Source organism: Streptomyces sp. NPDC001714 (assembly GCF_042892755.1).
Lineage (GTDB): Bacteria > Actinomycetota > Actinomycetes > Streptomycetales > Streptomycetaceae > Streptomyces.
This window is the reverse complement of sequence record NZ_JBIAUL010000014.1, coordinates 1-57,671: the sequence shown is the minus strand read 5'-3', so window position 1 is coordinate 57,671 and position 57,671 is coordinate 1. Positions and strand designations below refer to the sequence as shown.

The window sequence follows — 57,671 nt, the reverse complement described above, 5'->3', positions numbered from 1 at the left end:
GTTGTCACGGGCGTCGGAGCGCACAGTCCGAGGCAAAACGTCCGTCATGGCTTCTCACTTTAGCCAAGTGGACGGGGGCGTCCGTTACGGTCCGATGGCGGTGCCGCCGCGACTGCGGGGCCGGCTCGACGCCCATGGCCACAGCAGCTGTGGCCCGTCCTTCCACCGACCCGAGGAGCAGCAATGAAAGCCGTCGTGATCAGGTCGTTCGGAAACCCGGACGGCCTGGAGATCGTCGACCTGCCCGTGCCCTTCCCTGCCCCGGGGCAGGTGCGCATTGCGACAGAGGCGATCGGGGTGGGCGGCGTGGACGCCGTGATCCGCCGGGGAGCACTCGCCGCCTACGGGTTCCGGGAGGGCCACCTCCTCGGCAGCGAGGTGGCGGGAAGCGTCACCGAGGTGGGAGAGGGCGTGGACGCCTCGTGGCTGGGGCGGCGGGTGTGGGCGTTCACCGGCCTGTCGGGTGGGTATGCCGAGCAGGCCGTCGCCGGGGTCGAGGACATCCTTCCGCTTCCCGACGGTCTGAGCGGCGCGGACGCGGTGGCCCTCGGCGGCTCCGGCGTGGTCGCCCATTTCGCCCTGGACCGGGCCCGTTTCGCGCCCGGCGAGACGGTGCTCGTACGCGGTGCGGCGGGCAGCATCGGGATCACGGCGGTCCAGCTCGCGGCCAGGGGCGGTGCGGGCGCGGTGGTGGTCACCACCTCATCGGCGGAGCGTGGCGCCCGCCTGCGGGACCTGGGTGCGACCCATGTCCTCGACCGCTCCGGCGAGGGCGGCTCGGACACGCCACCGGGCTTCGACGTGGTGATCGATGTCGTGGGAGGCTCCCAGCTTCCCGTATTCCTGGACAGGTTGAACTCCAACGGGCGGTATGTGGCTGTCGGCGTGGTCGGCGGACAGCCGCCCGCGGACTTCGGTACACGCCTGATGGACGCCTTCCGCAGGTCGCTGTCGTTCGCCACCTTCAGCTCCGACACCGTGCCCCGCCCCGACCGGCAGGCCGTGCGGTCGTCCCAGTTCGCCGATGCTGCTCACGGGGGCCTGCGCACGGTCGTGCACCACATGATGCCGCTGGACGAGGCGGTGCCGGCCCACCGCGAAATGGACGCGGGCAGGGTTTTCGGCAGGGTCGTGCTGGCGCCCTGAGCCGGACCTCGTCGGCTTGAGCGTCCGCCGGGGCAGCCGTCCCCGGCCGACCGTCCGCCGGAGCAGCGCGGGCGCCGGGCTGCGCGTTCCCCGACCGAGTTCGGGACCGAACGGGGGAGGATCCAGGGTCATGCGCTTCTCCTCGTGGGAGCGACTACGGCTGCGGAAACGGTCGTGAGAACACCCTCGGTCGTCAGGCCGAATATCTGGAGCCGCCGATCAGCGTTATTACCCCGACAAATCGCGAAGCTCCGGCCCTGCGGCTCTCGTTGATCTCGCGCGGGACGTCGGAATTTGTCTCTGAGGCAAATTCCGGCGCGCCGGGCTCGGTTCGGTGTGAGGGTTCCGTAACTCCGCTTTAGTCCGGATGACTTGGTTCGGTAATCGCCGCTGGCTGAAGTGGTGGTCACACGCAACGGCGAGGGGCGAAGACCTCGGCGCCAGGCATGGAGGATGTCATGCCCGAGATGTATTTCGATGTGCGCTGGCCCGACGGCGACATCCAGCGTTGTTATTCCCCCTCCACGGTAATCGAGGACTACTTCGAGGTGGGTGCCGAGTATGAAGTCGCCGACTTCCTGGAGCGGAGTCGGACGGCGCTCGGAATCGCCGGCGAGAGGGTACGGGAGAAATTCGGCTTCTCCTGCACCGGCGCCTCCGGTCAGCTGGAGCGGATCGAGGAGACGGCTCGCGTCCGTGCCTTCCCGGCCGACGGCAGGGTCACGGTCGAGGCGCTCCTCGACGCTGACGGGAGCGCACGGTGACCCCCGCACTCCGCCCTTCGGGAGCCCACTACACGGTGGCCGTGGTCGGCGGCGGCCAGGCCGGCCTGTCGGTCAGCCACTGTCTGGGCGAGCGCGGTGTCGACCACGTGGTGATCGAGGCCCATCGGATCGGGTACGAGTGGCGCGAGCGCCGCTGGGACTCCTTCTGCCTGGTGACCCCCAACTGGCAGTGCAGGCTCCCCGGCCACCCCTACGCCGGTACCGACCCCGACGGCTTCATGGTCCGCGACGACATCGTGCGCTACCTGGAGGAGTACGTCGCCGCCTTCCGACCGCCGCTGGTGGAAGGGGTGTCCGTGACCCGGCTGCGCCGCTCGGCGAGCGGTGTCTTCGACATCGCCACCACCGCCGGGGAGTTCACCGCCGACCAGGTCGTCGTCGCCACCGGCCCCTACCACACCCCGAAGCTGCCCCGCATGGCCGAGCGACTGCCCTCCGGCGTCGAGCAGTTCCACTCCTCCGGCTACCGCAACCCGGACCAACTCCCCGACGGCGCCGTCCTCGTGGTCGGCACAGGCCAGTCCGGCTGCCAGATCGCCGAGGACCTCCACCTCGCCGGCCGCCAGGTGCACCTAGCGGTCGGCAGCGCGCCCCGGGTCGCCCGCTTCTACCGCGGCCGTGACTGCGTGGCCTGGCTGGACGACATGGGCCACTACGCCAAGAGCATCGACGGGTTCGACGACGCCGACGCGGTGCGCCTGCGGGTCAACCACTACGTCACCGGCCGCGACGGCGGCCGCGACATCGACCTGCGCGCCTTCGCCCGTGACGGGATGCGCCTGTACGGCCGCCTCACAGCTGTCGAAGGAGCCGTCCTGGAGTTCGCCGACGATCTCAAGACCAACCTCGACCACGCCGACGCGGTGGCCGAGAGCATCAAGGACGCCATCGACGCGCACATCGAGGCCAGCGGTGTCCAGGCGGTCGCCGAGGCCCGCTACCTGCCCGTATGGCAGCCGGACGAGCAGCCGGGCGCCCTCGATCTCGTCGAGGCCGGCATCACCTCCGTCGTCTGGGCCACCGGCTTCACCCGCGACCACAGCTGGATCGAGATCCCCGCCTTCGACGGCCGCGGCTACCCCATGCACTGGCGGGGGGTCAGCAACGTCCCCGGCCTGTACTTCCTGGGCCTTCCCTGGCAGTACACCTGGGGCTCCGGCCGGTTCGAGGCGGTGGGCCGGGACGCCGAGTTCCTCGCGGCCCACATCGACGCCTCGCGACGCCTGGCCGACGTCTGCGGCACCCTGACCGGCGCGTCCAACGCCCTCGCCTCCGCCCTCCCGATCGGCTGACCGCCATGGTCTTCGACGCGCACCGTCACATCGGTGTCCTGCCCGCCCACCCCTTCTACGGTGGCCCGCCCGTCAACCCGGACACGACTGCCCGCGCCACCATCAAGCAGCTCATCGCCGACCTGGACGCCGAGGGCACCGAACGCGCCCTGGTCATCCCCAACTACGGCGTTCCCGACCCCGCGATCGCCTTCTCCTTCAACGAGTTGGCGATCGAGGCGGCGCAGAGCGACGATCGGATCCGAGCCGGGCTGTGGGTGTCGCCGCGCCCCGAGGACGGGCAACGCACCGCACAGGCACTGGCGTTGGCGGGCGAACCGGGGGTGAAGGCCCTCAAGCTCAGCTTCCTGCTCGGCGGCAGCCCCACCGCCCCGGCCTGCCGCCCGCTGCTCGACCGGATCTTCGCCACCGCTGCCCGGCACAGCCTGGTCGTCCACGTCCACACCTCGCCCGGCGCCGCCTCCGACATCGACGAGGTCGGCCACCTCGTCGACTGGTACGCCGACCAAGTCCCCGTCCACCTCGTGCACTTCGGCGGCGGCATGAGCGGCCACATCAAACTCGCCGGCTCCCGCTTCTTCGACTGGATCGCCGCCGGCAAGCGTGTCTACACCGACCTCTCGTGGGCCATCGGCTTCCTGCCGTACTGGCTCGCCAGGGAGATCGAGCAGCGCGGACTCGGCCACGATCGCGTGCTCTTCGCCAGTGATCAGCCGTGGGGCGACTTCACCGGCGAGTACGCCCGTCTCGCGCAGGCGACCGGCGGCGGCCGACTCGCCGACCTCGTCTTCCACGACACCTTCGCCGCCCTCTACGACTGACCGACACCCCTGCCCAGCCCCCGCCTCGCACAAGGAGAGAGCCATGTCCGAAGCCGTCCAGCTCAGCGACGTCGAGCAGAAGTCCCTCGACGAGATCCCGCACCCCTCCCTCCCCGAGGGCTCCAGCATCTACGGCTCCACCAAGGTCTTCCCCGACTACCGGGCCGAGGACGGCGAGACCTACTTCACCCTGGTCCACGGCATCGCCCACGAGTCGTCCGTGTCGTTCGTCGCCGTCCTCCAGGCCACCCGCGCCCTGCGCAAGGGCTTCGAGACCGCCATCTACTTCTACGGCCCCGGCTCCCTCAACTGCCTGGCCACCCGCGGCTTCCCGACCACCGGCAACTCCGCCTTCCCCGGCGAGCACAACATCAACAACCAGCTCAAGACATTCATCGCCGAGGGCGGCAAGGTCTACTGCTGCCGCTTCGGCCTCTCCCTGCACGGCGCCCGCGAGGAGGACCTCATCGAGGGCGTCATCCCCACCCATCCGCTCGACGTCCAGGACGCGCTGATCCACTACGCGCGCAAGGGCGCCATCATCAACTCCACCTACCAGCTGTAGGGAGACCGCCATGAGCACCGGCACCGGAACGACGGTGGATGTGCGGATCACGACCCGCGCCGAACTCGCCCTGCGCGGAGTGGCGTTGGACGCCCCCGTGCGGCGGCCGGACGGCGCGGGGCCGAGCGACGACGGTCACGTCCTCGTCGACGGTGCCGGTGCCGCGCTTCCCCGCAACCCCGACAGCCCCTACCGGGTCCGCGACGGCAGGGTGTGGCTCGGTGACGAAGACACCGGCCTCACCCTCACCGCCGTACAGCGCCCGAAGTTCTACGACCTCACCACGGCCGACGGCATCCCCTACGAGCACATCGCCCGCCTGCACGGCGCCGACGTCCTCGCCACCACCGTCGTCCAGACCTGCATCCGCTACGCCGACTCCGACCGCTGCCGCTTCTGCACCATCGAGGAGTCCCTGCGCTCCGGCGCCACGGTGGCCGCCAAGACACCGACGCAGCTCGCCGAGGTCGCCGAGGCCGCCGTACGGCTCGACGGCGTCAGGCAGATGGTCATGACCACCGGCACCACCGCCGGACCCGACCGCGGCGCCCGCAACCTCGTACGGTCGGTCCGGGCGGTGCTGGAGGCCGTGCCCGGCCTGCCGATCCAGGTGCAGTGCGAACCGCCCGGCGATCTCGCGTGGCTACAGGAACTGCACGACGCCGGCGCCACCGCCATCGGCATCCACGTCGAGTCCCTCGACGACGCGGTGCGCCGCCGCTGGATGCCCGGCAAGTCGACCGTCCCGCTGGCCGAGTACGAGGCCGCCTGGGACGAGGCCGTACGCGTCTTCGGACCCAACCGGGTCTCCACGTACCTCCTCGTCGGACTCGGCGAGGACCCCGACGAACTCGTCGCGGGGGCCGGGGACCTGATCGGGCGGGGGGTGTACCCCTTCGTCGTCCCCTTCCGCCCGATGCGGGGCACCCTCGCCGCCCGCGACGGCATCGCCGCCCCGAGCGCCGAACTGCTGCGGTACGTCACCGAGGGCGTCGCCGCCAGGCTGCGTGCCGCCGGGATGCGCGGCGCCGACCAGAGGGCGGGCTGCGCGGCCTGCGGGGCGTGCAGTGTGCTGCCGACGGCGGGCGGGTGAGGGGAGTGCTGCTCGACGGATCCCAGGCGTCGGCGGCGACGGAAAGGCCGTACGACATCCTGGCCCTGCTGGGCGACCGGAGCACCCTTGACCGTGGGACCTCCTTTCACGTCGAAGAGGCCGGCACGCGGCGAGAGCTGGCGGACTACCGGCGCCTGCGCCAGGACGTGTTCGTGCACGAACAAGGGCTGTTCGAAGGCCACGATCTGGACGATCGCGACACCGACCCGCGCACGCTGGTGCTGGTCGCCAAGGACACCGCGGGCACGGTCCTCGGCGGAGTCCGGCTGGGACCGGTCGACGACGGCCCGGACCTCGGCTGGTGGGCGGGCGGCCGGCTCGTCGTCGCGCCGAGCGCCCGCGGCCTCCGGGGCATCGGTGCCGCACTGGTGCGGGCCGCGTGTGCGCGGGCCGAAGCGGAAGGCGTACTGCGCTTCGACGCGACCGTCCAGCTGCGTGGCGAGCCCCTGTTCCGGCGGCTCGGCTGGCGTGCCGTGCGCCCGACAGCGGTCGCGAACACGCCGCACATGGTGATGCGTTGGCCCATCGGCCGGATCGCCGAGCAGGCGACGGCCACGAAGTCCGCGCTCGGCCCGCTGCTCGCCGCCCTTCCCGCTCCGCCCGGATTCGTCGGCGACGACGGCGCGCCCGTTCCCGGTACCGACGTGATCGCCGCCTGCGACGCGATCGTGTCGTCCATGGTCGAGCGCGACCCCGAGTGGGCGGGCTGGTGCGCCGTCCTCGTCAATGTCAACGACCTCGCGGCGATGGGCGCTTCACCCCTCGGCCTGCTCGACGCCCTCGGCGCCCGCGACGCCGCGCACGCGGCCCGGGTGCTCGCCGGACTCGGTCGGGCGTCGCGGGCCTACGCCGTCCCCGTCCTCGGCGGGCACACCCAGCTCGGCGTTCCGGCCGCCCTCTCCGTGACCGCGCTGGGCCGGACGGCGCATCCGGTGCCGGGCGGCGGCGGCCGTCCGGGTCACGCGGTGCGGCTGACCGCAGACCTCGGCGGTGGCTGGCGCGCGGGATACCGGGGCCGCCAGTGGGACTCGACGAGCCACCGCCGTACGGACGAACTGCGCGCCATGACCGGCGCGGTGGCCGCCGCCCGGCCCGCCGCGGCCAAGGACGTGTCGATGGCGGGCATCGCCGGCACCCTCGGCATGCTCGCCGAGGCGAGTGGCTGCCGGGCGGTGCTCGACGTGGCCGCCGTACCGCGACCGCCCGAGGCGACCGTCGGCGACTGGCTGACCTGCTTCCCCGGCTGGGCGATGCTCACCGCCGACGGGCCGGGCGCCCCGCCCCTGCCCGCCGGACCGGCCGCGGGCGCCGTGTGCGGCGAACTGACCACAGGGGAAGGCGTCGGGCTGCGCTGGCCCGACGGCGAGATCACCGAAGCGGTCGCCTCGACGGTGACCGGGATGGGAGCCGCATGAGCACGCTGCGGATGGCGGCAGTCGCCGCCGAGTTCGGCCGGGACCTGGAGGAGGACTTCCGCGTCGCCGAACGGCTGATCGAGGAGGCCCGGGAGCAGGACGTACGGCTTCTGGCCCTGCCGGAGGCGTGCCTGGGCGGATACCTGTTGAGTCTCGACGATTCCGCGGAACTCGACGAGGGCCCGCCCGCCCTCACCCTCGACGGCCCCGAGATCCGCCGCCTGGCCACCCTGGCCGGGGAGATGACGGTCGTCGCCGGCTACTGCGAGGCGGACGCGGACGGCAACCGCTACAACAGCGTCGTCTGCGTCACCGGCGACGGCGTTCTCGGCAACCACCGCAAGGTGCACCAGCCACTGAGCGAGGACGCGTCCTACGCCTCCGGGGACCGGTTCCACGCCTTCGACACCCCGGTCGGCCGGATCGGCATGATGATCTGCTACGACAAGGCGTTCCCGGAGTCCGCCCGGGCACTTGCACTGGACGGCGCGGAGATCGGGGTGTGCGTGTCGGCCTGGCCGGGCGCCCGGACCAACGCGGTCGCCGACCTCGAGGAGGACCGCTGGAAGCGCCGCTTCGACCTCTTCGACCGGGCTCGCGCCCTGGAGAACCAGATCGTGTGGCTGTCGGCCAACCAGGCGGGCACCTTCGGGTCGCTACGCTTCGTCGGCAGCGCCAAGGTCGTCGACCCCGGCGGCGAGATCCTCGCCGGCACGGGCGTGGCGGCCGGCATCGCCGTCGCCGAACTCGACGTCGTCCAGGCACTCCGGACCGCCCGCCGGTCGATGGGGCACCTGCGCGACCGGCGGCCCGAGACCTACACGTACGCAGGAGCAGTCACCGCATGAGCACGATCCGGATCGCGGCCGCGGCCGCCCACTTCGGCCGCGACCTGGAGTTCGACCTCGCCCGCATCGCCAAGCTGATCGACGACGCGCGCGCCTCCGGCGCCGGACTGCTCGTGCTGCCCGACGCGGCTCTCGGCGGCTACCTCGCCGACCTGCGCCACCCCGACCCCGAGGCCCTGCCCCCGGCCCTCAAGCCCGACGACCCGCTGATCCACCAGGTCGCCCGCCTGGCCGCCGAGATGGTGGTGTGCGTCGGCTACTGCGAGGACGCCGGCGACGAGCGCTTCAACGCCGCCGTCTGCGTCAGCGGCGACGGCGTCCTCGGCCGCCACCGCAAGGTCCACCTCCCGGCCGGCGAGGTCGCCGCCTACACGCCCGGCGACCGTTTCGACGCCTTCGACACCCCCGTCGGGCGCCTCGGCATGCTCATCGACTACGACAAGACCTTCCCGGAGTCCGCCCGATCCCTCGCCCTCGACGGCGCCGAGGTCCTCGCCTGCCTGTCCGCCTGGCCCACCTCCATCACCAACCGCGCCCCGCGCATGGCCCAGGACCGCCAGGCCAGGCTCTTCGACCTCTACGACCAGTCCCGCGCCGCCGAGAACCAGCTCGTCCTCGCCTCCTCCAACCAGACCGGCGCCATGGGCGGCATGCGCTTCCTCGGCCAGGCGAAGGTCGTCGGCCCCGGCGGCGACATCCTCGCCCGCACCTGGTCCAAGGCCGGCCTGGCCGTCGCCGAGGTCGACGTGACCGCCGAGATCGACCGCGCCCGCCGCGTCCTGCGCCATCTGGACGAGCGCCGCCCCACCGCCTACCGCGAGCACCCGTCGTGACCCAGCCTCCGGGAGCACCCTCGTGAAGATCGCCCTGCTCAGCTACTCCACCAAGCCGCGCGGCGGCGTCGTGCACACCCTCCACCTCGCCGAGGCCCTCGCCGCGCTGGGCGAGGACGTCACGGTGTGGACGCTGGGCCGGGGCGGCGACACGGGCTTCTTCCGGCCCGTCTCCCCGGCGGTACGGCTGCGGATCGTGCCATTCGCCGACAGCGCCTCCGGCCCCGCCGGCGAGACGGTCGGCGAACGCGTCGTGCGCTCCATCGCCACGCTCCGCGACGCCTTCGACCCCGCCCCGTACGACATCGTCCACGCCCAGGACTGCATCAGCGCCAACGCCGTCGGCCGCTGCGTCCGGACCGTCCACCACATCGACCACTTCACGACGCCCGAGCTGGCCGCCTGCCACGAGCGGGCCATCGTCGAGCCGTACGCGCACATCTGCGTGTCGGCAGCCGTGGCGGGCGAGCTCCGGGCGGGCTGGGCCCTGACGGCGGAGGTGATCCCCAACGGCGTGGCGTACGACCGCTTCGCCACCACCGACCCGGCGGCGAGGGCGAGTTGGGGTAGCCGCCTCGGCCGTTACGTCCTCACCGTAGGCGGCATCGAACCCCGCAAGGGCTCCCTGGACCTGCTGGAGGCGTACGCCCTGCTGCGCGCCGGCCACCCCGACGTCCGGCTGGTGATCGCGGGCGGCGAGACCCTCTTCGACTATCGCGACTACCGCGCCCGCTGGGAATCCCGGGCGGCAGAACTCGGCGTGGAACCGGTCGTGTTGGGCCCGGTGCCCGACGACGAGCTGCCCGCGCTGGTCGCCGCCGCGCAAGCCTTCGCCTTCCCCTCGCTCAAGGAGGGCTTCGGCCTCGCCGCCATGGAGGCTCTGGCCGCGGGCGTCCCGCTGGTCGTACGGGACCTGCCCGTCCTGCGCGAGGTCTTCGGTCCGGCAGCCCTCTTCGCCACCACGCCCGGCCAACTGGCCACCTCACTCGGCCACGCCCTCACGGTCGAGGACCCTGCCGGGCGGGCGGCCGGACGGGAGCTGGCCGCCGCTCACACCTGGGCCGAGGCGGCTCGTCGCCACCTGGCCCTGTACCGCACTCTGCGCTGACCGTGGGTTGTCGGCTTGTAGCGGCCGTCGCCGTCGGCATCGACACAACCGCCCTGACCGTCGGCAGGAAACCGCCTCCCGTGACGGCCTCGAGGGCGAGGCTGCCCACGGACGGATCCGGTCGCCAAGGGCGGCGCCTCGGGCGCCGGCCGCGGACGCGAGGCGGCGGGGGCCGGTCCCGGGCCCGCCCGGTGTCGCTGGCTCCCTGTGTTTGTGAGGATGCTGTAGGTGACAAGGGATTGTGCTTCCGGCTTGCGGAGCCGCTCCCTAGTCTCCGGTGCCCATGACAACAGAACACGCGCAGCAGTCCCAGGGGCCCAACGGACACAGCCGCCGACGCTTCCTGACCGCGAGCGGGGGAGTGGTCGCCGGAGCCGTGGGCGGGGGAGCGGTCGGCGCCCTGGGGGCGGCCGGCAGCGCGGCCGCGGCCCCCTCCGGCAAGCGCGTCGCCGTCCTCGGCGGCGGGGTCTCCGGCCTCAGCGCCGCTCACGAACTCGCCGAACGCGGCTACGCGGTCACGGTCTACGAGTACTACGACGCCCTCGGCGGCAAGGCCCGCTCGATGGACGTCCCCGGCACCGGAACGGGTGGCCGCAGGCCGCTTCCCGGGGAGCACGGCTTCCGCTTCTTCCCCGGCTTCTACCGGAACCTGCCGGACACCATGCGCCGCATCCCCTTCCCCGGCAACGCGAACGGCGTCCACGGCAACCTCCGCAGTGGTACGGAGGAGTTGTTCGCGCGCGGCTCGGGCCGCCCGGACCTGCACTTCCCGCTCCGCCGGGTCACCACCCCGCCCGCCCCCGGCGACCTCACCCCGTCCTGGATCCGCGACCAGGTCCTGTCGGTGCTGGACCTCGGAACTCACCTGCCCGCCCACGAGGCCGCCTACTTCGCCGACCGCCTCCTGGTCCACCTCACCAGCTGCGACGCCCGCCGCGAGGGGCAGTGGGAGAAGGTCGCATGGTGGGACTTCATCCGGGCCGGCGAGATGAGCCGCGAGTACCAGGTGCTCCTCGGCATCGGCCAGACCCGCAACCTCGTCGCCACCCGCGCCGAGATCGCCTCCACCCGCACCGTCGGCCGCGTCATCATCGAAGCCCTCATCCTGTGGGGCCTGCTCGGTCGCGGCATGGACGGCGACGCGGACGTCGACCGGGTGCTGAACGCCCCGACCAGCGAGGCGTGGATCGACCCCTGGGAGACGCAACTGCGCTCCCTGGGCGTCGAGTTCGTGCTCGGCACCGAGGTCCGGGAGGTGCTGTACGGCGGCGGCCGGGTGACCGGCGTACGGGTGGCGGCGCGCGACGGCAGCCGGCCGCGCACCGTCACCGCCGACCACTACGTCAGCGCCCTCCCGGTCGAGCACGCGCGTCTGACCTGGGGCCCGGCTCTGCGCGCCGCCGACCCGCAGCTCGGGCGGTGCGACGCGCTCAAGACGGACTGGATGACCGGCGTGATGTTCTACCTGCGCACGCCCACCCCCGTCGTGCACGGCCACATCAACTGCCTCGACTCACCGTGGGCGGTCACCGGGATCGGCCAGACGCAGTTCTGGGACGTCCGGGACTTCCCGCGCGACTACGGAGACGGGCAGGCCCGCGAGTGCCTGTCCGCGATCATCTCCGAGTGGGACAAGCCCGGCATCCTGTACGGCAAGACGGCCCGTGAGTGCACCAAGGACGAGATCGTCGCCGAACTGTGGGCCCAGCTGAAGGACGGGCTGAACGACTCGGGCAAGACGACGCTCAGGGACGAGGACCGGCTCGGCTGGTTCATGGACCCGGCGGTGACGGGCCTCGGCGGCCCCGACCCGCAGAACCGCGAGCAGCTCCTCATTCACCCCACCGGCACGCTGTACCACCGCCCGTCGGCGATGACGGCGGTGCCGAACTTCTTCCTCGCGGGCGACTACGTCCGCACGGACGTGGACCTGGCGACCATGGAAGGCGCCAACGAGTCCGCCCGACGCGCCGTCAACGCACTCCTGGACGCGGACGATTCAAGCGCCGAGCGGTGTCATGTCTGGGAGCTGTTCCGGCCACCGGAGATGGAGCCCCTGAAACGGGTCGACGAGGTGCGCTATCGGCTGGGGCTGCCCAACACCTTCGACCTGGGCTAGCACCCGGAGCCGGGGCGGAGCGGGGCCGCGAAGGCGCGCCGCTCCTCACGTGGGCGCGGCGCCGCACTGCGTGACGCCGCCGAGCCGGTCGCTTATCTCCTGTGGACATCCGGCCGGAGTACTCTGACGACGGGAGTTTGAACTCTCAAACAGTCGCTCATCGGAGAACGTCATGCGCGTCGCGATCACCGGATCCACCGGACTCATCGGTTCCGCCCTCACCCGTTCCCTCCTCGCCGACGGTCACCGTGTGCTGCGTCTGACCCGCGGCCGGACCGCGGCCCGGACGGCCGACGGCACCGAATCGGCGACCTGGGAGCCCGGCGCCCGGCTGGACCCGGCCGTCCTGGACGGTGTCGACGCCGTGGTCCACCTCGCCGGAGCCGGGGTCGGCGACCGGCGCTGGACCGCGGCGTACAAGCAGGAGATCAGGCTCAGCCGCCTCCAGGGGACGCGGACCATCGCCGAGGCCTGTGCCGAGGCCGCCGAGCGGCCCCGGGTGCTGATCTCCGCCTCGGCCACCGGCTACTACGGCGACACCGGCGACCGTGTCGTCACGGAGTCCGACCCGGCCGGAAACGACTTCCTGGCCTCCGTCTGCGTCGGCTGGGAGGCCGCCGCCGCGCCGGCCGAGCGGGCCGGCGTGCGGGTCGTGCACCCGCGTACCGGTCTCGTGGTCTCCGCCGGCGGCGGCGCCTGGGGCAGGCTGTTCCCGCTCTTCCGGTTCGGCCTCGGCGGCCGGCTCGGCTCGGGCGACCAGTTCTGGCCGTTCATCTCGCTCCCCGACCACATCGCCGCGCTGCGCCACGCGATCGACCACGAGGACATCGCCGGTCCCCTCAACTTCACGGCCCCCGAACCGCTGACGAACCGCGAGATCACCCGCGCGATGGGCCGGATCCTGCACCGGCCCACCCTCGCCGCCGTCCCCGCCCTCGCGCTGCGGATCGTCCTCGGCGAGTTCGCCGAAGGCATCACCGGCAGCTGCCGGGCCGTTCCGGACGGACTGCTGAAGGCGGGTTTCACGTTCCGCCGGCCCGGCATCGACGAGGCGCTGCGCGCCGCGCTGGACCAGGGCTAGCCGGGCGGGCCCGCCCGGCCCCGGTGGTCGCTCCGACCTGCCGCGTTAACCTGTCCTTATGTGCCCGAACCGTCCGGAGGGGGCTGAACCCGACTCGTCCCCGGCCGCGGGGACACGGGCGCGGGCACTGGCGTTGGCCCTTCGGCAGGCCACGACGGCGGTCGGGGGACGGGGCGCCCTCCTGCACCGGTGGGATTCCGGCACGGGCCTGCTGACCCTGGTGGCGGTGGACGGTGTCGACGCCGGGACGGCGCGGGCCTGGGCGGAGCTTTACGAGGAACAGGACGTACCGCCGTCCCGCGCGCTGCGCCGCGGTGTCCTCGTCCAGGTGGCCGGGGACTGCCTCGGGACCGGCGCGGCCGGCACGGTGGCGGTTCCCCTGATCGGGGCCGACGGGCCCGTCGGCACGCTCTCGGTCCTGCTGCCCGGAACCGGCGGCCCCGACGACGTGCAGCTGTCCTTCCTGCACGCGGTGGCCGCCTGGACCGCCGGGCGTCTGGCGTGCACCGCCGGGAACCCGCCGCAGGGGGAACCCGCGCCCGGGCACGAGCGCATGCTCCGGACGGCGGAGCTGACCGCGACGCTCGCCGAGGCCGTGACCGTCCAGGACGTCGTCCGGGCCGTGGCGGAGCACGTCCTGGCCCCGTTCGGCGCCGACGGGCTGGTCGTCTGCGTGTTCGAGAACGGCAGGCTGACCAGGGTGGGCGAGGTCGGCTACCCGGCGGAGTACCTGAAGCGGTTCGAGGGGCCGCTCGAGGCCGGCATGCCCGTCACCGACGTGCTGCGGACCCGCAGGGCGCAGTTCATGGAGTCCCCCGCCCAGATGTACGAGCGCTATCCCGCCATCACGGACAAGATCCTGATGGGTACCTCGCCGAAGAGGGCGTGGGCGTTCCTGCCGCTGATCGCCTCGGGGCGGGTCATCGGGGTGTCCGTGCTGTCGTACAACCAGCCGCGCCCCTTCGGCGAGGACGACCGCACCCTCCTCACCACCCTCAGCGTCCTGGTCGGCCAGGCACTCGAGCGGGCCCGTCTGTACGACCTGGAGCACGCCCGCGCGCAGGAACTGCAGAGCGCTCTGCTGCCCCGGAGCCTGCCCCGGCTGCCCGCCGCCGTCGCGGCCGCGCGCTATCTGCCGGCGGGCCGGGGCGAGCAGGTGGGCGGCGACTGGTTCGACGTGATCCCGCTCTCCGCGGACCGGGTCGCCCTGGTGATCGGCGACGTGATGGGCCACGGGATCGCCGAGGCCGCCACCATGGGCCGGCTGCGCACCGCCGTACGCACCCTCGCCGACCTCGACATGGCCCCGGACGAACTGCTGGGTCACCTCAACGACCTGGTCAGCGACCTGGGCGAGGACTTCTACGCCACCTGTCTCTACGCCGTCTACGACCCGGTCGGCCGGACCTGCTGCTACTGCCTCGCCGGGCATCCGCCGCCGGTGTTCGTGCATCCCGACGGCACCGTGCTCAGCCCCGTCGTGAGCCCCGATCCGCCGCTCGGAGCCGCCACCCCGCCGTTCGCCGTGCACGAACTCGTGCTCCCGGACGGCAGCCTGGTCGTCCTGTGCACGGACGGGCTCGTCGAGTCCGACACCCAGGACGCCGAGCAGGGACTGGCCGAACTGCTGCGCGTCCTGCGCCGGGCCGCGGTCCGGCCCGCCCGCTTCACCGGCACCGACCAGGAGGAGGACGTCCGGGGCCTTGCGGAGCTGTGCGACACGGTCGTCTCGGAGCTGCTCCCGGACCGGGAGCGGACCACCGACGACGCGGCCCTGCTCATCGCGCATACGAGGGCCACGCCCGTCGGCAACATCGCCTCCTTCGGCCTGCCCGACGACCCCCGGGCGGCCGGCCAGGCCCGTGAACTCGTCCGCGACCAGCTCTCCCGGTGGGGCCTGGACGACCTGTCGATGACCACCGAACTCCTGGTGAGCGAGCTGGTCGGCAACGTGATCCGGCACGCCAGAGGCCCCATGCGGCTACGGCTGCTCCGCAGCCGCATCCTGACCTGCGAGGTCTACGACGGCAGCCTCAGCACCCCGCGCATCCGCCACGCCACCTACACCGACGAGGGCGGCCGCGGCCTCCAGCTGGTCGCCGCGCTCTCCCGGCGCTGGGGCGCCCGCTACCTCAGCGACGCCAAGTGCATCTGGACCGAGCAGGACATCGCGAACGGCTCACCGGACCGGGTCGGCGCCCTGCCCTGAGAGCCCGCTCCTGCCGACCGCCCAGGCCGCCGTGATGACCACGTCGACCCGGAGGAACACCGGGTTGTCCCGGTGTTCCTCCGGCGTCGAACGGCGTGCGACGATCCATCGATATTCTATTACTGACAGGTCGGAGGTAACATGTCTTACCGAATCTGTCAACATTGGACTTACGATGGATTCATGAGCCTTCGCCACGCACTCCTCGGACTCCTCGTCGACCGGCCCGCCAGCGGCTACGACCTGCTGAAGCTGTTCGACACCTCGCTGGCCCACGTCTGGCCGGCCACCCAGAGCCAGGTCTACGGAGAACTGAACCGCCTCGCGGAGGCCGGTCTGGTCGACGTGTCCGCCGAGGGGCCGCGCCGGCGCAAGGAGTACCGGGTCACGGAGGAGGGGCTCAAGGAAGTGCGGGAGTGGCTGGTCGCGCCGACCCAGCAGCAGCCGCGCCGCAGCGAGCTGCTGCTCAAGGTGTTCTTCTTCGGCCTGGCGTCGGACGAGCAGGCCCGCGCGGTCCTGGCCGAGCGGGAGCAGGTGGCCGCGTCCTATCACGAGGCGCTCGCGGAGCTGAGAGCCGAACTGGAGAAGGACGAGGGGCCGTTGACCGCCAACGGCCGGATCGCCCTGGAATACGGCCTGCGCTGGGCCGAGATGGAGCGGGACTGGGCCCGCTGGGCCGCCGAACAGCTCGGCTGAACGCCGTCGGCGGCACACCGGCCGGGTGCCCCGGGGCTCCCTAGCTCACGAACCCCACATGGGCCAGGGCCTGCTTCAGCAGCACCCCGTGGCCGCCGGGCATCTCGCTCTGCACGGCCTCCAGCATGGCCTCCTGCGGACTGAACCACACCAGGTCCAGGGCGTCCTGCCGGGGCCGGCAGTCCCCGGTGACCGGCACGATGTAGGCCAGCGACACCGCGTGCTGACGCGGGTCGTGGTACGGGGTGACACCGAGCGTCGGGAAGTACTCGGCGACCGTGAACGGCTGCAGGGAGGCCGGCACCCGGGGCAGCGCCACCGGGCCGAGGTCCTTCTCCAGATGGCGCAACAGGGCGTCGCGGACCCGCTCGTGGTGCAGGACACGGCCGGAGACGAGGGTCCGGCTGACCGTTCCGTCCGGGCCGATGCGGAGCAGCAGGCCGATGCTGGTGACTTCGCCGCTGTCGTCGACACGCACGGGCACGGCCTCCACATACAGGATCGGCATGCGGGCGCGCGCCATCTCCAGCTCGTCGGAGGACAGCCAGCCGGGCGTGGTTTCGGTCATGTCAGACATTGCTTGATCATACTTTCCGGACAGGGCGCGCGGTCAGTCGCGGCCGGGGTCGGATGCGGGAAGGCCGTAGAGGCGACGGGCGTTGTCACGTCCGGTCCAGGCGGCGATCCGCACCGCGTCGGTCGGGCTCAGTTCGTCGGCGTCCACCCGGTCCTGGAGCATTCCGGCCAGCCCCTGCCGGAAGGACAGTGCGCCGAGGTGGTGGAACTCGGCCACACCATAGGCGTCCGAGCTGTACAGCAGTTTGCGGAACGGGGTGATCTCCATCGCCTCCGCCAGCACCGCCCCGGCCCGGGCCGGGCCCACATGGTGCAGGGCGAGCCCGACGTCGAGGTAGACGTGTTCGAACACCGCGGCCAGGTAGGCGGCCTGGCGCTGGTAGGGCCAGCAGTGCAGCAGGAGCACCGGGACGGTTCCCACGGTCAGCCGCAGCCAGTCGGTGAGCAGGGCCGGATCCGCGTGGTGCAGCCGCAGGTCCGAGTCCCCGAAACCGGCGTGGAGCTGGAGCGGCAGCCCGAGCCCGACGGCGGTCCACAGCAGATGACGCATCAGGACCGGGTCGGTGAGTCTGCCGCCCCCGGAGAACCACAGCGCGGCCGCCCGGGTCACCTCGGCGTACGTCGGCCGCGCCGGGTCCAGGGCGAAGCCGGTGCGGTAGGCGGCCACCGACTTGACCGCGACCACACCCGGCCGCCGTACCGCCTCCTCGGCCGCCGCCCGGAAGGCGCCCGCGTATGCGGCCGCGTCGACGCCCTGCGCGGCCACCGCCTCGGCGACGCTCTCCAGACGCACGACCTCGTAGGCACGCGCGCCGGCCGCCGCCGCGAGTTCGGCGGGGGAGGTGACCGGGTGCGGGGCGTACCCGGTGTCCACGCAGAACGCCTCCGTGTGCGCGGCCGTCAGGAACCGGCGGTTGACCTCCTGCCAGCCCAGTTCGGCCCGGCGCGCCAGGTAGTCGGCGGCTGGCGCGTGCCGGTCCAGGTCCAGCAGGGGCGCGCAGTGCCGTCGTACGGCGATGCCGGCCGGGCTGTCGAACGGCGAGACGCCCGGCCAGGCCTCGCCCTCGGTCAGCAGCGACTCGAACTCGGGCTCGGCGAGGTCGGCGGTGACCGCGCCGTGGCAGTGGTGGTCGACGAGCGGGAGCGCGTCGAGGGCCTCCCGGACCACTCCCGGCATCAGTACTTCCAGCGGTAGGCCGCCGCCACCCCGGCGTCGTCGAGCCCGGCGACCGCCGCCGTCTCGCCTTCGCGCACGGCGATCACCGCGTCCGCGAGGACCGGGCCGAGCGCGGTGCGCAGCACCTCGTCCTCGCGGAACTCCTCGACGGCCTGGGGGAGCGAGGTCGGCAGCCGGCGTACGCCCCGGGCCACCGCCTCGTCCGGGATCAGCCGGGCCGGGTCGTCGGTGACCTCCTCGGGCAGCGGCGCGGCCGTGGCGAGCCCGTCGAGCCCGGCGGCGATGGCGCAGCCGAGGGCCAGGTACGGGTTGGCGGCCAGGTCGACCGGCTTGATCTCCAGATTGGCGTCCTGGCTCTGGTGGCCGGCCGTTCCGGTGATGACCCGGATCCCGGTCTCGCGGGTCTCCCGGCCCCAGGCCGTGTACACCCCCGCCCACTGGGAGGGCTTGAGCCGCAGGTAGCTGGCCGGGCTCGGCGCGGTCACCGCGGTCAGTGCGGGCAGGTGCGTCAGCAGCCCGGCGATGAAGGACTCCGCCGCGGCCGTCATGCCGTAGCGGGCGTCGCCCCCGGCGTGCAGGTTGACCCCGTGCCGCCACAGGGAGAGATGCAGGTGGCCGCCGTTGCCGACGCCCCGCTCGGCGACGGCCGGGGCGAAGGAGGCCCGCAGGCCGTACTTCTGCGAGACGGCGCGGATGGTCTGCCGTACCAGCACGCTCTGGTCGGCCGCCGCCACCGGGTCCAGGGCGCCGGTGGAGAGCTCGAACTGGCCGGGCGCGTACTCGGGGTGGAGCTGGGCGACCGGCACCTCCTGCTTCTCGAGGGCCGCGAGCAGATCGGCGGTGTAGTCGCTCAGCTCGATGTGCCGGGCGGCGCTGTACGCAGGGCCCGACGTGGCCGGTGCGAACTCGTCGGCCGGTGCGGCGGCCCGGCCGAGCGTCCACTCGATCTCGACGCCCGCTCTGAAGGTGACGCCGTGCCGGTCCCCGGCGTCGGCGACGATCCGGCGCAGGAAGGTGCGGCTGCACCCGGGATGCCGCTCACCCTCCTGGGTGACCCGGTCGACGGGCGCCCAGGCCCAGCCGGGCTGGGCGGCGAGCACCACCAGCCGGTCCAGGTCCGGGTAGAGGCGCAGATCGCCGTCGGGCGAGCCGAGGACGTCGGTGCGCACGATCGCGTCGTTCGCCAGGAAGGTGTCGAACACCGGGGACATGCCGACGCCCCAGGCCACCGCCGGCTGCAGCCCCTGCCAGGGAACCGTCTTCACCCTGCAGACCCCGGCGGTGTCCACATAGGCCAGCACGATCCCGCGCACGCCCTGCGCGGACAGCTCGTGGGCGAGGGCATGGGCCCGGGCCAGATCGCCGGGGCTCCCGCCGGGTACGGGGTCGACCAGGGGTGGCATACGACGTCCTCCTCGACGGGCTCGGATGCACGCGTCCGGGCCAGCGTTTCACGCCGACCGCGCCGAACTGCGCTACCGGCGCCGGGGAGTCGGTCCCGGCGGGCGCCGGCAGGCCCGTCGGCCAAGGTGTCCCGGCAGGCGCGTGTGGTGCTGCAGCCCGCTCAGGCGTGGCCGTTGCGCCAGGCCCGGGCGACGATCTCCACCCGGTTCCGGGCCGACGGCTCGAGCCGGACGCTGGGCATGCGCGTTGTGACCGTGGACAGCGAGACGAACAGCTCGGCGGCGATCTCGGCGTCGGTACGGCCGACGGCGACCAGCCGCACCACGTCCAGCTCACGGTCGGTGAGGGGCCCGGCGAGGGGTGCGGTGCTCACGGCTTGACGAGACGGTCCTGCTCCACCGGCGGTGTGCCGTCGCGCCAGGGCAGCGGCTTGCCGAAGCGGATCAGCTCGCCGTAGAGGCCGGGGTCGACGTCCTCGGCGAAGACCAGGTCGAGCACCGCACGGGCGGCCTCGGCGGGGGACTGGGCCCCGCTGTAGTCGCTGAACCAGGGGCGGGACGTCGCGGTGTCGACCATGCCGGGGCAGACGGAGGCGACCAGGGTCCCGGTGGCCAGGTCCTGCTCCCGGCGCTCGGCGGCGACCGCGCGGACGGCGGCGACCTGGGCCACCTTCGAGGGCACGTTCAGCCAGACGGGCCAGCCCGCCTCCGTGGCGGTGCGGTTGTGGACGGCGCTGCGCCAGGACTCGACGGCGTACTCGACCTGGTCGAGGTCGGCGCCGTCGAACAGGTGGTGCAGCCGTGAGTCGAGATGGCCGAGGGTGCCGAGCGAACTGGCCACCACGAGCAGCCGGCCGCGGGGGCGCAGGACGGCACCGAAGGAGCGCAGGATCGCGTGGGTGGCGGTGTTCGAGACGTCGATGAACTCGTCGGCCCGCTCCGACTGCGAGTCCTCGGGCAGGACTCGGGCGACCGCGTTGGAGACGACGACGTCCACCCCGCCGTACCGGACCCCGAGTTCGTCGGCGAGCCGGGCGATCGCGTCGGTGTCGGTGACGTCCAGGACCCGGCCTTCGACGCGGGCGCGCGTCTCGGGCAGCCGGGCGACCTCGACGGCGGCGTCCGTCACACGCGCGGGGTCGCGTCCGGTGAGCAGGACCAGGTCGTCCGGGCCCAGCCGGGCGGCGAGTCCTTCCGCGAGGGCGCGGCCGAGTCCTTGGTTGGCGCCGGTGACGAGGGCGATACGGGAAGCGTTCATGCATCCCACGCTAGGAACCGCACGTCCATGAGTCCAACGAGAGTTACGCACGGCTAGTATGCGTGAACGTCATGAACTTCAACGATGTGTCACTGACCGCGCTGCGGGTCTTCCGCGCGGTCGCCGAACAGGGAACCTTCACCGCCGCCGCGGCCTCGCTGGGCTACACCCAGTCCGGGGTGTCCCGGCAGATCGCCGCCATCGAGCGCGCGGCGGGCGCGGAACTCCTCGAGCGCCGGCGCGACGGGGTCCGGCTCACCGCGGCCGGCCGGGTCGTCATGCGGCGTGCGACCACCGTGCTCGACGAGATCGAGGCGACGGCGAGGGAACTGTCCGGGCTGCCCGCAGAGGGCGGGACGGTCCGCCTCGGCTGGTTCCCCACCGCGGGCGCCGTACTGGTCCCGCACGCCCTGACCGCGCTCCGCCGGACAGACCCCGGCCTCCGGGTCGTCGGCCGCGAGGGCACCACCCCCGCACTGGTGCGTGCCCTGCGCGCCGGCAGCATCGACCTGGCCCTGCTCGCCTCGGCGCCCCCGTTCCGGGCGCCGGACGCCGAATCGCCCCCGCTGGTGCTCCAGACCCTCACCGAGCGCGCCCTGTGCCTCGCGCTGCCGGCCGGCCATCCCCTGGCCCGCGGCGACTTCGTCGACGTGGCCGACCTGCGCGGGCAGCGCTGGATCGCCGGCTCCGCCTCGGGCGAGGACCGGCTGATGGGCGTGTGGCCAGGCCTGGACGAGCGGCCGGAGATCGCCCACGTCGCCCGGGACTGGCTGGCCAAGCTCCATCTCGTCGCCGCCGGCTGTGGGTTGACCACCGTACCGGCCGCCCTGGCCTCCGCGGCGCCGGCCGGTGTCCGGATCCTGCCGGTCCGCGGCGGGCCTCAGGAGCAGCGCCGCCAGCTGCTGGCCCGGCTGCCGCACCCGCCTGCGGAGGCGGTCACCCGGGTGGCGGCCGCCCTGCGGGCGGCCGCGCTCGACGCGGACGTACCGGATCGGCCCAAGTGAGCGTTCCGCGGGCTCAGTCGTTCTCGGCGGCGAACATCCAGCGCTGCTTCTCCAGGTCCGCGGTGATGGCGATCAGCAGGTCCTGGGTGACCGGGTCGGGCTCGTCGGTCGCGGCGATCCGCTCGCGCAGCCGCCCGATGGCCGCCTCCAGGGTCCGCACCATCAGGTCGACGACCTCGTCGTCGCGCAGCCAGCCGTCCTTCGCGCCGGGCAGCGAGAAGGCCGCGGCGACGGTCTCGGGGCGGCCGTCCGGCGGCACACCCAGGGCGGCGGCGCGCTCCGCGACGGTGTCCGAGTAGGTGCGCGCGGTGGCGACCACCTCGTCGAGCTGGAGATGGATCGAGCGGAACCGCGGCCCCACGATGTTCCAGTGCGCCTGCTTCCCCATCAGTGACAGTCCGAGCAGATCCACCAGGGTCTCCTGGAGGGCGCCTCCGGTGACCCGGAGCGCCTCGTCGGGCAGCGTGCTCTTCACCACGGACATGGTGCGCGTCTCCCTTCTGAGCTGTGCCGTCATCGCTGCGCGGGTGCCCCCGCCGAACACCGGCAAACGCGACCGCCCGGGCACGGACACGCACGTCGGGGTCGGTCCGCACCCCTGTCTGGAGGGTGCCGGGGCCAATCAGCGAGACGGTACTTACACCCTCCGGTTGTCCGGACATAACATCGGTCCTCGCATGAACACGATGACGCTCTGGCACATATCCGGCTGGGAGTTCGCCGCCCTGGCACTCGCCGCCCTGCTCGTCGGTTTCTCCAAGACCGCCGTCAGCGGGGCCAACACCGTCAGCCTCGCCATCTTCGCCGCGGTCCTCCCGGCCCGCGCCTCCACCGGAGTCCTGCTCCCGCTGCTCATCGCGGGCGACGTGCTGGCCGTGGCGACCTACCGCAGGCACGCCCACTGGCCCACGCTGTGGCGGCTGTTCCCGGCGGTCGCGGCCGGCGTGGTGATCGGCACGCTGTTCCTGGTCTGGGCCGACGACGGCGTCGTACGGACCTCGATCGGCGCGATCCTGCTGCTGATGGCCGGGGTCACGCTGTGGCGGCGCCGCACGGCCGACCGCCCCGACGACCCGGACGCGGTCACCACCCGGGCGGGGCGGGCGAAGGCCGGTTCGTACGGCGTCCTCGGCGGCTTCACCACGATGGTCGCGAACGCCGGCGGTCCGGTGATGTCGATGTACCTGCTGTCGGCCGGCTTCCGCAAACTCGGTTTCCTGGGTACCTCGGCGTTCTTCTTCCTGATCGTCAACCTCTCCAAGGTCCCCTTCAGCGCCGGCCTCGGCCTGATCGACGGCACCTCACTGCTGCTCGACGCCGCGCTCGTGGTGTTCGTGGTGCCCGGCGCGCTCATCGGCAGGTGGGCGGTGCACCGGATCAACCAGCGGCTGTTCGAGCAGCTGGTCATCGCGGCGACGGTCCTGGGCGGGCTGCAGCTCCTGCTGCGCTGACCGGTCCGGCGGCCCGGGAATGCACGGGCGGGAGGCGTTGTTGCAGAGGTCGTGAATGACATGCTCGGATCAAAGATCCCGGGTGTGGGCGAAGGGAGAACCTCATGGCACGCAGCACCGCGCGTCCCGTTGTCAGGCTGAAGTCGACGGCCGGGACCGGCGTCACCTACGTGACCCGCAAGAACCGCCGGAACGACCCCGACCGGCTGGTCCTGCGCAAGTACGACCCGGTGGCCGGCGCACACGTCGACTTCCGCGAAGAGCGCTGAAGCCGACCGCAAGCGCACCGGCAACCAAGAGAGGAAACCCCATGAAGGCCCGCATTCATCCCGCGTCCCGCCTCGTGGTCTTCCGGGACCGCGCCGCGGACACGGCGTTCCTGACCCGCTCCACCGCCGACTCGTCCCGGACGATCGAGTGGGAGGACGGCAACACCTACCCGTTGATCGATGTGGAGATCTCGTCCGCGTCGCACCCCTTCTACACCGGCAAGGCGCGGGTCCTGGACAGCGCCGGCCGCGTGGAGCGTTTCGAGCGCCGTTACGGCCGCGCCGCCGCCCGCGGCTGACCCGGCCCGGTGACCGACCCGAGGAGAACAGAACCATGAAGGTGCGCAAGTCCCTGCGCTCACTGAAGGCCAAGCCCGGCGCCCAGGTGGTCCGCCGACGCGGCGTGGTCTACGTGATCAACAAGAAGGACCCCCGCTTCAAGGCCCGCCAGGGCTGACGGAGGTCCCGTCCCACGACGGCCGCCCGGCGATCCCGCCGGGCGGCCGTCGCACGTCCCGGCGTTCGTGCCGGTCGGGCGGCCGTCGTGCGTCGCGAGATGCGTTCCGGTCGGTTCCGACAGGACCGGGCGGACGGGCTCGAAGACCCGGCGGGCCGGAAGACCCTGAGAAAACCTGCCCCGTCCGTGGCGCCCGTGGCGGTCGATCGCCCGATGCGGTCGGTCGCCCGATGCGCTCGGTCTCCGGCCCCACGGCCCCGCCCTCTCCGACGGACCCCGTACGCTCGCCCCATGTCCCCGCACGTCCTCGTCCTCGGCGGTACCGCCGAGGCCCGCCGCCTCGCCACCGAGTTGTCGGGGCGCCCCGGAGTCCGTGTCACGACCTCGCTCGCGGGCCGGGTGGCACGGCCCGGCACGCTCGCCGGTGAGGTGCGGATCGGCGGGTTCGGCGGGGCGGCAGGGCTCGGCGACTGGCTTCGCGAACACCGCGTGGCCGCGCTGGTGGACGCCACGCACCCCTTCGCCGAGACGATCACCGCGAACGCGGCCCGCGCCGCCCGGGCCAACCGAATCCCCTCCGTCGTCCTGCGCCGCCCCGGCTGGCAGCCGCGCCCCGGCGACGACTGGCACCCGGTCCCGTCGCTGCCCGCGGCGGCCGCCGCGCTGTCCCGCTTCGGCCCCCGCGTCTTCCTCACCACCGGCCGCCTGGGCCTGTCCGCCTTCGCCCACCTGACGGACCGGCACTTCGTCGTACGGTCCGTGGAACCCCCTGAGCCGCCCCTGCCCCGGCACACCGAAGTGCTGCTGGCGCGTGGGCCGTTCACCGTCGCCGACGAGACCGCCTTGCTGAGCGGGAACCTGATCGACGTCCTGGTCACGAAGGACAGCGGGGGAGCGGCCACGGCCGCCAAACTCACGGCCGCACGAGAGCTCGGGCTGCCCGTGGTCGTCGTCCGGCGGCCCCCGTTGCCGGACGGCGTGACGGTGGTGCCGGACGTCGCCGGTGTACTGGAACGGCTGGGGTTCGGCCCCGCGTGACCGCCCCGGACGTCACGCTGTCCGGGCGGCAGGCGTCGGCTCCGCCGCCTTCAGGACAGTCCGTCGGGCGGACCCTCGACCAGCAGCCGCTTGCCGTGGCGTCCACCGCGGCGCGCAGGTCGGCGCCCAAGGGGCGGCCCAGGTCCTGCTGGACGCGTTCCCTCAGCCAGCAGCCCAGGCGTGGCCGAGAACCCGGGCCTCGTGAGGGTCGAGCGGCCGGGTGGGCAGTTCGACCCGCATAGCCCTCAGCCCTCCTTCGGAACCTCCGGCTTGCGGCGCAGCAGATACGTGTCCATGATCCAGCCCTTGCGCTCGCGTGCCTCGGCCCGCAGCCGCTCGATGCGCGGACCGGCCTCGGCGATCGGGCCGGAGACCAGGATCTCGTCCGGGGTGCCCAGGTACGCGCCCCAGTAGATGTCGATGTCCTCGTCCGCGTACCGGCGGAAGGCCTGGTGCGCGTCGAGCATCACCACCACGTCGTCCACCCCGTCCGGCAGCCCCTCGGCGAGCCGCCGCCCGGTGGTGATCTGCACCGGCCGGGCCACCCGGTTCAGCCCCGTACGGTGCCTGGCCGCCAGCGCCGAGACACTGCTGATCCCGGGCACCACGTCGTACGCGAACCGCACCGCGCCCCGGGCCAGCACCTCCTCCAGGATCGCCAGCGTGCTGTCGTACAGCGACGGATCGCCCCACACCAGGAAGGCGCCGGTCTGGTCCTCGCCCAGCTCCTCGCGGATCAGCCGTTCGTAGATGTCCGCGCGGGCGCTGCGCCAGTCGCCGACGGCCGGCGAGTACGCCCCGCCGCCCGCGGCCCGGTCCCGCTCCGGGTCCCGCGCCTCGACCAGCCGGTAACCGCCGTCCGGTATGTGCGTGTCGAGCATGTCCCGGCGAAGCTGTGTCAGGTCGCTCTTCACCTCGCCCTTGTCGAGGAGGAAGAAGACGTCCGTGCCTTTCAGGGCCCGGACCGCCTGGAGGGTGAGCTGGTCGGGGTCGCCCGCGCCGATACCGATGACATGAATCTCTCGCACGCCCCCGAGTCTGCCGCATGGCACTGACAGCGGGTCACCCCGGTGCTACCGGGAGCCGCGCAGCCGCGGCGCCTCGCCCTCCGCCTCGACGCTCCCGGCACCGCCCTCCACCCGCCCGGCCAGCTCCCGCGCCCACCGCGCGAGCCCGTCGACATCGATCCCGTGCGGCCGTGGCACCCCGCCCCCGGCCGCCCACTCCTCGACCGCGCCCGCGCCGCGGCGCAGCAGCCGCGCCCCGCCGGTCACGTTCCCGCGGGCCGCGTGCGTGAGCCCCACCGCCAGCTGGGCCAGCCCCCGCCACAGCGTCCGCTCGGCCTCGGGCCCCGACTTCCAGGCGTCCTCGAACACCTCGTGCGCGTGGAACGGTTTCCCGGCGTCCAGCAGCGCCTGTGCCTCGGCGACCGTCTCCTCCGGAGTCCGTACGACCCCTTCGGGCTGCCGCTCGACGCCCGGCGCGCCGTACGGCAGCGGCCGCCCCAGCCCGTCGCGCGGCCGCGCACTGCGCGCCCGCCCCTCGGCGTCCCGGTCCCGTGCCCCTGTTCCCGCGTTTCCCATACGACCGATTCTCCCCCCACCGCCCCCGCCCTCTTTCTGCCCGCCGGGGGAGGTGGGGTAAGGTGCTGTTCGCGCGATCACGCGGATCACCGCGAGTGAACGCATCGGGACGTGGCGCAGCTTGGTAGCGCACTTGACTGGGGGTCAAGGGGTCGCAGGTTCAAATCCTGTCGTCCCGACTGGAGACAGTCGCAGGTCAGGGGCCGTTTCAGAGGGGATCTGAAGCGGTCCCTTGATTATTCTTGGGGACCGCTTGGGGACCAGTTCACGTTGAAGGGGCTGTGGCGCACCTTGACCCAGTCAAGGTGCGCCACAGATGGCAGGCCGGTGGCGCGGATACATGGTTTGACCTGTGATTTTCTAGTGCGTCCCGGACAGATGATGGCGGCGGGGCCCGTCTCGTGGAGTGGCCGTCGGTACACCACTTCATCGGACGTGACCTCCCGGAGGCTGGCAGCTATCGACGTCTGGCATCGCGCCGGTTTGGCCCTGAGGCAGCGTGTGGCACGGATGTCGATGGGCCTGCTGACTCGTGCCAATTACGGCTGTTGAACCCTGATGCCGCCCGTTGATGCAGCCGGACGGCCCAAGAAGGTCCAGGGAGCCCCCAGCGGCGACGAGGTTCCCTGCGGCATGTGCATGCATGGTCTGCGAACTTCACCGTGCCGGTGGCCTCGACGTCGGTCAGTGGCGGAGCAGGTCGTCGGCGCCGACTGTCAAGTAGGTCTCGGGAGTGGTGGCTTCAAGGGTCGACGTGGACGAGTGCGGCTTGGGCCGGCGTGAGACAGGGGCCATCCGGCACCTAGAGGCCCGTCTTGGGGGTCCGGCACAACTCGGCTGAGAGGATGCCCGCGTTGCGGTATGGCTCGCGCCCTGGACGCAGGGACCGGCGGACGGTCGAGGCGCGAGGCTCGTCGCCACCGTCTGGTGGGAAGTACCGCTTTGTACCGACCAGTCCGCTGCTGGGCTTCCTCTGTGCCTCCATCTTGGACGCGTACCCGGAGGTTCTGGCCGACCCAGCGTCTACGGCTGCGTGGTAGTTCGAACCGATAGCGGTTACGACGCCTCGTCGCTGGAATCGTCAGTCGGTCCGCGACACGGCCTCGACCACACTGATCTGATGGATCTTGCGCCGCCGCGGGCTGCAGTGGACATCGACGACGTCCCCTACCCGGAACCGGTCCTTGAGCTCCGGGTTCCCTTCGCGTGAGAACATCGGTCGGCTCCACTGGTCGACCTCGAAGGACCAGGCTTTCCGCGTCGCCGGGTCCTCGATGGAGCAGCAGTAGTGCGTGATGTCCGTGGGCGGGTCGTCGTAGTGGGTGTCGTAGTCCCAGCGCGAGATGACGGCACCGCGAAAGCTCGCCTCGTCGGGAACGGCCAGGACCCGGCGGCGGGCCGGCAGCCACAAACCCCACAGCAGTACGCCGGTGAGCAACGGAGCGGTGTCCCATTCCCAGGCCAACGCCGGGCGGTGCGCGGTCAGGGTCACCGCGACCAGGACGCCACAGGCGGCGCACACGGCCACGGCCAGCAGCACGAGCTGCCGCAGGTGTCCCCAGCGCGGGGTGTCCAGCGGCCCGGCGTCCACGACGTGCCACGATCTGCCGTACGCGGACCAGATCCGCTGCGGCTCGCGTACGGGAAGCGCCGATTCGGGACCAGCCGCTCCCACCTGGCGTTTGGGCAGCCGATGCTCTCCAGCGCGGTCGTGGGTCCGCCACTCGCGCGCGGCCTGCCGTCCGGCGGCCGTCAACCTGGGCCCGGATGCGAGCGGGACGTCTGACAGTCGCACCAGCCCCAACAGGCTGAGCACGAGGACCGCTCTGAGAATGATCCGCATCCCCTCGGGACTGAACGAAACGCCGGCCCACAGGGCGCCGAACCAGGCCGCGAGGGCCGCACCCCGATACAGCAGCGTCACGTACTTGTTCCGGGCCGGCCGTATGAGGCCAAGAACGGTCGCCTCGTTGCGGACGCTGTTCTGAAAGCCGCGCCACCATACCCAGAAGTCGTCGCCGTCGCCCGGCCCGAGGGCGCCTATCGGTACGCGGTCGACACCGCTTCGGCAGCGCCGTCGGATCCGTTCGACCACCAGTTCCTCGACGGGCCGCAGCGGTGCCGAGTCGGCGGTCTGCGGGACGATCCGTACGGTCACCGTACCGTCGGCCTTCTCCTCACCCTGCAGTCGGCCTGTGCGGACCATTTCCAGGGCGGTGGTCTCGATGCCCTTCGGAGTTGTCTCCCCGTCTCCCATAAGCAGGTTCACCACACCGGCGGTCAGCATTCGATATTTCATACGCCCCCCAGAAATGTGACCGAGACGACTGTAGATGCTCTTAGGGATCACCGCATCGGGGAAATCACGCAGCCAAGGCATCGTCGAAGCTGATGTCCGAGCTGAGAGCCACGCGATGTTCACCGCTGCCCTGTTGAAATAACGGGCTCAGCGGGTGCGTGGATCTCTGCGGCGATTCAGCTGCGCGGGCGCGCTGTCGCCCTCCTGCGCACCAACGGGACCAGCGTCTCGGCCAGGCCACTGGCGAGACTCCGTCAGGCCGGGGCCCCGTTACTGTTGGGCCGCCTGCGCAGGTGCGCAGTTGAGGGGCTTCGCCAAGGGGGGCACCAGGCATGTCAGAGGGGTTGGCCCAGTGGGGGCCAGAGCTTTTCATGACGCGGGAACGGGAGCTGCGTCGCGGCCTGGCACCCGAGAACGACGTGGGAAGGGACATCGCGCAAGGGGGGTTCGAGCCCTGCCTGCTGACCCTTCTGCGGCTGTCTGTGGGCAGGCACTCGAGCACCGGTCTCACCAGTGGGTGGTTCCCGAGGGCGCTTGCCCGCACCGGCCACCTCGTCCGCGCGGCCGAGCTGGCGTACACGATCAGTGACGAGCTCCAGCAGGGTACGGAACTACTGGAGCTGGTGCGGGCCGCGGCGGGCGCGGGAGACCTGGGCGGCGCTCAGGCGCTGGCCGAGTCGATTCCCCTACGGCAGGTGCGGGACCGGGCACTGGTCGCCCTCGTGCCGGCGTGGGCCCGTGCCGGTGAGCGTGACCGGGCCGTCGCTCTGGCGGAGAGGATCCGTTACCCGCACAACTGGGGGTGGGCCTGGGCCCTGTTGGCGAAGGCAGTGGCGGACAGCGGCGACATCGACGAGGCGCTCAGGTTCGCCGCTCGCGCCGACGACGTGGTGAGTTCTTACGCCGCCGACGGGACGGAACAGGTGCTCGCCCTCCTCATGGAGGTGGCCGTCGCCAGCGGCGACCAGGACCGGGCCGCCGCACTTGCCGACCGCGTGGAGGACATCGCCCTGTCCCGCAACTCGACGGGGTGGTCCGAGCCACGGCCCCTGGCGGTGGTATTGGCCCGCGAGGCGCTGACGGGAGACCTTGACCGGCTCGATGCTCTCCTGCGCACCCCGCCCGGACCAGCCGTCGGCGCCGGGGGCACGGTATGCGGGTGGGCGCTCGGCGAAGCCGCCGAACAGGACATGGTGGTCCCGGAAGGAGACCTGGACGAGGCCGCCGTTCGCCCGTTCCCTCCCGGATCCCCGCTCGACGCCTGGGACATGGCCTGTGTGCTGGACGCGGTCGTTCACAGCGCCGACCAGGACGTGGTCCTGGCCCTTGCCGACCGGGCCGAGACACTGCTCGAGACCGGCTACGGCCGTGATCACGACATTCTGCTGAGGTCCGTGACACTCCTGCTGGCCAGGCATGGGCAGGTCGAGCGGGCCATGGCCCTCGCCGGCCGTCTCGACCCCGATCTGTCCGTGGCGCGGCAGGCCGACATCGTCGGAGAACTGGCCCGGTCCGGTGACACGGGCGGTGCCGAGGCTCTCGCCCACACGATCAACGACCGCAGGGCACAGGACAGGGCGCTGATCGAAGTGGTCCGGGAGCTGGCCCGGGGTGGCGATCCAGGCTGGGCCGAGGCTCTCGTCCACTCGATCGACGACCGCTGGGCGCAGGGCGAGGCACTGGTCGCGGTCGTCCGGGAGTCGGCCCGGCACGGCGATCACACCCGGGCCGAGGCTCTCACCCGCTCGATCGCCCACCGCGCGACACGAGCCCGCGCCCTGGCCTCACTCGTGGAGTTGTCCGAGCCGTCCCACGCCCGCAGGCTCGCCGCGCAGGCCGTGAGGGTTGCGGGCGACTGGGATCCCGTTCTGCCGGTCCTGGAGCGGATCGTGCCCCGTTCCGTGGCAGTGGTCGCCGATCAGATGATGAGCTGATCCGGGGCAGCCTCCTGTCAGTGCTGCCTGCGAGACTCGTTCCATGATTCCGAAGCTGCCCTTGCACAGCCCTCGTTGGCTTGACCTCGACGGTGTGAAGGTCGAAGAGGTGAAAGCACTCCTGGAGCAGTTGTCCTCCGCGGCTGCCGCCGGGAGCGGCGATGGATGGAGGCAGACCTGGACGTACCTGGCCGGCGGTCTGATGGACGACGGGACCGTCTTCGACGGGGCCTATGCCGCTCTGCCGCATCTCATCGAGGCGGCAGCGGCCCTGCCTCCGGGACAGACCGCCGACTTCTGGGTGGACTTGGGATGCATCGTGACTGCGGAGGACAGGCCCCCCGTCCCGGCTGATCTCGAGACGGGGTTCGGCGCCGCACTGCGTCTGGCCGAGCGGGCGGCCACCCGAAGCCTCCTTGCCGCCGATACTGCTCCGCAGGTCTGTGCCCACCTCGTGCTCGCCTGCGTGGCCTTCGCCGGCCACCACATGGGCGAAGCGTTGTGGCGGTTCCCCGATCCCCGGGAAGCTGACCTCCTGCTGATATGTCCCGAGTGCGAGAGTGATACCGAGATCCCCGACTTCTTCGTCGACCCGGCACGTCCGCCCGCCGAGGCTCCGGGGCTCCCTGATCCCGCCCATGTCAGGCAGGGAGGACATACCTGGGGCGAGGTCGCTGCAGCATTGCGCGAGGAAGCGGTGGGAGAGGAGTGGGAGCCCTTCCTGCGGGTGGCACGTGAGGTCGCGATGGCCGGGCTACCCCCCGAAACACCGGGGCAAGCCCTCCTGTGTCTGGTCGTCGGCATGGTGGCGGTCGCGGGCACCCCGCAACAGGACGCAAGGGAGTTGGCCCGCCAACTGATGGCGCTCACCGGAGACTTCCGCTGCTGGGACTGCGAGCGGACGTGGACGATCGCCGACGGCCTGGCGGAGAACCCGGCCGGTGCGAGCCCCCGGCACCGTCCGACGGAGGCGCGGGCGGACTCCGACGAGTCGGCCGCCACGGTGGAGTCGACGGCGCCCGGACGAACAGGTGAAGCGGCGACTCGGTTCCGGCAGAACGGGAACGCGGTGCTCGCGGCCGACGGCACCCCCTGGGGCCGTATGTCGGTGTTCTCCGATTCGGCGCCCGGTTCATCCGGGGGTGTCGACGCGCTGGCGGTGGTGTCCTGCCCGGGTCGGCCGACGCTCGTGGCCGGCGCCGGGGACAGGGGCGTGGTGTGCCTGTGGGACGTGGCCGACGCCCGGCTCGTCCATGCCCCGCTGCCAGGACATCGTGACCGTATCCGCTCGATGACGGCCCTGCCCCTGCCCGACGGCCGCGTCCTTCTGGCGAGCGGAGGCGACACCGGGACGATCGCCCTGTGGAACCCCGTCACCGGGCAGCCGATCCGCGAACCGGCCGGGGACTGGCCTGGCGGGGTGACCGGAATGTGTGTCGCCATCGTCCCCGACGGCCGCACCCTGCTCGTCACCGCCACCCCCAAAGGCGCGGTCCGGCTGTGGGATCCGGAAACCGGTGAGTGCGTCGGGCGCCTCAACCCCTATGGCAGTCCGATCCAGTCGATCGCCGCCGTCCCGATCGCCGCCGGCCACACACTGATCGCGGCCGCGGACACCGCGGGCCGCCTTCATGTGTGGGACCCGGCCGTCGAGGACCCCTGGGAAAACGGCGCGGCCGTGCAGTTGAGCGCCAGTGCCCTCGCCGATGCCGACCACCGGGTGGTAACCGTGGCGGCTGTGCCCACACCCGACCGAACCATGTTGGCCACCGGAGACAACCAGGGCGTGGTCATGCTGTGGGACCTTGCCACCGGTGCCCCGGTCGGCGACGGTCTGCCCGCCTCGACAGGCACCGGGGGCCTGCCGGTCATCACCGCCTCCACCCTGCACGACGGCCGCACGGTCCTGGTCACCGGCACCCGTCACGGTCACCGGCTGAGGGTATGGGAACCGGAGACCGGCGCGGTGGGGCACATCGCCCTGGATGTGGTGCTCACCTGTCTGGCCACCGCGGGTCCGGATCTGATCGTCGGGCACGACCGCGGGGTCCTCAGCCTCCCGCTCACCAGACGATGAACGCGTTCAGCCGAGAGCCGTCTCACCCCGTCGCGCGGAGCCTCGGGACGGATGCCGAGCAACCGCGCGACGTGCGCGACAGGCCGGTGCCTGTGGCCCGAGCCTCGCGGATACCGCCCCCCGCGCGGCTCGTCCGGCCACCGACGGGATGGGCGGGCACGCCGCGCTGCATCGGCTGAGGACGCCGTCCCGCGGCGCCGGGCCGGGAGTTCACCGCCCGTGCGGCGTCCAACTCTCCGGCCGGTCCGCGTTGTCCCATCGATCCGTCGTAGCCGTCTCGCGTCGGCTTCGATCGTGACGGGACCCGAGAGTTGCGAGGCCGGGCGAGGCCAACGGGCTGTAGGAGCACGCGGATTCACGGTTGCGCCGCCCAAAAGCGACATGCCGGGGTTCGTTTCATTGCCGGCTTGCGCGGTCTGGTCGCGTACAAGGGCGCCGGGTGAACGCGGAAGGCCAACGATGCCTGCGCAGGGGGAGCGATGACTGGTGTCGACGTCGGCGACAGACCGCTGTGGAAGGTACCCGGCGGGGGCATTCCCTACCGGACGCCGGCCATAGCCGACGGCGCCGTCCATGTCCATGATGATCTCTTCGATCTGGTGGCGGTCGACGCGGACACCGGACAGCGACGCTGGACACTGCCCAACGACTCCCCGATCGAGGCATCGCCGTTACCGGCACCGGCGTTGTGTACTTCGCCGACAGCGCCGGCCCTCTGAGATCTCTACCGAACCCGGCGGTTCACCCCTCGCTCTGCGCGCACCTCCGTTGTGCGATAGGCGATGCGATGCAGACCGGACTCGTGCAGCGCGTCGCAGACCATTGACCGAAGGCTTGCGTAGTTCACCAGAGAGAAGATGTCGCCCTCGGGGAGACGGTACCTGTGCGGCAGCGTCCAGCCGGTGGACCTGGCCATGGCGTCGACACGTTTCAGGGAGCGTCTGGCGGCAGAGCTATGACCGTCGGTGGGGACCAGTTGGGGACCACACAGTGTGCGCGATGGCGCACGAGGGATCCTGCTGCGCACATCATGCGTCCTGATCAGATCCGTTCTATCCAGAAAAATACCCTTGCCCCTTACTCCTGGGGGTCAAGGGGTCGCAGGTTCAAATCCTGTCGTCCCGACTGGAGACAGTCGCAGGTCAGGGTCGGTTTCGGAAGCATCCGAAACCGGCCCTTGATCATTCTCGGGGACCGGTTGGGACCGGCGCCCTTGAGGGGAGCGGGGCGGTGCGGTCGGGGAGACCGCGGTCGGTGCGCCGGCGGATCTCCTTTGCCGGTCAGTGCGGGCCGAGGAAGCGGAGCACGGCCAGGACACGGCGGTGGTCGGCCTCGTCGGGTGGCAGATCGAGCTTGGCGAAGATGTTGTTCACGTGCTTGGCCACCGCGCTGTCGCTGACCTTGAGCGCGGCGGCGATGGCGGCGTTGGACCGGCCCTCCGCCATCAGCCCGAGTACGTCCCGCTCCCGCGGAGTGAGTCGTTCGAGCGGGTCGTTGTGCCGACGCAACAGCAGCTGGGAGACGACCTCGGGGTCGAGCGCGGTACCGCCGGCGGCCACCCGGCGCAGGGAGTCGACGAAGTCCTCCACATCGGTGACCCGTTCCTTGAGCAGGTAGCCGATACCCGAGGTGTTGGCGGTCAGCAGGTCCACCGCGTAGCGCTCCTCGACGTACTGGGACAGCAACAGCACGGCCACCTCCGGCCACTGCCGGCGGATGACCAGCGCCGCACGCACCCCCTCGTCCGAGTAGCCCGGAGGCATCCGCACATCCACGACCACCACGTCGGGCCGGCTCGTCTCGACCGCGGCCAGCAGCGCCTCGGCATCGCCCACCACATCGGTGACCTCGAAGCCCATGGTCTCCAGCACGCGCACCAGCCCGAGCCGGAGGAGAACGGAGTCCTCCGCGATCACCGCCCGCACGGCAGCTCCGCGGTGATCACCGTGGGGCCCCCGAGCGGGCTGCTCAGGAGCAGGCGCCCGTCCACCGAGCCGACACGCCGGCGCAGACCTGCCAGACCGGTGCCGCGCGCGGCGTCGGCACCCCCCACACCGTCGTCGGTCACGGTCACGCGGAGAAGATCGGAGACACAGCCGACGGTGACCTCCACCCGCGAGGCGCGGGCGTGCTTCGTGACATTGGCCAGTGCCTCGGACACCACGAAGTAGGCGACCGCTTCCACGGTCGGCGACGGGCGGCGGGGCAGGTCCACCCGTAGTCGGACCGGGACCGGGGAGCGAGCGGCGACACCGGACAACGCGGCGTCGAGCCCGCGGTCGTCCAGGACGGCCGGGTGCAACCCGCGGGCGAGGTCGCGCAGTTCGGCGATGGCCTCCTTCGCCTCCAGGTGCGCCTCATCGAGGACCCGACAGACTTCCTCGGGCAGATCGGTGAGGGTGGCCCGGGCGAGGCCGAGGTTGATCGCCAGGGACACCAGGCGTTGCTGCGCACCGTCGTGCAGATCCCGTTCGATGCGCCGTCGTTCCGCGTCGGCGGCGTCGGCCAGGCCCGCCCGGCTCTCCGTCAGGTTCTCCACCCGCTTCGCCAACTGCGCCCGCGTGGGCCCGAGCAGCGCCAGCGCGGCACCGGCGTCGAGCCGGGCGACGGTCCGCGAGGTGAGCATCGCCAGCAGCAACAGGATCAGGCCCCCCGCCGTCAGGCCCGTGGCGTCGGCGGGATAGCCGACCTGGCTCGTCCGGTCACCCCCCGGTACCGCCCACGCCCACGCATACGCGCTCGCCGCTGCCGCGCCGGCCAGCCACAGGGCGACGACCAGCAGGCCGCCGAGCGCCGCGGCGGGGGCGGCCACGAGGTGGTAGGCGAGTTGCCGCCAGGTGATCCGGGAGGCCAGGAGCCGGACCGGCCGGAACAGCGCGCGGGTACCGGAAGACCGTGATCCCGCCGCCTGTCCGTCGTCAGCGGGGGTGACCACCACGCCACGCAGGACCCGCAGCCGCCAGCGCTGCAGCGTGGTCTGAGGACGCGTCAGGAGCGCGAGCAGCACCAGCGAGGTACCGAGGGCGAGGATCAGGGAAGGCAGGGCCTTCGGGTTGACCAGCACCGAGGACACGGCCTTCGGACTGATGAACAGGCAGGACACCGACAGGACCGCCAGGGTGGGAAGGCAGACCAGCACCCCTGCGAGCACGAAGCGGGTGTCCAGCAGCACCCGCGCCCACCATGACTCCCACCCAGTACGGGCACTGCCCAGGAAGGTACGCACGTCCGGCGGACCCGGTTCGGTCATGTGCCCCAGGATAGGCCAGCCCTGCCCAGGCCGTCGGTCCCGCCGGCACCAGGATCCGGGGTGTACCCAGCACCACCATGGAGCCGGAATGCCACGTTACTGACACGCTGTTCCTCGATGGCGACCCTGGTCGGGACGGCAGACACCTGCCGAGGGACGACGCCAGGAGGCGTGCATGACCATCCGAAGCTGTCCGCCGCCCGACCGCCTCTCCCCGGCCGCCGGCACCGCGGCCCACCCGGGCTCCGAGCCTCTCGTGCGGGACAGGCGCGGGCAGACGGGGAGCGCGAACGCCGCCGCAGCGGATCCCTTAGCCCGCGGTGTTCGGGCCTCACGACAGGCCGGGCGGGCCGGCCCCGGTCGGCGCCGGGCGGGGTTCGCATTGGTCGGCATGGGCGTGGCGATGCTTCCGTGGCTCGTCTTCCTGGCGGTCACGCTGCCCCGCAGCGCGCATGCCGCGCACTGGTCCCTCGCGTGGGTCGGGCTGGACGCCGCCGAAGCGCTCGGGCTGACGGCGACGGGATCACTGCTGCGGCGCGCTCACCCGACGGCCGCGCTGACGGGGACCGCCACCGCCACGCTGTTGCTGGTCGACGCCTGGTTCGACGTCACCACGGCCGCTTCGTCGGCCGATCGCCTCCTCGCCGTGGCCATGGCCGCCGGCGCCGAGATCCCGCTGGCCGTGCTCTGCGCCGTGCTCGCCGTCGGCGCGACGGGCACCGGCGGGGTGGCCGGGTTCGAGCGCGGACGCGACGACGCAGCCGGCGCGGTCCGCCCGGACCGGCACCGGCCGGCACAACGGAACGGTTGCCCGGCGAGTGCTGATTCGGCTACCACAGCATCACACACCCGGAGCTCGAAGGAGCGTGCTGGTGACAACGCATGACATGGATCTCCTGGGGCCGATACCCGAGGCGTTGCGCTCGGCGACCGGCGGGGTCGCGTCGATCGTCACTCCGGCCGGAGACCGCATGTGGCTCGTGCGCGACTACGCGCTGTCCCGCTTCGTACTGACGGACCGTCGTTTCAGCCGCTCGGACGCGGTCACGGCGCAGGCGCCGAAGCTGCTCGACGCGGAACCCGTACCCGAATCGATCATGAGCATGGACGGCGAGGAGCACGCCCGGCTGCGACGCACCACGGCCGGCGCCTTCACCACACACCGGATCGCGGCGATGGCACCGTTCATCGAACGGCTCACCGACGAACTCCTCGACCGCATGGCTGTCTCCGAGGCACCCGTCGACTTCGTCTCCACGGTCGCGGCCCACCTTCCGCTCACGGTCCTGTGCGCATTGCTGGGCGTGCCGGAGGAGGACAGCGACCGCTTCAAAGGCTGGGTCGAGGTGCTGTTCGACATCGCCTCCGGACCGGAGACCCAGTACCGCCGCCGACTGGAACTGGCGCGCTACATCACCCGGCTGCTGGGCGACAAGCGGCGCGACCCGCAGGAGGACCTGCTCAGCACTCTCCTCGGTGAGCAGGAGGCGGGCCGGCTGTCCAAGACGGAGACCCTCACCATGGGCCTGACCCTGCTCATGGCCGGATTCCAGTCCACGATCGGCCAGATCGGCCTGATGGTGCTGTCGATCCTGTCCGATCCGCCCACCGCCGCCCAGCTCAGGGAGCGGCCGGAGCTGGTGCCCCATGCGGTGGAGGAGGCCATGCGGCTCAACCCCGCCTCGCTGATCAGCTTCCCGCGTATCGCGCTCGAACCGGTGCGTCTCGGCGACGTCGTGGTCGGGACCGGGGAGGCGGTCATCGTGTCGTTCCTGGACGCCAACCGCGACGGGAAGGTGTTCGAGGATCCCATGCGGCCGGCCCTGGAGGACCGCAACCCCGGTCATATCGCGTTCGGCCACGGCGCGCACCGGTGCCTGGGCGCCCCGCTGGCCACCCTCCAACTGCGTATCGTGCTGACCCGGTTGTTGCACCGGTTCCCGACGCTGCGGCTCGCCGCCGTCCCCGAACCCGTGACGTGGAAGGAGGGCCTCGCCACCCGCGGCCTGTCCCGGCTGATGGTGGCCTGGGACACCGAGCGGACCGGGGAAGGGGCACGATGACGGTGTCGTCCGCCTGGGGCGCGGCGGAGCGTCCGCCGATCTGCCTGGTGCTGGGCACGGGCCGCTGCGGGTCGACCGCGCTGTCCGACGTGCTGCGCGAACACCCCGACGTCCTGAGCGTGTCCGAGCTCTTCGCCGGGCTGCGCGGCCGCAACCTCGCCGAACGCGAGATGGACGGCGCCGATTTCTGGAGGCTGCTGAGTACTCCCCATCGGGCGGACTCCACGCTGCTGCGCTTCAAGGTGGCCCCCGAAGTGACCTACCCGGTCTTCGAACCCCGCCCCGGGGCAAGCCGGTTCGCGTGGCCTGCCGAGCTGCCCCCTGTCGCGGGAGTCACCCTGCCCCATCTGACCGACCGCCCGGACGATTTGTACGCGGTGCTGGAGGCACAGGCACCCACGCTGCCCCGGCAGCCGCTGTCGGAGCACCTGTGGTGGCTGTTCGAGACGCTGTCCGGCGGGCGCCGGCCCGGCGTCGTCGTGGAACGATCGGGCGGATCTCTCGGCCAGACGGCCGCACTGCTGCGGTTGTTCCCCGACGCGCGCGTCATCCACATGTTCCGCGACGGCCGCGAGTGCGCGCTGTCGATGAGCCGGCATCCGCGTTTCAAACTCACGGCCATCCAGGCCATGTTGAGCGCCGCGTTCGGGTACGACCCGTACGCGGAGGAGCCCGGCACCCCCGAACCCCCGTCGGGGGTGCCGGCCGGGCACGGGACACTCACCGAACTGGCCCCCGGCCGGCTGACCCGGGCCGCCTTCGACCGCTTCGACGTTCCGCTGGCCAGGTACGGACTGATGTGGTCGAACATGGTCGCCGCGGGGTTCCCCGCCCTGCCGCCGGAACCCCGGCTGCTCTCCCTCGACTACGGCGACCTGGTCCGCGGCCCACGGGAGAGCATCCGCGCGCTCTTCGCCTTCCTCGGCGTGGCCCGCGACCTCGCCCGTGAGGACCGGCAGGCCGCCGGCATCACGAAAGGCCGTGACGCGCGGTCCGAGGTCGACGAGCGGGAGTGGGCGGAACTGACCCGCTCGTGCCGCATGGGGATGAACCGGCTCTACGGGCGGGGCGCCTGGCACTGACCGCTGCGGGCATGCCGTTCAAGTGATCGAGCGCCGCAGTTGAACGATGGGCGCCGCGCAGACCCCCACGGCAGAATCCCACCGTGCCGGCGTTCGCGGCCCGGGCCCGAACCGGCTGAATCCCGGCTGCGTGCCCGGCGCGTACGAGCGCCTAGGGGCCGCCGGGGTATCCGCGGACGGGGGGAACCATGCTGGACACGAGGCCGGAGCAACGCCGGGACGCTGCCGTCGTGGTCGGTCTCGGAGCCTGTCTGCCGCCGCGTGCGGTCACCAACGCGGAGCTCAGCACCGAACTCGACACGTCCGATGCCTGGATCGTCAGCCGTACCGGCATCCGGCAGCGGCACGTGGTCGACCCGGGTACCGCCACCGGCGACCTCGCCACCGAGGCGGGCGCCCGGGCGTTGAAGTCGGCGGGCGTCGACTCGGTCGACTTCGTCGTCCTGGCCACGGCCACGCCCGACCGCCCGTGCCCGGCGACCGCCCCCGAGGTGGCGTCCCGGCTCGGCATGACCGGGACGCCCGCCTTCGACCTGTCGGCCGTCTGCACCGGATTCGTGTACGGGCTCGCCACCGCCGCCGGACTGCTGAGCACCGGCGCCGCCCGGCGCGTTCTGCTGATCGGCGCGGACACGTTCTCCACGATCGTCCACCCCGACGACCGGTCCAGCCGGGTCGTGTTCGGGGACGGCGCGGGGGCCGTCGTGCTCCGTGCCGGTGACGCGCGGGAGCCTGGCGCGCTGGGGCCGATGGATCTGGGCAGCGACGGCACCCTCGGCGAGCTGATCATGATTCCCGACGGCGGTTCCCGGTCGCGGTCCGGGGATCCCGCGGCCCGGGAACTCGGCTACTTCACCATGCACGGTCGCTCGGTCTTCCGTGCCGCCGTGGAGCGGATGACCGCGTCCTCGCGGGCGGTCCTCGAACGCCGCGGCTGGACGCCCGGCGACGTGGACTGCCTGGTGCCCCATCAGGCGAACGCCCGGATCACCGACGCCGTCGGCGAGCGGCTGGGCATCCCGCCCGAGCGCCGGGTGAGCAACGTCGAGCGCGTGGGCAACACCGCCGCCGCCTCCATCCCGCTGGCCCTCGCCGACGCCGTCGCCCGAGGGGCCCTCCGCGCGGGCGCCCGCGTCCTGCTGACCGCGTTCGGCGGGGGAGCGACCTGGGGCTCTACGGCGGTGGTCTGGCCGGACATCGTCGTGCAGTGACCGCAATCACCTTCGTCGTCCTGGAGGAGTGCTATGAACGCCATCGAGGAGCGTCTGGCCGCGCTGCTGACCTCGAGATTCGGCCTGTCCGCCGCGGTGGACCCGGACCTGACGTTCGGCGAGCTGGACATCGACTCGATCAGCCTGGTGGAACTCGCGATGATTTCCCAGGAGGAGTTCGGAGTGAGCGTCGGTGACGACGACTTCACCGCCCGGCACACGGTGCGGACGGCCGCAGCCCTCCTGGCCAGTAAGGGCGCGGGCGTCTGATGCCCACCCCGCGCGGCCGTTTCGACGTCGCCGTCACCGGCCTCGGCCTGGTGACGGCGGCGGGCGTCGGCACTGAGGAGACCTGGCGCACCGCGCTGGCCGGCATCTCCACCGCGAGCACCGATCCGGAGCTGGACGGGGTACCCGTCGATTTCTCCTACCGGGTCCCCGGCTTCGACGGCGACCGGCTGCTCGGCCGTCGCCTGGCGTTCCGCCTCGACCGGCACGTCCAGTTCGGCCTGGCCGCCGCCCGTGAGGCGGTCGCCGACTCGGCGTTGGACACCTCGGCCTGGGAACCGGCGCGCGTCGGTGTCGTGATGGGCACCGCACTGGGCGGCATGATCGCCTGGGAGCGCGAGAGCCGCAGGATCCTCGAACACGGCCCGGCGAACGTCTCCCCGCGACTCATTCCGCAGGCCGCCGTGAACATGGTGGCCGGCGAGATCGCCATCGACCTGGGCGCGGCGGGCCCCAACCTCGTCACCTCCACCGCCTGCGCCTCCGGCGCCACCGCCCTCGGCACGGCCCGGGAACTGCTGCGGTCGGGGGTCTGCGATGTCGTACTGGCCGGGGGAGCGGAGGCGAGCGTCTGCCCGCTGGTGGTCGCCCCCTTCGCCCGCATGGGCGCCCTGTCCGTCCGGCGCGACGACCCCGCCGCGGCCTCCCGGCCGTTCGACGCGGACCGCGACGGGTTCGTGATCGGGGAGGGCGCCGCGGTGCTGGTCCTCGAACGGACGGCGCACGCCGAGGCGCGGGGCGCCCGGGTGTACGCCCGGCTCAGCGGGTACGGCGCCTCGGCCGACGGAACGCATCCGAACCTGCCCGATCCCGACGGACTCGGGGTCGAGAGGGCGGTGACTGCGGCGCTGCGCGACGCGGCGCTCTCCCCCGCGGACGTCGACCACGTCAACGCCCACGGCACGGCCACCCCGCTCAACGACGAGGTGGAGGCCCGGACGATGCGCCGCCTGCTCGGGGAACGTCCGCTCCTCACGTCCACCAAGGGCGTCACCGGCCACGCGCTCGGCGCCGCCGGGGCGATCGAGGCGGCGGTGACGGCGCTCACCCTCGCCCACGGCAGCGTTCCGCCCACCGCCAACCTGGCGTCCCTGGACCCGGCCGTCGACATGGACGTCGTCGCTAAGGCCGCGAGAACCCTGCCCGTCGAGGTGGCGCTCAGCAATTCGTTCGGGTTCGGCGGCCAGAACGCGGTCCTCGTCATGACCCGCGCCTAGCAAGTGTCCAGCGATGTGGAGGCACCGAACATGAAGGCATCCGTCGACGCCGCGTCGCCGGCCGCAGCAGCGGCATGGGACCCGCTGGCCGGACGTTCCCTCGGCCCCGCCCTCGACGGTGCGCGGCTGGCCGAGGGCTGGACGCGCCGGGACACGCTCAGCGGGCGCCTGCTGCTGCGGGCGCTGCAGGAGATGGGGGCGTTCACCGAGGCCGGTGAGGAGCGGCGGAGCGCCACCCTGACCGACGATCTCGGCGTGGCGCCGGCGCACCGGAGCCTCTGGGACGCGTTGCTGGAGATCCTCGTCGCCGCCGGGCACCTCGAACGCGACGGGGACACCGTCCGGGCCACCGGCATCGTCCGGGATCTCGCCGGACGGGACCTGACGGCGGAGAGCGCCGAACTCGTCGCCGCGTACCCCGAAGTGGCCGCGCAGGTGGAGCTGACCAGGATCTGTCTCGGCGAGTATCCGAGGCTCCTGCGCGGTGAGACCAAACCGATCTCGGTGCTGTTCCCCGGCTGGTCGATGGAGAAGGTCGAGCGCGTCTACCGCGGCGACCCGGTCTCCGATCGCCTCAACGAACTCGTCGCCCAGGCCGTGGCCGCCCACGTGGACGCCGGCGCCGGACCCGCGCCGCGGCGGATCCTCGAGGTCGGAGCCGGTACCGGAGGCACGACGGCCGAGCTGCTGTCGGCGGTGCCGCCCGAGGCCGGCCGTCTGCACTACGTGTACTCGGACATCTCCGCGAGCTTCCTGCGTTACGGGCGGCAGCAGTTCGGCGCGACGGGCCCCGGCATGGAGTTCAGGCTCCTGGACATCGAAGGCGACCTCGCCGCGCAGGGCTGCGAGGACGGTGAGTTCGACGTCGTCGTGGCGGCCAACGTCCTGCATGCCACCCGGGAGTTGCGGCCCACGCTGGCCAACGTGCGGCGCTTGCTGCGCCCCGGCGGCCGGCTGGTACTGCGGGAGATCACGTCGCCGCTGGTGTTCACCACCCTCACCTTCGGTCTGCTGGAAGGGTGGTGGCGCACAGAGGACGCCGACACGCGGATTCCGCGCACGCCGCTCGCCGACCGGGCCACCTGGGCGGCGCTGCTGGCCGAGGTGGGATTCGGCCGAGTGGCGGTGCTGGCGCCCGCCGAGACCGGGCAGGACGTGCTCGGGCAGCACGTGATCGTCGCCGAGAACTGACCCGATTCTTACCTCGACCCCATGGGGCCGGAGAGCTCTCTCTCCGGCCCCTCACCTGCGTGTTCGGCCCGAAGTGCCCCGCCCTGCCGAGCAGTTGACGCCTGCTATGGTAGCGGTTAGCTATATGGATAGCCGTTAGCTAAGGGGGATCGTGAGGCAGGAAGTGGTGCTCGCCCTGCTGGCCAAGACGTCGGCATACGGGTATCAGCTGCGCGTGAGCTTGCGGGACGCCCTCGGGCCGCTGGGCGACTCGATGAACGCCGGCCAGATCTACGTCACGCTCACCCGGCTGGAGAAGGTGGGCCTCGTCTCTTCGGAGCAGGACCCCGGCCTTCCGGACCGACCGGACCGCAAGGTCTACTCGATCACGGCGAAGGGCCAGGAGCGGGTCCACGACTGGATCAACGAAGTCAGCTGGCCCAAGCCGGACCTGACCGAATTCCACCTCAAGCTGGTCGCCGCCGCCAAGGCGGGACTCGCCGACCCCGTGGCGATCGTGAACGCCCAGCGGCGCGAGCTCCTGCAGCGGCTGCGGGACACCCAACGCGCGGCCATGGAAAGAGCCGACGACTCCGACCCCGCGGCGCTGCTGCTCACCGGGATCGTGCTGCGGCTCCAGGCAGATCTGCGCTGGCTCGATGCCTGCGAACAGAGTTGGAGTGGTCGAAAGGTGAACAACCCATGACAGACAAGAACAACTGCGTGCTGCGAGCCTCCGGGCTGCGCATGGAGTACGGAGCGGGCGACGGCCTCGTGCGCGCGGTCGACGACTTCTCCCTCGACGTGGCGCCGGGGGAGACCGTGGCCGTCACCGGCCCCAGCGGCTGCGGGAAATCGACGCTGCTGCACCTGCTCGGCGGCCTGGACCGGCCCTCCTCCGGCGAGATCTGGCTGGCAGGCCAGCGCATGGACCAGATGACCGAGCGGGGGCTCGCCGGGCTGCGCCGGGAGTCGATCGGATTCGTCTTCCAGGCGTTCCACCTCATGGAGGAACTGACGGCCCTGGAGAACGTGGAGCTGCCCGCGCTGCTCGCCGGCGGCTCGGCGCGCACCGCCCGGCATCGGGCGGAGAACCTCCTCGACCGTGTGGGACTCGGCGACCGCGCCGGGCATCTGCCGTCCCAGCTCTCGGGCGGCCAGCGGCAACGCGTGGCCGTGGCCCGCGCCCTGGTGAACGAGCCGGTCGTCGTCCTCGCGGACGAGCCGACGGGCAACCTCGACAGCGAGGCCATGCTCGACGTCCTGCGCCTCTTCGACGACCTGCACGAGGCGGGCCAGACCCTGGTCATCGTCACCCACGACCAGCGCATCGCCGCCACCGCGGACGTCCTGGTCACCATGCGCGACGGCAAGATGGTCAGCCAGACCAGGCTGTCCGGGGACGGCCAGCGGCGCCGGCTCGGCGAACTCGCGGGTCTGGGGGAGTAACAACATGGGACGAATCCGGCTCGTGCTGCGGCTCGCAGCCCGGGACCTGCGCCGTCGGCGCGCCGAAGCGGTCCTGCTGCTCCTGGCGTTCACCGCCGCGATGACGACCCTGACCCTGGGGCTCGTACTCAACAACGTCACCGACCAGCCGTACCAGCAGACACGGGGCGCGACGGCCGGGCCGGACATCATCGCGCTCTCCTACCCCTCGGCCGCCGACGCCTCCTCAGGCACGGTGCCCGGCCTGGCCGAACTGGCCACGGACCCCGCCGTCACCGCCACCAGCGGCCCCTTCCCGGCGACCTGGACGCCGTTGGAGGCCAAGGGCCACAAGGCCGGTGCCCAGGTCGTCGGACGAGACACCGGGACCACCCGGGTCGACCAGCCGAAGATCACATCCGGCACCTGGCTGGGCGGCACCGGCTCCGCCGTGGTCGAACGGAGCTTCGCCGAGTCCGTCGGCATCGCGGTGGGTGACACCGTACGGCTGAACGACCGGCCGTTCCGGGTGTCCGGCATCGCCGTGACGGCCGCGGTCCCGCCCTACCCCCAGGTGTGCACGTCGGGCTGTGAGCAGGACACCACCCGGCAACAGGGCGAGGAGACCGGACAGATCTGGGTGACGCAGGCCGCCGCCCGCAGCCTGGCGACACAGGCACACCCCCTGTACTACTTCCTCAACCTCAGGCTCGCGCACGCCGACGACGCCGACGCGTTCATGGCCGCCCACCCGCCGACGTCCGACCGGTCCGGGCCGTTCATGAACAGCTGGCGCAACATCAGCGACCAGGACACCAAGCTGGTGGAGGTCGAACGGCGCGACCTGCTGATCGGCAGCTGGCTGCTGGGACTCCTCGCGGTCGCCAGCGTGGCCGTCCTGGTCGGCGGCCGGATGGCGGACCAGGTCCGGCGCGTCGGACTGCTCAAGGCGGTCGGTGCCACCCCCGGGACGGTCGCCGGGGTGCTGCTCGCCGAATACGTCGCCCTCGCCCTGGTCGCCTCGGGCATCGGCATCCTGCTCGGATGGCTGGCCGCCCCGTTGCTGACCGATCCCGGGGCCGGGCTGATCGGCACCGCCGGGGCTCCGTCGATCACCGTCGGCGCGGTACTGACCGTCGTCGCCGTGGCGGTGGCGGTGGCGGTGGCCTCCACCCTCCGTCCCGCGGTGCGCGCCGCGCGTAGCAGCACCGTACGGGCGCTGGCGGACTCCGCCCGCCCGTCGAAACGGGTTCCGCTGCTGATCGCACTCTCGGCCCGACTGCCCGTGACCATGCTGCTGGGTATCCGCCTCACCGCACGGCGCCCGCGCCGCGCCCTCCTCGGCATCGCGAGCGTCACCATCACGGTGAGCGCACTGGTCGCCGTACTCACCTCGCGGGCCCATGTGCGGGCCGAAGGCGCGGTCGGCATGGACAACCCCCAGTTCGACCGGCTGAGCGACGTGTTGCTGACACTGACGGTGATGCTGGTCGCGCTGGCCGCGGTGAACGTCATCTTCATCACCTGGGCCACGGTGCTCGACGCCCGCCATGCTTCGGCGCTCAGCCGCGCGCTGGGGGCCACACCACGGCAGGTCAGCGCGGGACTGTCGGCTGCGCAGGTCCTGCCGGCCCTGGTCGGTGCCGTGCTCGGAGTACCCGGCGGGATCGGGCTGTTCGCGCTGGTGCGCCATGGCGGGTCGATGACCTACCCGTCAGCGGTGGAGGTCGCGCTGACCGTGGTGGCGACCGTGCCCGTCGTGGCCGGCCTCACCGCGGCACCGGCCCGGCTCGCGGCACGCCGGCCGGTGGCCGAGGCGCTGCAGTCCGAGTGAGACGGAAGGCGGGCCGGGGCCGGTCCGGACCCGGCCCGCGGATCATTCCGTAGTGAAGGCCAGAGCCACGTTGTGGCCTCCGAATCCGGAGGAATTCGTCAGCGCGGCCCGGATCCCCGGCCCGCCGCGCAACTCGCGCGCGTCGGTGGCGATGTCCAGCCCGAAGGCGACAACGTCCGCGTCCGGCTCGCCGAGGTTGACGGTCGGCGGGGCGAGCGAGGCACGCAGCGCACAGATCGCGGCTACCGCCTCGACCGCCCCCGCCGCGCCCACCATGTGACCGGTCATGGACTTGGTCGCCGTGACGAGCGCCCCGCGCGCGGCGTCGCCCAGGGCCGACCTGATCGCGGCGGCCTCCGCGACGTCTCCCGCGCGCGTGGCGGTGGCGTGCGCGTTGACGTGCACGACCTGCTCCGGTGCCAGGCGGGCGTCCTCCAGCGCCCGCCGCATGGCGGCGGCCAGCCCCGAGCCGTCCGGTTGCGGTACGGCGATGTGGTACGCGTCCGAGGAGTACCCGATCCCGGCCGCGACCGCGTACCCGCTCGCGCCCCGGCGCGCGGCGTGCTCGGCCGACTCCAGCACGATCATTCCGGCACCCTCGGCGAGGACGAAGCCGTCCCTCGACCGGTCGAAGGGGCGGGACGCCGACTCGGGGTCGTCGCACGAGGACAGCGCCTGCATCTTCGAGAACATGCCGCCCCACACGGGCGTCACCGGCGTCTCGGTGCCGCCGGCCAGCACGACGTCGGCCCGGCCGGAGCGGATCATCTCCACGCCGTAGGCGATCGCCTCGGCACCGGAGGCGCACGCGCCGACCGAGGTGTGGCTGCCGGCCCGCGCCCCGATCTCGATGCCGATCCAGTCGGCCGCACTGTTGGGCATGACCCGCGGTGCCGTGTACGGGGACATGGCCCGCCAGCTCTTCGTGGTGAGCAGGCCCCACCCGGCCAGCAAGGAGTCGTAGCCGCCCAGCGCCGTCCCGGCCGAGACACCCAGGCGGTCCGGAGCCACCTCCGGTGCCCCCGCGTCCCGCCACGCCTCTCGCGCGGCGATGAGTGCCAGGTGCGTGCTGCGGTCCATCGTCCGCAGTTCGGTGCGGGTCACCACCGAGGCCGGATCGACGGCCGTGAGGCCGCCGATCCGTACCGGAAGGTCGGCCGACCAGTCGCCGGCCAGCCGGCGGATCCCCGACTTCCCGGCGAGCAGCGCCGACCACGTCGAGGCCACGTCACCGCCGAGCGGCGTCGTCGCGCCCAGACCCGTGACGACGACTCGTGCATCTTCCTGCTGCCGGGCCATGGCCGGTCAGGACCTCGACGAAAGGCTTCGCGCGGTCACCAGCGCCACTCCCGCTGCCCGTAGAGGTGTTCGGCCGGGATGCCGCGGTCGCCGCACCAGGACAGGAACTCGTCGATCTGCTGGAGCTGGTAGGAGTCCTCGTTGTAGCTGGTCGCCATCACGTGCCCCAGCCAGCTCTCCTCGCCCATGGCGTAGATGCAGGCCTCGTGGGCACCGAGCTCCTCCATGATGGCGGCGGCCTGGGCGGCGTTCGAGCCCGACAGGGTCCGTGAGTCGCTCATCTTCTTGGTCACCGGCCGGGTCAGCAGCGCCTGATACAGCCAGGTCAGCGGTGCCCCGGCGCACTCCATGCCCAGGAAGGCGATGTCGACCTCGCCGACGTGCTCGCGCATGTACCGGTAGAGCCCCGGGTCGATCCCGGAGGAGTCCGCCCCGACGAACAGCGTCTTTCCGCCGATGCGCACGCAGTAGGTCGACTTCGCGCGGATGTCGAGGTCCGCGTGCTCACCGAGGAACGGGGTGGCGGTCACCTTGCCGCCGGGGAACTCCACCTCGGCGAAGTCGTCCACCTCGGTGACGGGCAGACCGACACGCTCCAGGTACAGCGCCAGGGACGGGTCGCACAGGTTACCGCGCGAGGAGCGCGGAACGACCACCGTGCCGACGCGACCGCGCAGTTGGAGCAGGGTCTCCAGCACGATGTGGTCCTGGTGCCCGTGCGTGATCATGACGACGTCGATGTAGTCGGGGAGGTCCCGATAGGTGTAGCGATCGGTCGCGGTGCTGTCGCCGTTGATGAACGGGTCGGTGACCAGGGCCGCTTCCGGGGTCTGCATCACCAGGCAGGCATGTCCGAAGTAGCGGATCCGCGCACCGCTGTCGATGTGCCGGTCCGGCGCCAGGTCGGGGGCGTCGATCAGCATCGAGTCCAGGCGGGCCGCACCGGCGTCGTCGAGTTCGAAGGCCTCGCGCAGCGCACCGAGCGTGGTCCCGTGGATCCGGGCGCGGAACAGTTCGGACAGACCCTCGTGCCGGAACGGGATCGGCAGGTCCAGGACGGTCTCGGACGGCAGCCGGGGCGTACTGAGGATGAACGGGCGCTCGACACCGGTCTCCAGCGACAGCTGGACCGATTGCCGGTCCTCCAGGTACGCGGGGCTCATGTACGCGGCGGGTTCGATGAACCGCAGGGTGGGCTGGTTGCTGGTGTCGTAGGCGAGTTCCACCAGACCGGACAGCTCGGTCGGCAGCTTCGGGTACAGCGCGTCGAGTCCGAACCCGGTCGCCCCCTGCCGCAGGATCTCCTCGGCCTCGGCGATCGCCGAGGCGAAGCGGAGCATCGACGCCCGCTCGGTCTTGATCCTGGACAGCAGGTCCTTCACCTCGCCGGCGCGGTCCTCCGGTATGTTCACGAAGAACCCGCCGCGCAGCGCCGGGTTGCTGCTCGCGGCGACGTGCACCTGCGGGTTCTGCAGGTACGACTCCAGCATCGGCACCTGGAGTTTCGCGAGATTCAACGACGCCTGAACCGGCGCCACCGTGTGGTGCCAGGCATAGAATCCGTCGACCAGCGGCTCGATAATGAAGTTGGGGTGCAGATATCTGAATTCTTCACTCATCGCCGACCTCTCACTGATTTTTGTTTTCCGGGTCGCCGGAAGAATGGCGGAGTGCATATCCTTCGGAGTTTCGGGCCACCATGGCACATCGTCTCCGGCGGGGCAACATCCCGCCGACCGCCGGGAATGACGGGTGTTCAAGTGCGGCGGCCGATGCACTTGAACACCCGTCACACCGCCCTGAGCTGCCCGCCGGTCGCTGTCCCCGGCAGCGGTTGAACGGTGTTGATCGCCGCTCGCAGGCTGTGTGACAGTGGTACGCGTCTGCGCCCCGGGCGGGTGTGCGGAGTCCCTGTCATCGACGATGCGGCGGCCTTTCGGACCGTCCGAACCGGTGTCGTCATTCCGGGCTCGCCGAATTCCTGATACGGACGCTACCGGCAGGGGGCCGACCGAGACCGAGAGTCGCGAACGGCAGGACGAGAGGATCTTTCATGGACCAGGTTTCCGTGTCCGAGGGGCTCGATATGCTGAGCGAAGTCCGCGGTTTCCTGGTGTCGTCCGCGGACGTCGAATTCGGATCCGTCGGGCTGGACTCCCTTCAGACGATCGAATGGCTGAGCATGCTCGAGGACCGGCTGGGCTTCTACTTCGACCTCGAGGACCTGGACTTCCACTCCCTGCGCCGGCAGAGCATCGCCGACGTCCTGCAGTTCCTGAACAAGACCGCAGCGGGCGGCTCCCCGGCCTGACGCGGTTTTCGACTCCAGCCTCCCCCGGAACCGGGCGGAACCCACGACGCCCAGCAGCCGAGCAGAGAAGGACGAGCAGATGTCCGGAACCGAAGGCGTTCACCGTGAGCCGATGCCCGGTCAGCTCGGCATCTGGCACGCCCTGCGGCTCGGCCCGGCCGACCCCGTCTACCACCTGGGCCTCTACCTGGACATCCGCGGCCCTCTCGACGCGCGGCTGTTCGAGGAAGCGCTGCGGCGCACGGTGGACGAGGCCGAGGCCTGCCATCTGCGGTTCGCCGAGACGGCCGACGGAGTACGGCAGACCGTCGCACCCCCGGGAGACTGGCCGCTGCACCTGCTGGACGTCGGTTCCATGCCCGATCCCGTCGCCGCGGCGCTGGAGTGGATGTGGGCCGACATGCGCCGCCCCACCGACCTGGCCCGCGGCCCGCTGTTCAGCCACGCTCTCCTGCGCGTCGCGCCGGACCGGCACCTCTGGTACCAGCGCGTGCACCACATCGCCGTGGACGGCTTCAGCACCTCGGTGCTGACAGCCCGTCAGGCCGAGCTGTACACCTCCCTGACCGAGGGCGGCCGGGGCGTGGACGCCGGTTCGCAGCCGCTGTCCGCGCTGCTGGACGCCGACCAGGAGTACCGCTGGTCGGCGGACCACGAACGGGACCGGAACTACTGGCTCGCCGCGCTGGCGGACCCGCCCGCGCCCGCCAGCCTGAGCGGCGGCCCCCGCCGCCGTCCCTCGCGCTTCCCGGTCCGCCACACCGACGTGGTCGACGCCGCCGCCGCGGCCCGCATCCGGTCCGCCGCCGCCCGGCTCTCCTGCAGTGTCAGCGAGCTGGCGGTCCTCAGCGGCGCGCTCATGACCCACCGCAGCACCGGAGCCGAGGACGTCGTCGTCCGGGTACCCGTGCTCGGGCGCTCCGGCGGCCGGCTCCGCCGCGTCCCCGGCATGACCACGAACGTCCTGCCGGTCCGCACGGCGATCCGCCCGGGGACGACGCTCGGGGCCCTGGCCCGCCGGGTGGCGGAGGCGATGCGCGGCGGGCTGCGGCACCAGCGCTACCGCTTCGAGGACATGCTCAGGGACCTCAACCGCGTCGACGAGGGCATCGACTCGGGCCTAGTGATCAACACCGTGCCGAACCCCGGACCGCTGCGCTTCGGCGCCGCCGAGGCAACTGTGCGGCTGCTGGCGGGCGGTGCCGTCGAAGACCTGCGGATCAATGTCGTCGACACGGGCGCCGAAGGCGGCGTGACCGAAGGTGGCATGACCATCACGTTCGATGTGAATCCCGACGTCTACGGCGCCGAGGAAGCCGAGCGGCTGCTGCGCCGGTTCCGCCGCGTCCTGGACTGGGTGAGCTCGGCCGCGCCCACCGACGCCGTAGCCCGCGCGGACCTTCTCGGCGACGACGAGCACGAGCAGGTGACCCGCGCCTGGAACGACACCGCAGACCCCTGCCCGGCCGCCACGGTGCCGGAACAGATCGCACACTGGGCGGCCCGCACCCCGGACGCCATCGCCCTCGCCTGCGGCGACACCTCCGTCACCTACGCCGAGCTGGACGACCGGGCCGAACGGCTGTCCCGGCGGCTGCGGGACGCCGGGGCCGGCGCGGAATCGGTCGTAGGCGTATGCCTTTCGCGTGGCCCGGGAGCGATCGCGGCGATCCTCGCCGTGTGGAAGACGGGCGCCGCCTACCTACCGCTGGACCCGAGCCATCCCGCCGACCGGCTGGCGTTCATGTGCGCCGACAGCCGGTGCGGCCTCCTCGTCACCACCCGCGACCTGGTGGGCGAACTCACCTCTCCCACGGTGGTCCTCCTCGACGATCCGGCGCCGGAGCACAACACTCCGGCGCCCGCCACCCGTCCGGCCGCACCCGAGCGGATCCTGCCGCAGCAGGCCGCGTACGTGATCTACACGTCCGGCTCGACGGGCACGCCCAAGGGCGTCGTGGTCAGCCACTCGGGCATGGCCAACCTGGCGGCGGCCCAGGCGCGGCGCCTCCGGATCGACCCGCACAGCAGGGTCCTGCAGTTCTCCTCGCCCGGCTTCGACGCATCGGTGTGGGACCTGGTGATGGCGCTGTGCCACGGCGCGTGCCTGGTCCTGGCCGGCACGCGGGAGATGCTGCCCGGCGCCGGACTCGAGGACGTCACCGACCGCCATGGGGTCACCCACCTCACCGTTCCGCCCTCCGTCCTCGGAGCCGTGCGGCCAGGCAGGCTCAGCCAGGTGTCGACGCTCGTCGCGGCGGGCGAGGCACTGGGCGCGGACCTCGTCACCCGCTGGGCGGACGGCAGAGACTTCGTCAACGCCTACGGGCCCACGGAGAGTTCGGTGTGCGTCAGCATGACCGCCCCCCTGCGCCCCGGCGACGCACCCCACATGGGCTCTCCCATCGCCAACACCCGGGTGCACGTGCTCGACGGGGCACTGCGGCCGGCGCCCGTCGGGTCGGCCGGTGAACTGTACGTGGCGGGGGCCGGACTCGCCCGCGGCTATCTGGGCCGCCCCTCCCTCACCGCCGCGCGGTTCGTGGCCGATCCGTTCGCCGCGGACGGCACCCGCCTCTACCGCACGGGTGACGTCGTACGGTGGCGGCCGGACGGCACCCTCGAGTTCCTCGGCCGCGCGGACGACCAGGTGAAGATCCGCGGAGTCCGGATCGAGCCGGGAGAGGTCGAGGCCGCCGTCGCCGCCCACCCCGCGGTGGCGCAGGCGGCCGTGGTGGCGCGTCAGGACACGCCGGGCGACCAGCGGCTCGTCGCTTACGTCGTCCCCGAGGCGGACGCGGACGACAGCGCGGCGGCCGTCCGGGAGTACGTCGCGCAGCGCCTGCCCGAGCACATGGTGCCCGCAGCCGTCGTGATGCTGGACGCGCTGCCGCTGACCGTGAACGGAAAGCTGGACCGCGCGGCACTGCCCGCCCCGGACCACACGGCCGCCACGGGGGGACGCGGTCCCGCGACGGCTGCCGAGGAGGCCCTCTGCGCGGTCTTCGCCGACGTACTCGGTCTCGAACGGGTCGGCGCGGACGACGACTTCTTCGCGCTCGGCGGACACTCGCTGCTCGTCACCAGACTCGCCGCCCGGGTCCGGACCGCGCTGGGCGTCGACGTCCGCTTCCAGACCGTGTTCGAAGCACCGACGCCGGCCCGCCTCGCCCGGCACCTGGCCCTCACCGGGGCACCCCCGCGCGAGCCGCTCACGCGCCGCGCACGGCCGGAGCTGCCACCGCTGTCGTTCGCGCAGCAACGCCTGTGGTTCCTCGGCCAACTCGAAGGCGCCAGCCCCTCCTACAACGTGCCGATCGCCCTGCGCATGACCGGCGCCCTGGACGTGACGGCGCTCGAGTCGGCCCTGCGGGACGTACTGGGGCGGCACGAGGCACTGCGCACCATGTTCCCCGCCCAGGACGGCCGGCCCTACCAGCGCGTCGTGGACCTGGACGACCTCGACCGGGCCCTGCCGGTGCGCCACGTCGACGAGGCCGACCTGGACGGACTCGTCGCCGAGGAGGCGGCCCACGCCTTCGACCTCGCCACTGACATCCCGCTGCGGGCCCGCCTGTTCTCGCTCCCACCCGGTGACGAGCATGTGCTCGTGCTGCTGATCCACCACATCGCCATGGACGGCTGGTCGCTGGCGCCGCTCCTGCGTGACCTGTCCCACGCCTACGCCGCCCGGCGCCGGGGCCGGCAGCCGTACTGGAGCCCGCTGCCGGTGCAGTACGCGGACTACGCGCTGTGGCAGCGGGCGAACCTGGGCCGGACGGAAGACCCCGACAGCCCGGCGGCCCGGCAGCTGGCCTTCTGGCGCTCGGCGCTCGCCGGCGCGCCGGGCGAACTGACCCTTCCGACGGACCGGCCACGTCCCGCCGTGGCCGGCGCAGACGCCCACGCGATCACCGTCGACGTACCCGCCGAGGTGCACGGGCGACTCACGGCGCTGGCGCGCGGCCGGGGCGTGACCCTCTTCATGATCATGCAGTCGGCGCTCGCGGCGCTGCTGTCCCGGCTCGGCGCGGGCACGGACATCCCGATCGGTTCGCCGGTGGCCGGCCGGACCGACGAGGCCCTGGACGACCTCGTCGGTTTCTTCGTCAACACCCTGGTCCTGCGCACCGACCTGTCCGGAAACCCGACCTTCACCGACCTACTGGACCGGGTGCGCGCCACCGGCCTCGCCGCGTTCGCGCACCAGGACGTCCCGTTCGAGCGCCTGGTGGAGGAACTGGCACCGGCGCGCTCACTCTCACGCCACCCTCTGTTCCAAGTCATGCTCTCCGGACCGAACACCCCCGAAGCCGCAGTGGAGCTGCCCGGCGTCACCACGACCCCGGCAACGGCCTCGACACCGCCCCGGGCCCGCTTCGACCTCAGCGTCACCGTCGACGAAACCCCCGGCGACACCGCCCGTCCGGCAGCACTCCGCCTCACACTGACCGCGGCAGCCGACCTGTTCGACCCCGAGACGGCCCACCGTCTCGCCGACAGGCTGCTGCGTGTCCTGGAGACCGTCGCGAACGACCCTGCACAGCGCCTCAGCGACCTGGACGTCCTCACCGCACGCGAACGGCACCAGGTGCTCGCCGAATGGAACGGCACGGCGCGACCGGAACGCGGCGCCTCACTGACCGAACTCTACGAGGCACAGGCCGCGCGTCGGCCCGACGCCCCAGCCGTCGTCTTCGACGGCCGCACATCGACGTACGGCGAACTCAACGCCCGCGCCAACCACCTGGCGCACGAACTGATCGACCGGGGCGTCGGACCGGAAAGCCTCGTCGGTGTCCTGATGCCCCGCTCCGCCGACCTGATCGTCGCCGTGTGCGGCGCCCTCAAGGCCGGAGCCGCCTACGTCCCCCTCGACATCGACCACCCGGTGGCACGCCTGCGCACCGTCGCCGCCGATGCGGGCCTCACCGCCGTACTCACCTCCCCCGCCACGGCCGACCACCCCGCGCTCCGGGACGGAGGCTTCGGACCCGGCGTGGACATCGTCCCGGTCGACGCACAGCACCCCGGCACCCGGGAAGACCCCGGAAACCCGCGGCCGCGCACCTCCCCGGCGAACCTCGCCTACGTCATGTTCACCTCGGGCTCGACCGGCACCCCCAAGGGCGTCGCGGTCACCCACGCGAACGTGGTGAACTTCTGCTCGGCCGACTGCTGGCGCGACGACACGGCCGAACGCATCCTGATGCAGGCCAACCACGCCTTCGACGCCTCGACGTACGAACTCTGGGTCCCCCTGCTGCGGGGAGGCTGCCTCGTCGTCGTGCCCTCCGGAGACCTCGACGTCGCCGAGCGGGCGAACCTGATCGCCGAGCACGCCGTCTCCAACGTCACCGCGCCTTCAGGACTGTTCACGGTCCTGGCGGAGGAGTCGCCGCGGATGTTCGCCGGCGTGCGGGAGGTGTCCGTCGGCGGCGACGTGGTGTCGCCGACAGCGGTACGCGCCCTGCTCGAGGCCAACCCGGGCCTTGTCGTCCGCACGACGTACGGCCCGACCGAGACCACCGCGTTCACCACCCAGCTCGCCTTCACCGAGGCCGGCACCGTCCCGGCGACCGTGCCGATCGGAGTTCCGTTCGAGAACACCCGCCTCTACGTTCTCGACGAGTTCCTCCAGCCGGTGGCCCCCGGCGTCGTCGGCGAACTGTACATCGGCGGCGCACAGGTGGCCCGCGGCTACCTCGGCCGCCCCGCCCTGACCGCGGAACGCTTCGTCGCCGACCCCGTCATCGGCGACGGCACCCGCCTCTACCGCACCGGAGACCTGGCGCGCTGGCTGCGCAGCGGGGTCCTCGACTTCGTGCGCCGCGCCGACGACCAGGCGAAGATCCGCGGCTTCCGCGTCGAACCGGGAGAGATAGACGCGGTACTCGCCGAACACCCGCTGGTACGACAGGCGGTGGTCACCGTCCGCGAGGACACACCCGGTGACAAACGGCTCGTCGCCTACGTGCTGACGGACGACGACAGCCACGACGACCTTCCATCTCTACGCGCCCACCTCGCCGCACGCCTCCCCGACTACCTGGTGCCCTCCGCCGTGGTCGCCCTCGACGCCCTGCCGCTCACCGCCAACGGCAAGGTCGACCGCGCCGCCCTGCCAGCCCCGGCCGGCGCGACACACCGGCCGGGGCGGCCGCCGGCGAACCCGGTCGAGGAGATCCTCTGCTCGCTCTTCGCCGAAGTCCTCGACACGGAACACTTCGGCGTCGACGACGACTTCTTCGCACACGGCGGACACTCACTCCTCGCGACCCGCCTGGTCAGCCGCATCCGCACGGCCCTGAACGCCGAACCGACGGTACGACTGCTCTTCGAGGAGCCGACACCGGCCGGCCTGGCCCCGCGCCTCACCTCGACCGGCCCGGCCCGGACCCCGCTCCGGCGCCGGCCGCGGCCCGAACGCCTCGCACCGTCCTTCGCCCAGCAACGACTGTGGTTCCTCTCCCAGTTGGAGGGGCCTCGCTCGGCATACCGCCTGCCGGTCGCCGTACGGCTGCGCGGCTCCCTCGACGTCACCGCACTCCGGGCCGCCTGGCGTGACGTCCTCGGCCGCCACGAAGTGCTCCGTACGCTGTACCCCACCGACGACGGCCGCCCCTACCAGCAGGTCGCGAACGCGGACGATCCACGCTGGCAGGTGACCCTGACCGACACCACCCCGGAGAGGCTCGACGAAGCACTGGCCGCCGAGGCCGACCGGCCGTTCGACCTGGCCACCCAGGCACCCGTCCGTGCCCGGCTCTTCCGCATCGCCCCCGACGAGCACGTGCTGCTCCTGGTGATGCACCACATCGTGACCGACGGCTGGTCGATGGCACCCCTCGCCCGCGACCTGTCGACGGCCTATGCCGCCCGACGCCGGGGCGAAGCACCCGACTGGCCCGAACTCCCCGTCCAGTACGCCGACTTCGCCCTGTGGCAGCGCGACCTGCTCGGCGCGGCCGAGGACCCCGACAGCATCCTCTCCGCACAGATAGACCACTGGCGCGCGGCACTCGCGGGCGCTCCGCAGGAACTGAACCTGCCCACCGACCGGCCTCGCCCCGCCGCCCTCGGCAACCTCGGACACCGCGCACCGATCCACATGCCGGCGGAACTGCACGGGCGGTTGACGGCGCTGGCGCGCAGCAGCGGCGTGACCCTCTTCATGATCATGCAGTCGGCGCTCGCGGCGCTGCTGGGCCGGCTCGGCGCAGGCACGGACATCCCCATCGGTTCCGCCGTCGCCGGCCGGACCGACGAGGCCCTGGACGACCTCGTCGGTTTCTTCGTCAACACCCTGGTCCTGCGCACCGACCTGTCCGGAAACCCGACCTTCACCGAACTTCTCGGCCGCGTACGGGAGTCAGGTCTGACCGCACTGGAACACCAGGACGTCCCGTTCGAGCGCCTGGTGGAGGAACTGGCACCGACGCGCTCACTGTCCCGGCACCCCCTGTTCCAGGTCATGCTCACCGTCCAGAACACCGCCGCGGCGTCCGTCGACCTCGACGGCCTGGAGACCACGCACCTCACCTCGAACCTCGCGGCGTTGTCGCCGTTCGACATCGACATCAAGGTCGTCGAGTCCTTCGACACCGGCGGCACACCAGGCGGCCTCGGTGGCAGCGTCACCGTCAACGCGGACCTGTTCGACGCCCCCGCCGCCGCGACCTTGGCCACACGACTGACCCTCCTCCTCGACGCGATCGCCTCGGAACCGACCCGGCGCATCGCCGAGTTGGCGATTCTCGCGGAGGGGGAGCGGGGTCGGCTGGTGGGGTTGGGGCAGGGGGTGGTGGAGGACTTCGGGTGTGGGTCGGTTGTGGAGTTGTTCGGGCGTCGGGTGGTGGCTGATCCGGGTGCGGTGGCGGTGGTGTGTGGGGGTGTGGCGTTGTCGTATGGGGAGTTGGAGGCGCGGGCGGATCGGCTGGCGTGGTCTTTGCGGGGTTTG

General features: G+C 72.2%; 49 protein-coding genes and 1 tRNA gene (1 of these 50 running past the window's edge). 36 read left to right on the top strand and 14 right to left on the bottom strand.

Going from position 1 to position 57,671, the window contains the following annotated elements; all coding sequences use genetic code 11:
- On the bottom strand, nt 1–48 hold the start of the coding sequence (locus tag ACFY0P_RS32275; protein WP_388921005.1) for a TetR/AcrR family transcriptional regulator. The gene continues 597 nt to the left of window position 1, outside the view; only the first 48 of its 645 coding nucleotides appear in the window; its start codon is at nt 46–48; the stop codon falls past the left edge of the window.
- A gap of 135 nt (nt 49–183) precedes the next feature.
- On the opposite strand from ACFY0P_RS32275, the gene ACFY0P_RS32270 reads away from it, so the two are divergent.
- The 14 genes from ACFY0P_RS32270 to ACFY0P_RS32205 all read left to right on the top strand — a co-directional run bounded on the left by ACFY0P_RS32270 (nt 184) and on the right by ACFY0P_RS32205 (nt 16,032).
- A complete protein-coding gene (locus ACFY0P_RS32270; RefSeq protein ID WP_388921002.1) occupies nt 184–1,146 on the top strand; it encodes a zinc-dependent alcohol dehydrogenase family protein in 963 nt (320 codons plus the stop codon).
- 458 nt (nt 1,147–1,604) lie between these two features.
- Entirely contained in the window at nt 1,605–1,910 is a 306-nt protein-coding gene (locus ACFY0P_RS32265) for an MSMEG_0570 family nitrogen starvation response protein (RefSeq protein WP_388920999.1), read from the top strand.
- Entirely contained in the window at nt 1,907–3,223 is a 1,317-nt protein-coding gene (locus ACFY0P_RS32260) for an MSMEG_0569 family flavin-dependent oxidoreductase (RefSeq protein WP_388920996.1), read from the top strand. Before ACFY0P_RS32265 ends, ACFY0P_RS32260 begins: the two co-directional genes overlap by 4 nt.
- 5 nt (nt 3,224–3,228) lie before the next feature.
- Entirely contained in the window at nt 3,229–4,044 is an 816-nt protein-coding gene (locus ACFY0P_RS32255; protein ID WP_388920993.1) for an amidohydrolase family protein, read from the top strand.
- A 43-nt stretch (nt 4,045–4,087) separates the two neighbouring features.
- On the top strand, nt 4,088–4,609 hold the full coding sequence (locus ACFY0P_RS32250) for an MSMEG_0572/Sll0783 family nitrogen starvation response protein (RefSeq protein ID WP_388920990.1): 522 nt from the start codon (nt 4,088–4,090) through the stop codon (nt 4,607–4,609).
- 10 nt (nt 4,610–4,619) lie between these two features.
- Nucleotides 4,620–5,702 (top strand): MSMEG_0568 family radical SAM protein, encoded by a 1,083-nt coding sequence (locus tag ACFY0P_RS32245; RefSeq protein ID WP_388920988.1) that lies wholly within the window; start codon nt 4,620–4,622, stop codon nt 5,700–5,702.
- A 5-nt stretch (nt 5,703–5,707) separates the two neighbouring features.
- Nucleotides 5,708–7,138: an MSMEG_0567/sll0787 family protein gene (locus ACFY0P_RS32240; protein ID WP_388920985.1), complete on the top strand. Its 1,431-nt coding sequence runs from the start codon at nt 5,708–5,710 to the stop codon at nt 7,136–7,138.
- The gene (locus tag ACFY0P_RS32235; RefSeq protein ID WP_388920982.1) at nt 7,135–7,986 is read left to right on the top strand and encodes a carbon-nitrogen hydrolase family protein; all 852 of its coding nucleotides are present in this window, start codon (nt 7,135–7,137) and stop codon (nt 7,984–7,986) included. Before ACFY0P_RS32240 ends, ACFY0P_RS32235 begins: the two co-directional genes overlap by 4 nt.
- A complete protein-coding gene (locus ACFY0P_RS32230; protein WP_388920979.1) occupies nt 7,983–8,819 on the top strand; it encodes a carbon-nitrogen hydrolase family protein in 837 nt (278 codons plus the stop codon). The genes ACFY0P_RS32235 and ACFY0P_RS32230 overlap by 4 nt, the downstream gene beginning before the upstream one ends.
- A gap of 22 nt (nt 8,820–8,841) precedes the next feature.
- On the top strand, nt 8,842–9,927 hold the full coding sequence (locus ACFY0P_RS32225; protein ID WP_388920976.1) for an MSMEG_0565 family glycosyltransferase: 1,086 nt from the start codon (nt 8,842–8,844) through the stop codon (nt 9,925–9,927).
- A 283-nt stretch (nt 9,928–10,210) separates the two neighbouring features.
- Entirely contained in the window at nt 10,211–12,046 is a 1,836-nt protein-coding gene (locus ACFY0P_RS32220) for an FAD-dependent oxidoreductase (protein WP_388920973.1), read from the top strand.
- 172 nt (nt 12,047–12,218) lie between these two features.
- A complete protein-coding gene (locus tag ACFY0P_RS32215; RefSeq protein WP_388920971.1) occupies nt 12,219–13,127 on the top strand; it encodes a TIGR01777 family oxidoreductase in 909 nt (302 codons plus the stop codon).
- A 58-nt stretch (nt 13,128–13,185) separates the two neighbouring features.
- Nucleotides 13,186–15,336, top strand: a complete 2,151-nt coding sequence (locus ACFY0P_RS32210) for a SpoIIE family protein phosphatase (protein WP_388920969.1) — start codon at nt 13,186–13,188, stop codon at nt 15,334–15,336.
- 183 nt (nt 15,337–15,519) lie between these two features.
- A complete protein-coding gene (locus ACFY0P_RS32205; protein ID WP_388920967.1) occupies nt 15,520–16,032 on the top strand; it encodes a PadR family transcriptional regulator in 513 nt (170 codons plus the stop codon).
- A gap of 40 nt (nt 16,033–16,072) precedes the next feature.
- Here ACFY0P_RS32205 and ACFY0P_RS32200 read toward each other — a convergent pair whose 3' ends face one another.
- The 5 genes from ACFY0P_RS32200 to ACFY0P_RS32180 form a co-directional block, all read right to left on the bottom strand.
- Nucleotides 16,073–16,600 carry an NUDIX hydrolase family protein gene (locus ACFY0P_RS32200; protein ID WP_181808617.1) on the bottom strand — a complete coding sequence of 176 codons (528 nt, stop codon included), beginning with the start codon at nt 16,598–16,600 and terminating at the stop codon, nt 16,073–16,075.
- 42 nt (nt 16,601–16,642) lie between these two features.
- A complete protein-coding gene (locus tag ACFY0P_RS32195) occupies nt 16,643–17,785 on the bottom strand; it encodes an amidohydrolase family protein (RefSeq protein WP_388920964.1) in 1,143 nt (380 codons plus the stop codon).
- A complete protein-coding gene (locus tag ACFY0P_RS32190; protein WP_388920961.1) occupies nt 17,785–19,188 on the bottom strand; it encodes a glutamine synthetase in 1,404 nt (467 codons plus the stop codon). Before ACFY0P_RS32190 ends, ACFY0P_RS32195 begins: the two co-directional genes overlap by 1 nt.
- A gap of 161 nt (nt 19,189–19,349) precedes the next feature.
- Entirely contained in the window at nt 19,350–19,562 is a 213-nt protein-coding gene (locus tag ACFY0P_RS32185; RefSeq protein WP_388920958.1) for a response regulator transcription factor, read from the bottom strand.
- Complete coding sequence (locus ACFY0P_RS32180; RefSeq protein WP_388920955.1) at nt 19,559–20,446, bottom strand: SDR family NAD(P)-dependent oxidoreductase; 888 nt, start codon at nt 20,444–20,446, stop codon at nt 19,559–19,561. Before ACFY0P_RS32180 ends, ACFY0P_RS32185 begins: the two co-directional genes overlap by 4 nt.
- Nucleotides 20,447–20,517: 71 nt before the next feature.
- On the opposite strand from ACFY0P_RS32180, the gene ACFY0P_RS32175 reads away from it, so the two are divergent.
- Entirely contained in the window at nt 20,518–21,450 is a 933-nt protein-coding gene (locus tag ACFY0P_RS32175) for a LysR family transcriptional regulator (protein WP_388920952.1), read from the top strand.
- Nucleotides 21,451–21,463: 13 nt separating this feature from the next.
- Here the strand turns inward: ACFY0P_RS32175 and ACFY0P_RS32170 are convergent, their stop codons facing one another.
- A complete protein-coding gene (locus tag ACFY0P_RS32170; RefSeq protein WP_388920949.1) occupies nt 21,464–21,934 on the bottom strand; it encodes a Dps family protein in 471 nt (156 codons plus the stop codon).
- 193 nt (nt 21,935–22,127) lie between these two features.
- Here ACFY0P_RS32170 and ACFY0P_RS32165 point away from each other — a divergent pair, with 193 nt between their 5' ends.
- The 5 genes from ACFY0P_RS32165 (at nt 22,128) to ACFY0P_RS32145 (ending at nt 24,665) form a co-directional block, all read left to right on the top strand.
- Nucleotides 22,128–22,901, top strand: a complete 774-nt coding sequence (locus ACFY0P_RS32165; protein ID WP_388920946.1) for a sulfite exporter TauE/SafE family protein — start codon at nt 22,128–22,130, stop codon at nt 22,899–22,901.
- Between the two features lie 104 nt (nt 22,902–23,005).
- Nucleotides 23,006–23,170 carry a 50S ribosomal protein L33 gene (gene rpmG, locus ACFY0P_RS32160; RefSeq protein WP_046728127.1) on the top strand — a complete coding sequence of 55 codons (165 nt, stop codon included), beginning with the start codon at nt 23,006–23,008 and terminating at the stop codon, nt 23,168–23,170.
- A 41-nt stretch (nt 23,171–23,211) separates the two neighbouring features.
- The gene (locus ACFY0P_RS32155; protein ID WP_388920943.1) at nt 23,212–23,469 is read left to right on the top strand and encodes a type B 50S ribosomal protein L31; all 258 of its coding nucleotides are present in this window, start codon (nt 23,212–23,214) and stop codon (nt 23,467–23,469) included.
- A 35-nt stretch (nt 23,470–23,504) separates the two neighbouring features.
- Nucleotides 23,505–23,627 carry a type B 50S ribosomal protein L36 gene (ykgO, locus tag ACFY0P_RS32150; protein WP_046728129.1) on the top strand — a complete coding sequence of 41 codons (123 nt, stop codon included), beginning with the start codon at nt 23,505–23,507 and terminating at the stop codon, nt 23,625–23,627.
- Between the two features lie 291 nt (nt 23,628–23,918).
- Nucleotides 23,919–24,665 carry a cobalt-precorrin-6A reductase gene (locus ACFY0P_RS32145; protein ID WP_388920940.1) on the top strand — a complete coding sequence of 249 codons (747 nt, stop codon included), beginning with the start codon at nt 23,919–23,921 and terminating at the stop codon, nt 24,663–24,665.
- A gap of 245 nt (nt 24,666–24,910) precedes the next feature.
- On the opposite strand, the gene cobF is transcribed toward ACFY0P_RS32145, so the two are convergent.
- Nucleotides 24,911–25,693: a precorrin-6A synthase (deacetylating) gene (gene cobF / locus ACFY0P_RS32140; protein WP_388920937.1), complete on the bottom strand. Its 783-nt coding sequence runs from the start codon at nt 25,691–25,693 to the stop codon at nt 24,911–24,913.
- Nucleotides 25,694–25,738: 45 nt separating this feature from the next.
- Nucleotides 25,739–26,248, bottom strand: coding sequence for a DUF309 domain-containing protein (locus tag ACFY0P_RS32135; RefSeq protein ID WP_388920934.1), 510 nt, complete (start codon nt 26,246–26,248; stop codon nt 25,739–25,741).
- Nucleotides 26,249–26,353: 105 nt separating this feature from the next.
- Here ACFY0P_RS32135 and ACFY0P_RS32130 point away from each other — a divergent pair.
- Nucleotides 26,354–26,427: transfer RNA gene (locus tag ACFY0P_RS32130), tRNA-Pro, on the top strand.
- 902 nt (nt 26,428–27,329) lie between these two features.
- On the opposite strand, the gene ACFY0P_RS32125 is transcribed toward ACFY0P_RS32130, so the two are convergent.
- Nucleotides 27,330–28,535, bottom strand: coding sequence for a DUF2207 family protein (locus ACFY0P_RS32125; RefSeq protein ID WP_388920931.1), 1,206 nt, complete (start codon nt 28,533–28,535; stop codon nt 27,330–27,332).
- Nucleotides 28,536–28,918: 383 nt separating this feature from the next.
- Between ACFY0P_RS32125 and ACFY0P_RS32120 the strand changes: the two genes are divergently transcribed.
- The 3 genes from ACFY0P_RS32120 (at nt 28,919) to ACFY0P_RS32110 (ending at nt 33,277) form a co-directional block, all read left to right on the top strand.
- Nucleotides 28,919–30,481: a hypothetical protein gene (locus tag ACFY0P_RS32120; protein WP_388920928.1), complete on the top strand. Its 1,563-nt coding sequence runs from the start codon at nt 28,919–28,921 to the stop codon at nt 30,479–30,481.
- 109 nt (nt 30,482–30,590) lie between these two features.
- Nucleotides 30,591–32,558 (top strand): WD40 repeat domain-containing protein, encoded by a 1,968-nt coding sequence (locus tag ACFY0P_RS32115; protein ID WP_388920925.1) that lies wholly within the window; start codon nt 30,591–30,593, stop codon nt 32,556–32,558.
- Between the two features lie 479 nt (nt 32,559–33,037).
- The gene (locus tag ACFY0P_RS32110; RefSeq protein WP_352366111.1) at nt 33,038–33,277 is read left to right on the top strand and encodes a PQQ-binding-like beta-propeller repeat protein; all 240 of its coding nucleotides are present in this window, start codon (nt 33,038–33,040) and stop codon (nt 33,275–33,277) included.
- Nucleotides 33,278–33,838: 561 nt separating this feature from the next.
- On the opposite strand, the gene ACFY0P_RS32105 is transcribed toward ACFY0P_RS32110, so the two are convergent.
- Both ACFY0P_RS32105 and ACFY0P_RS32100 read right to left on the bottom strand, forming a co-directional pair.
- Complete coding sequence (locus ACFY0P_RS32105) at nt 33,839–34,483, bottom strand: response regulator (protein WP_388920922.1); 645 nt, start codon at nt 34,481–34,483, stop codon at nt 33,839–33,841.
- A complete protein-coding gene (locus ACFY0P_RS32100; protein ID WP_388920919.1) occupies nt 34,471–35,808 on the bottom strand; it encodes a sensor histidine kinase in 1,338 nt (445 codons plus the stop codon). Before ACFY0P_RS32100 ends, ACFY0P_RS32105 begins: the two co-directional genes overlap by 13 nt.
- 397 nt (nt 35,809–36,205) lie before the next feature.
- Between ACFY0P_RS32100 and ACFY0P_RS32095 the strand changes: the two genes are divergently transcribed.
- The 10 genes from ACFY0P_RS32095 to ACFY0P_RS32050 all read left to right on the top strand — a co-directional run bounded on the left by ACFY0P_RS32095 (nt 36,206) and on the right by ACFY0P_RS32050 (nt 46,101).
- The gene (locus tag ACFY0P_RS32095) at nt 36,206–36,694 is read left to right on the top strand and encodes a hypothetical protein (RefSeq protein ID WP_388920916.1); all 489 of its coding nucleotides are present in this window, start codon (nt 36,206–36,208) and stop codon (nt 36,692–36,694) included.
- Nucleotides 36,681–37,871: a cytochrome P450 gene (locus tag ACFY0P_RS32090; RefSeq protein ID WP_388920913.1), complete on the top strand. Its 1,191-nt coding sequence runs from the start codon at nt 36,681–36,683 to the stop codon at nt 37,869–37,871. The genes ACFY0P_RS32095 and ACFY0P_RS32090 overlap by 14 nt, the downstream gene beginning before the upstream one ends.
- Nucleotides 37,868–38,953 (top strand): sulfotransferase, encoded by a 1,086-nt coding sequence (locus tag ACFY0P_RS32085; protein WP_388920911.1) that lies wholly within the window; start codon nt 37,868–37,870, stop codon nt 38,951–38,953. The genes ACFY0P_RS32090 and ACFY0P_RS32085 overlap by 4 nt, the downstream gene beginning before the upstream one ends.
- A 188-nt stretch (nt 38,954–39,141) precedes the next feature.
- Nucleotides 39,142–40,164, top strand: a complete 1,023-nt coding sequence (locus tag ACFY0P_RS32080; protein ID WP_388920908.1) for a beta-ketoacyl-ACP synthase III — start codon at nt 39,142–39,144, stop codon at nt 40,162–40,164.
- 33 nt (nt 40,165–40,197) lie between these two features.
- Nucleotides 40,198–40,434, top strand: a complete 237-nt coding sequence (locus ACFY0P_RS32075; protein WP_388920906.1) for an acyl carrier protein — start codon at nt 40,198–40,200, stop codon at nt 40,432–40,434.
- Entirely contained in the window at nt 40,434–41,669 is a 1,236-nt protein-coding gene (locus ACFY0P_RS32070; RefSeq protein ID WP_388920904.1) for a beta-ketoacyl-[acyl-carrier-protein] synthase family protein, read from the top strand. The genes ACFY0P_RS32075 and ACFY0P_RS32070 overlap by 1 nt, the downstream gene beginning before the upstream one ends.
- A gap of 30 nt (nt 41,670–41,699) precedes the next feature.
- Nucleotides 41,700–42,860, top strand: coding sequence for a class I SAM-dependent methyltransferase (locus tag ACFY0P_RS32065; protein ID WP_388920902.1), 1,161 nt, complete (start codon nt 41,700–41,702; stop codon nt 42,858–42,860).
- Between the two features lie 151 nt (nt 42,861–43,011).
- Nucleotides 43,012–43,545: a PadR family transcriptional regulator gene (locus tag ACFY0P_RS32060; protein WP_388920900.1), complete on the top strand. Its 534-nt coding sequence runs from the start codon at nt 43,012–43,014 to the stop codon at nt 43,543–43,545.
- Nucleotides 43,542–44,288, top strand: a complete 747-nt coding sequence (locus ACFY0P_RS32055; protein ID WP_388920898.1) for an ABC transporter ATP-binding protein — start codon at nt 43,542–43,544, stop codon at nt 44,286–44,288. Before ACFY0P_RS32060 ends, ACFY0P_RS32055 begins: the two co-directional genes overlap by 4 nt.
- A 4-nt stretch (nt 44,289–44,292) precedes the next feature.
- On the top strand, nt 44,293–46,101 hold the full coding sequence (locus ACFY0P_RS32050) for an FtsX-like permease family protein (protein ID WP_388920896.1): 1,809 nt from the start codon (nt 44,293–44,295) through the stop codon (nt 46,099–46,101).
- 42 nt (nt 46,102–46,143) lie between these two features.
- Here ACFY0P_RS32050 and ACFY0P_RS32045 read toward each other — a convergent pair whose 3' ends face one another.
- Together ACFY0P_RS32045 and ACFY0P_RS32040 are read right to left on the bottom strand one after the other, a co-directional pair.
- Nucleotides 46,144–47,400 (bottom strand): beta-ketoacyl-[acyl-carrier-protein] synthase family protein, encoded by a 1,257-nt coding sequence (locus ACFY0P_RS32045; protein WP_388920894.1) that lies wholly within the window; start codon nt 47,398–47,400, stop codon nt 46,144–46,146.
- A 35-nt stretch (nt 47,401–47,435) separates the two neighbouring features.
- Nucleotides 47,436–49,019 (bottom strand): MBL fold metallo-hydrolase, encoded by a 1,584-nt coding sequence (locus ACFY0P_RS32040; RefSeq protein ID WP_388920892.1) that lies wholly within the window; start codon nt 49,017–49,019, stop codon nt 47,436–47,438.
- 467 nt (nt 49,020–49,486) lie between these two features.
- On the opposite strand from ACFY0P_RS32040, the gene ACFY0P_RS32035 reads away from it, so the two are divergent.
- Nucleotides 49,487–49,711 (top strand): acyl carrier protein, encoded by a 225-nt coding sequence (locus ACFY0P_RS32035; RefSeq protein WP_388920890.1) that lies wholly within the window; start codon nt 49,487–49,489, stop codon nt 49,709–49,711.
- 79 nt (nt 49,712–49,790) lie between these two features.
- Nucleotides 49,791–57,671, top strand: a 7,881-nt coding sequence (locus ACFY0P_RS32030) for an amino acid adenylation domain-containing protein (protein WP_388920888.1), incomplete at its 3' end; no start/stop codon positions are given.

Coding starts and splice junctions, on each gene's coding strand:
- ACFY0P_RS32270 (WP_388921002.1), top strand. CDS start 184: ATGAAAGCCGTCGTGATCAGGTCGTTCGGAAACCCGGACGGCCTGGAG.
- ACFY0P_RS32265 (WP_388920999.1), top strand. CDS start 1,605: ATGCCCGAGATGTATTTCGATGTGCGCTGGCCCGACGGCGACATCCAG.
- ACFY0P_RS32255 (WP_388920993.1), top strand. CDS start 3,229: ATGGTCTTCGACGCGCACCGTCACATCGGTGTCCTGCCCGCCCACCCC.
- ACFY0P_RS32250 (WP_388920990.1), top strand. CDS start 4,088: ATGTCCGAAGCCGTCCAGCTCAGCGACGTCGAGCAGAAGTCCCTCGAC.
- ACFY0P_RS32245 (WP_388920988.1), top strand. CDS start 4,620: ATGAGCACCGGCACCGGAACGACGGTGGATGTGCGGATCACGACCCGC.
- ACFY0P_RS32235 (WP_388920982.1), top strand. CDS start 7,135: ATGAGCACGCTGCGGATGGCGGCAGTCGCCGCCGAGTTCGGCCGGGAC.
- ACFY0P_RS32230 (WP_388920979.1), top strand. CDS start 7,983: ATGAGCACGATCCGGATCGCGGCCGCGGCCGCCCACTTCGGCCGCGAC.
- ACFY0P_RS32220 (WP_388920973.1), top strand. CDS start 10,211: ATGACAACAGAACACGCGCAGCAGTCCCAGGGGCCCAACGGACACAGC.
- ACFY0P_RS32215 (WP_388920971.1), top strand. CDS start 12,219: ATGCGCGTCGCGATCACCGGATCCACCGGACTCATCGGTTCCGCCCTC.
- ACFY0P_RS32210 (WP_388920969.1), top strand. CDS start 13,186: ATGTGCCCGAACCGTCCGGAGGGGGCTGAACCCGACTCGTCCCCGGCC.
- ACFY0P_RS32205 (WP_388920967.1), top strand. CDS start 15,520: ATGAGCCTTCGCCACGCACTCCTCGGACTCCTCGTCGACCGGCCCGCC.
- ACFY0P_RS32200 (WP_181808617.1), bottom strand. CDS start 16,600: ATGACCGAAACCACGCCCGGCTGGCTGTCCTCCGACGAGCTGGAGATG.
- ACFY0P_RS32195 (WP_388920964.1), bottom strand. CDS start 17,785: ATGCCGGGAGTGGTCCGGGAGGCCCTCGACGCGCTCCCGCTCGTCGAC.
- ACFY0P_RS32190 (WP_388920961.1), bottom strand. CDS start 19,188: ATGCCACCCCTGGTCGACCCCGTACCCGGCGGGAGCCCCGGCGATCTG.
- ACFY0P_RS32180 (WP_388920955.1), bottom strand. CDS start 20,446: ATGAACGCTTCCCGTATCGCCCTCGTCACCGGCGCCAACCAAGGACTC.
- ACFY0P_RS32175 (WP_388920952.1), top strand. CDS start 20,518: ATGAACTTCAACGATGTGTCACTGACCGCGCTGCGGGTCTTCCGCGCG.
- ACFY0P_RS32170 (WP_388920949.1), bottom strand. CDS start 21,934: ATGTCCGTGGTGAAGAGCACGCTGCCCGACGAGGCGCTCCGGGTCACC.
- ACFY0P_RS32165 (WP_388920946.1), top strand. CDS start 22,128: ATGAACACGATGACGCTCTGGCACATATCCGGCTGGGAGTTCGCCGCC.
- rpmG (WP_046728127.1), top strand. CDS start 23,006: ATGGCACGCAGCACCGCGCGTCCCGTTGTCAGGCTGAAGTCGACGGCC.
- ACFY0P_RS32155 (WP_388920943.1), top strand. CDS start 23,212: ATGAAGGCCCGCATTCATCCCGCGTCCCGCCTCGTGGTCTTCCGGGAC.
- ykgO (WP_046728129.1), top strand. CDS start 23,505: ATGAAGGTGCGCAAGTCCCTGCGCTCACTGAAGGCCAAGCCCGGCGCC.
- ACFY0P_RS32145 (WP_388920940.1), top strand. CDS start 23,919: ATGTCCCCGCACGTCCTCGTCCTCGGCGGTACCGCCGAGGCCCGCCGC.
- ACFY0P_RS32135 (WP_388920934.1), bottom strand. CDS start 26,248: ATGGGAAACGCGGGAACAGGGGCACGGGACCGGGACGCCGAGGGGCGG.
- ACFY0P_RS32125 (WP_388920931.1), bottom strand. CDS start 28,535: ATGCTGACCGCCGGTGTGGTGAACCTGCTTATGGGAGACGGGGAGACA.
- ACFY0P_RS32120 (WP_388920928.1), top strand. CDS start 28,919: ATGACGCGGGAACGGGAGCTGCGTCGCGGCCTGGCACCCGAGAACGAC.
- ACFY0P_RS32110 (WP_352366111.1), top strand. CDS start 33,038: ATGACTGGTGTCGACGTCGGCGACAGACCGCTGTGGAAGGTACCCGGC.
- ACFY0P_RS32100 (WP_388920919.1), bottom strand. CDS start 35,808: ATGACCGAACCGGGTCCGCCGGACGTGCGTACCTTCCTGGGCAGTGCC.
- ACFY0P_RS32085 (WP_388920911.1), top strand. CDS start 37,868: ATGACGGTGTCGTCCGCCTGGGGCGCGGCGGAGCGTCCGCCGATCTGC.
- ACFY0P_RS32080 (WP_388920908.1), top strand. CDS start 39,142: ATGCTGGACACGAGGCCGGAGCAACGCCGGGACGCTGCCGTCGTGGTC.
- ACFY0P_RS32075 (WP_388920906.1), top strand. CDS start 40,198: ATGAACGCCATCGAGGAGCGTCTGGCCGCGCTGCTGACCTCGAGATTC.
- ACFY0P_RS32070 (WP_388920904.1), top strand. CDS start 40,434: ATGCCCACCCCGCGCGGCCGTTTCGACGTCGCCGTCACCGGCCTCGGC.
- ACFY0P_RS32065 (WP_388920902.1), top strand. CDS start 41,700: ATGAAGGCATCCGTCGACGCCGCGTCGCCGGCCGCAGCAGCGGCATGG.
- ACFY0P_RS32055 (WP_388920898.1), top strand. CDS start 43,542: ATGACAGACAAGAACAACTGCGTGCTGCGAGCCTCCGGGCTGCGCATG.
- ACFY0P_RS32050 (WP_388920896.1), top strand. CDS start 44,293: ATGGGACGAATCCGGCTCGTGCTGCGGCTCGCAGCCCGGGACCTGCGC.
- ACFY0P_RS32045 (WP_388920894.1), bottom strand. CDS start 47,400: ATGGCCCGGCAGCAGGAAGATGCACGAGTCGTCGTCACGGGTCTGGGC.
- ACFY0P_RS32040 (WP_388920892.1), bottom strand. CDS start 49,019: ATGAGTGAAGAATTCAGATATCTGCACCCCAACTTCATTATCGAGCCG.
- ACFY0P_RS32035 (WP_388920890.1), top strand. CDS start 49,487: ATGCTGAGCGAAGTCCGCGGTTTCCTGGTGTCGTCCGCGGACGTCGAA.